77 protein-coding genes and 1 tRNA gene are annotated in these 53,981 nt (G+C 31.6%); 34 read left to right on the top strand and 44 right to left on the bottom strand.

What is annotated here, in order from left to right; genetic code table 11:
- Positions 1 to 20: 20 nt before the first annotated feature.
- From K5783_RS11145 to K5783_RS11125, 5 genes are all read right to left on the bottom strand, one after another.
- Positions 21 to 206 (bottom strand): hypothetical protein, encoded by a 186-nt coding sequence (locus tag K5783_RS11145; protein WP_297474371.1) that lies wholly within the window; start codon positions 204 to 206, stop codon positions 21 to 23.
- Positions 207 to 266: 60 nt separating this feature from the next.
- Positions 267 to 1,064 (bottom strand): transcriptional regulator, encoded by a 798-nt coding sequence (locus K5783_RS11140; protein ID WP_278974264.1) that lies wholly within the window; start codon positions 1,062 to 1,064, stop codon positions 267 to 269.
- A gap of 62 nt (positions 1,065 to 1,126) precedes the next feature.
- A complete protein-coding gene (locus tag K5783_RS11135; RefSeq protein WP_297474370.1) occupies positions 1,127 to 1,291 on the bottom strand; it encodes a hypothetical protein in 165 nt (54 codons plus the stop codon).
- Positions 1,284 to 1,538 carry an Lrp/AsnC ligand binding domain-containing protein gene (locus K5783_RS11130; protein WP_297474368.1) on the bottom strand — a complete coding sequence of 85 codons (255 nt, stop codon included), beginning with the start codon at positions 1,536 to 1,538 and terminating at the stop codon, positions 1,284 to 1,286. Before K5783_RS11130 ends, K5783_RS11135 begins: the two co-directional genes overlap by 8 nt.
- Positions 1,539 to 1,837: 299 nt before the next feature.
- Positions 1,838 to 2,455, bottom strand: a complete 618-nt coding sequence (locus K5783_RS11125) for a plastocyanin/azurin family copper-binding protein (protein ID WP_297474367.1) — start codon at positions 2,453 to 2,455, stop codon at positions 1,838 to 1,840.
- A gap of 124 nt (positions 2,456 to 2,579) precedes the next feature.
- Between K5783_RS11125 and K5783_RS11120 the strand changes: the two genes are divergently transcribed.
- The 5 genes from K5783_RS11120 (at position 2,580) to K5783_RS11100 (ending at position 6,123) form a co-directional block, all read left to right on the top strand.
- The gene (locus K5783_RS11120) at positions 2,580 to 2,996 is read left to right on the top strand and encodes a hypothetical protein (RefSeq protein WP_297474366.1); all 417 of its coding nucleotides are present in this window, start codon (positions 2,580 to 2,582) and stop codon (positions 2,994 to 2,996) included.
- Positions 2,997 to 3,006: 10 nt separating this feature from the next.
- On the top strand, positions 3,007 to 3,390 hold the full coding sequence (locus tag K5783_RS11115; RefSeq protein ID WP_297474365.1) for a DUF6659 family protein: 384 nt from the start codon (positions 3,007 to 3,009) through the stop codon (positions 3,388 to 3,390).
- Between the two features lie 123 nt (positions 3,391 to 3,513).
- On the top strand, positions 3,514 to 4,437 hold the full coding sequence (locus tag K5783_RS11110) for a transcription factor TFIIB (RefSeq protein WP_297474364.1): 924 nt from the start codon (positions 3,514 to 3,516) through the stop codon (positions 4,435 to 4,437).
- 239 nt (positions 4,438 to 4,676) lie between these two features.
- Positions 4,677 to 5,333 carry a GNAT family N-acetyltransferase gene (locus K5783_RS11105; protein ID WP_297474363.1) on the top strand — a complete coding sequence of 219 codons (657 nt, stop codon included), beginning with the start codon at positions 4,677 to 4,679 and terminating at the stop codon, positions 5,331 to 5,333.
- Positions 5,323 to 6,123, top strand: a complete 801-nt coding sequence (locus K5783_RS11100; protein ID WP_297474362.1) for an amidohydrolase family protein — start codon at positions 5,323 to 5,325, stop codon at positions 6,121 to 6,123. Before K5783_RS11105 ends, K5783_RS11100 begins: the two co-directional genes overlap by 11 nt.
- 72 nt (positions 6,124 to 6,195) lie before the next feature.
- Here the strand turns inward: K5783_RS11100 and K5783_RS11095 are convergent, their stop codons facing one another.
- The 4 genes from K5783_RS11095 to K5783_RS11080 form a co-directional block, all read right to left on the bottom strand.
- Entirely contained in the window at positions 6,196 to 6,513 is a 318-nt protein-coding gene (locus K5783_RS11095; protein ID WP_297474361.1) for a hypothetical protein, read from the bottom strand.
- 104 nt (positions 6,514 to 6,617) lie between these two features.
- Positions 6,618 to 6,842: a hypothetical protein gene (locus K5783_RS11090; RefSeq protein WP_297474360.1), complete on the bottom strand. Its 225-nt coding sequence runs from the start codon at positions 6,840 to 6,842 to the stop codon at positions 6,618 to 6,620.
- A gap of 575 nt (positions 6,843 to 7,417) precedes the next feature.
- On the bottom strand, positions 7,418 to 7,654 hold the full coding sequence (locus tag K5783_RS11085) for a hypothetical protein (protein ID WP_297474359.1): 237 nt from the start codon (positions 7,652 to 7,654) through the stop codon (positions 7,418 to 7,420).
- A gap of 24 nt (positions 7,655 to 7,678) precedes the next feature.
- Positions 7,679 to 7,894 carry a hypothetical protein gene (locus tag K5783_RS11080; RefSeq protein ID WP_297474358.1) on the bottom strand — a complete coding sequence of 72 codons (216 nt, stop codon included), beginning with the start codon at positions 7,892 to 7,894 and terminating at the stop codon, positions 7,679 to 7,681.
- Between the two features lie 107 nt (positions 7,895 to 8,001).
- On the opposite strand from K5783_RS11080, the gene K5783_RS11075 reads away from it, so the two are divergent.
- Positions 8,002 to 8,178: a CDGSH iron-sulfur domain-containing protein gene (locus tag K5783_RS11075; RefSeq protein WP_297474357.1), complete on the top strand. Its 177-nt coding sequence runs from the start codon at positions 8,002 to 8,004 to the stop codon at positions 8,176 to 8,178.
- A 46-nt stretch (positions 8,179 to 8,224) separates the two neighbouring features.
- Here the strand turns inward: K5783_RS11075 and K5783_RS11070 are convergent, their stop codons facing one another.
- The 3 genes from K5783_RS11070 to K5783_RS11060 form a co-directional block, all read right to left on the bottom strand.
- Positions 8,225 to 8,776 carry a hypothetical protein gene (locus K5783_RS11070; protein WP_297474355.1) on the bottom strand — a complete coding sequence of 184 codons (552 nt, stop codon included), beginning with the start codon at positions 8,774 to 8,776 and terminating at the stop codon, positions 8,225 to 8,227.
- A gap of 170 nt (positions 8,777 to 8,946) precedes the next feature.
- Complete coding sequence (locus tag K5783_RS11065) at positions 8,947 to 10,239, bottom strand: hypothetical protein (protein WP_297474354.1); 1,293 nt, start codon at positions 10,237 to 10,239, stop codon at positions 8,947 to 8,949.
- A 32-nt stretch (positions 10,240 to 10,271) separates the two neighbouring features.
- Entirely contained in the window at positions 10,272 to 11,297 is a 1,026-nt protein-coding gene (locus K5783_RS11060) for a hypothetical protein (protein WP_297474353.1), read from the bottom strand.
- 249 nt (positions 11,298 to 11,546) lie between these two features.
- Between K5783_RS11060 and K5783_RS11055 the strand changes: the two genes are divergently transcribed.
- Positions 11,547 to 13,238: a mechanosensitive ion channel domain-containing protein gene (locus K5783_RS11055; protein ID WP_297474352.1), complete on the top strand. Its 1,692-nt coding sequence runs from the start codon at positions 11,547 to 11,549 to the stop codon at positions 13,236 to 13,238.
- Positions 13,239 to 13,375: 137 nt separating this feature from the next.
- Here K5783_RS11055 and thpD read toward each other — a convergent pair whose 3' ends face one another.
- The 6 genes from thpD to K5783_RS11025 form a co-directional block, all read right to left on the bottom strand.
- Positions 13,376 to 14,287, bottom strand: a complete 912-nt coding sequence (thpD, locus tag K5783_RS11050) for an ectoine hydroxylase (RefSeq protein ID WP_297474351.1) — start codon at positions 14,285 to 14,287, stop codon at positions 13,376 to 13,378.
- Positions 14,274 to 14,678, bottom strand: coding sequence for an ectoine synthase (locus tag K5783_RS11045; RefSeq protein WP_297474350.1), 405 nt, complete (start codon positions 14,676 to 14,678; stop codon positions 14,274 to 14,276). Before K5783_RS11045 ends, thpD begins: the two co-directional genes overlap by 14 nt.
- Positions 14,675 to 15,970, bottom strand: coding sequence for a diaminobutyrate--2-oxoglutarate transaminase (gene ectB, locus K5783_RS11040; protein WP_297474348.1), 1,296 nt, complete (start codon positions 15,968 to 15,970; stop codon positions 14,675 to 14,677). Before ectB ends, K5783_RS11045 begins: the two co-directional genes overlap by 4 nt.
- Positions 15,967 to 16,470, bottom strand: coding sequence for a diaminobutyrate acetyltransferase (gene ectA, locus K5783_RS11035; protein WP_297474347.1), 504 nt, complete (start codon positions 16,468 to 16,470; stop codon positions 15,967 to 15,969). Before ectA ends, ectB begins: the two co-directional genes overlap by 4 nt.
- Before the next feature lie 6 nt (positions 16,471 to 16,476).
- Entirely contained in the window at positions 16,477 to 16,851 is a 375-nt protein-coding gene (locus K5783_RS11030) for a hypothetical protein (protein WP_278974227.1), read from the bottom strand.
- Positions 16,852 to 17,365: 514 nt separating this feature from the next.
- Positions 17,366 to 17,569: a hypothetical protein gene (locus K5783_RS11025; protein WP_297474346.1), complete on the bottom strand. Its 204-nt coding sequence runs from the start codon at positions 17,567 to 17,569 to the stop codon at positions 17,366 to 17,368.
- Positions 17,570 to 17,677: 108 nt separating this feature from the next.
- On the opposite strand from K5783_RS11025, the gene K5783_RS11020 reads away from it, so the two are divergent.
- Positions 17,678 to 18,136, top strand: a complete 459-nt coding sequence (locus tag K5783_RS11020) for an Hsp20/alpha crystallin family protein (protein WP_109877019.1) — start codon at positions 17,678 to 17,680, stop codon at positions 18,134 to 18,136.
- On the opposite strand, the gene K5783_RS11015 is transcribed toward K5783_RS11020, so the two are convergent.
- The 7 genes from K5783_RS11015 to K5783_RS10985 form a co-directional block, all read right to left on the bottom strand.
- A complete protein-coding gene (locus K5783_RS11015; protein WP_297474345.1) occupies positions 18,137 to 19,261 on the bottom strand; it encodes a DNA topoisomerase IV subunit A in 1,125 nt (374 codons plus the stop codon).
- On the bottom strand, positions 19,242 to 21,113 hold the full coding sequence (locus tag K5783_RS11010; RefSeq protein WP_297474344.1) for a DNA topoisomerase VI subunit B: 1,872 nt from the start codon (positions 21,111 to 21,113) through the stop codon (positions 19,242 to 19,244). Before K5783_RS11010 ends, K5783_RS11015 begins: the two co-directional genes overlap by 20 nt.
- Positions 21,100 to 21,672 (bottom strand): pre-rRNA-processing protein PNO1, encoded by a 573-nt coding sequence (locus K5783_RS11005; RefSeq protein WP_109876939.1) that lies wholly within the window; start codon positions 21,670 to 21,672, stop codon positions 21,100 to 21,102. The genes K5783_RS11010 and K5783_RS11005 overlap by 14 nt, the downstream gene beginning before the upstream one ends.
- Positions 21,669 to 22,481 carry a serine protein kinase RIO gene (locus tag K5783_RS11000; RefSeq protein WP_297474342.1) on the bottom strand — a complete coding sequence of 271 codons (813 nt, stop codon included), beginning with the start codon at positions 22,479 to 22,481 and terminating at the stop codon, positions 21,669 to 21,671. Before K5783_RS11000 ends, K5783_RS11005 begins: the two co-directional genes overlap by 4 nt.
- A 95-nt stretch (positions 22,482 to 22,576) precedes the next feature.
- The gene (locus K5783_RS10995; protein ID WP_297474341.1) at positions 22,577 to 22,873 is read right to left on the bottom strand and encodes a DUF424 domain-containing protein; all 297 of its coding nucleotides are present in this window, start codon (positions 22,871 to 22,873) and stop codon (positions 22,577 to 22,579) included.
- Positions 22,873 to 23,295: a translation initiation factor IF-2 subunit beta gene (locus tag K5783_RS10990; protein WP_109876941.1), complete on the bottom strand. Its 423-nt coding sequence runs from the start codon at positions 23,293 to 23,295 to the stop codon at positions 22,873 to 22,875. The genes K5783_RS10995 and K5783_RS10990 overlap by 1 nt, the downstream gene beginning before the upstream one ends.
- Before the next feature lie 70 nt (positions 23,296 to 23,365).
- Positions 23,366 to 23,518, bottom strand: a complete 153-nt coding sequence (locus K5783_RS10985) for a DUF5679 domain-containing protein (RefSeq protein WP_048115260.1) — start codon at positions 23,516 to 23,518, stop codon at positions 23,366 to 23,368.
- A gap of 250 nt (positions 23,519 to 23,768) precedes the next feature.
- On the opposite strand from K5783_RS10985, the gene K5783_RS10980 reads away from it, so the two are divergent.
- The 4 genes from K5783_RS10980 (at position 23,769) to K5783_RS10965 (ending at position 26,774) form a co-directional block, all read left to right on the top strand.
- The gene (locus K5783_RS10980) at positions 23,769 to 24,269 is read left to right on the top strand and encodes a hypothetical protein (RefSeq protein ID WP_297474340.1); all 501 of its coding nucleotides are present in this window, start codon (positions 23,769 to 23,771) and stop codon (positions 24,267 to 24,269) included.
- Positions 24,270 to 24,339: 70 nt separating this feature from the next.
- Positions 24,340 to 25,485, top strand: coding sequence for a DUF373 family protein (locus K5783_RS10975; RefSeq protein ID WP_297474339.1), 1,146 nt, complete (start codon positions 24,340 to 24,342; stop codon positions 25,483 to 25,485).
- 129 nt (positions 25,486 to 25,614) lie between these two features.
- Positions 25,615 to 26,358, top strand: coding sequence for a polyprenyl diphosphate synthase (uppS, locus tag K5783_RS10970; RefSeq protein WP_109877021.1), 744 nt, complete (start codon positions 25,615 to 25,617; stop codon positions 26,356 to 26,358).
- Positions 26,355 to 26,774, top strand: a complete 420-nt coding sequence (locus tag K5783_RS10965) for an NUDIX domain-containing protein (RefSeq protein ID WP_297474337.1) — start codon at positions 26,355 to 26,357, stop codon at positions 26,772 to 26,774. Before uppS ends, K5783_RS10965 begins: the two co-directional genes overlap by 4 nt.
- Here the strand turns inward: K5783_RS10965 and K5783_RS10960 are convergent.
- The 3 genes from K5783_RS10960 to K5783_RS10950 are packed head-to-tail and all read right to left on the bottom strand — an operon-like array spanning position 26,754 to position 29,212.
- On the bottom strand, positions 26,754 to 27,494 hold the full coding sequence (locus K5783_RS10960; RefSeq protein WP_297474336.1) for an orotidine 5'-phosphate decarboxylase: 741 nt from the start codon (positions 27,492 to 27,494) through the stop codon (positions 26,754 to 26,756). The genes K5783_RS10965 and K5783_RS10960 overlap by 21 nt on opposite strands.
- On the bottom strand, positions 27,475 to 28,161 hold the full coding sequence (locus K5783_RS10955) for a hypothetical protein (protein WP_109876945.1): 687 nt from the start codon (positions 28,159 to 28,161) through the stop codon (positions 27,475 to 27,477). The genes K5783_RS10960 and K5783_RS10955 overlap by 20 nt, the downstream gene beginning before the upstream one ends.
- A 49-nt stretch (positions 28,162 to 28,210) precedes the next feature.
- Positions 28,211 to 29,212 carry an adenylosuccinate synthetase gene (locus tag K5783_RS10950; protein ID WP_297474335.1) on the bottom strand — a complete coding sequence of 334 codons (1,002 nt, stop codon included), beginning with the start codon at positions 29,210 to 29,212 and terminating at the stop codon, positions 28,211 to 28,213.
- A 79-nt stretch (positions 29,213 to 29,291) separates the two neighbouring features.
- Here K5783_RS10950 and K5783_RS10945 point away from each other — a divergent pair, with 79 nt between their 5' ends.
- Positions 29,292 to 29,753: a hypothetical protein gene (locus tag K5783_RS10945; protein WP_297474334.1), complete on the top strand. Its 462-nt coding sequence runs from the start codon at positions 29,292 to 29,294 to the stop codon at positions 29,751 to 29,753.
- On the opposite strand, the gene K5783_RS10940 is transcribed toward K5783_RS10945, so the two are convergent.
- Positions 29,750 to 30,031, bottom strand: a complete 282-nt coding sequence (locus tag K5783_RS10940; RefSeq protein WP_297474333.1) for a Fe(2+)-trafficking protein — start codon at positions 30,029 to 30,031, stop codon at positions 29,750 to 29,752. The two genes, K5783_RS10945 and K5783_RS10940, sit on opposite strands and share 4 nt — an antisense overlap.
- A gap of 78 nt (positions 30,032 to 30,109) precedes the next feature.
- Between K5783_RS10940 and K5783_RS10935 the strand changes: the two genes are divergently transcribed.
- The 5 genes from K5783_RS10935 (at position 30,110) to K5783_RS10915 (ending at position 32,698) form a co-directional block, all read left to right on the top strand.
- Positions 30,110 to 30,319, top strand: a complete 210-nt coding sequence (locus K5783_RS10935; RefSeq protein ID WP_109876949.1) for a hypothetical protein — start codon at positions 30,110 to 30,112, stop codon at positions 30,317 to 30,319.
- 60 nt (positions 30,320 to 30,379) lie between these two features.
- Positions 30,380 to 31,021, top strand: coding sequence for a hypothetical protein (locus K5783_RS10930; RefSeq protein WP_297474332.1), 642 nt, complete (start codon positions 30,380 to 30,382; stop codon positions 31,019 to 31,021).
- 119 nt (positions 31,022 to 31,140) lie between these two features.
- Positions 31,141 to 31,428: a winged helix-turn-helix domain-containing protein gene (locus K5783_RS10925; RefSeq protein ID WP_179371377.1), complete on the top strand. Its 288-nt coding sequence runs from the start codon at positions 31,141 to 31,143 to the stop codon at positions 31,426 to 31,428.
- A gap of 155 nt (positions 31,429 to 31,583) precedes the next feature.
- Positions 31,584 to 32,180, top strand: a complete 597-nt coding sequence (locus tag K5783_RS10920; protein WP_297474331.1) for an L-threonylcarbamoyladenylate synthase — start codon at positions 31,584 to 31,586, stop codon at positions 32,178 to 32,180.
- Complete coding sequence (locus tag K5783_RS10915) at positions 32,177 to 32,698, top strand: THUMP domain-containing protein (RefSeq protein WP_109876953.1); 522 nt, start codon at positions 32,177 to 32,179, stop codon at positions 32,696 to 32,698. The genes K5783_RS10920 and K5783_RS10915 overlap by 4 nt, the downstream gene beginning before the upstream one ends.
- Here the strand turns inward: K5783_RS10915 and cgi121 are convergent.
- The 3 genes from cgi121 to K5783_RS10900 are packed head-to-tail and all read right to left on the bottom strand — an operon-like array spanning position 32,690 to position 34,588.
- Entirely contained in the window at positions 32,690 to 33,463 is a 774-nt protein-coding gene (gene cgi121, locus K5783_RS10910) for a KEOPS complex subunit Cgi121 (protein WP_297474330.1), read from the bottom strand. The two genes, K5783_RS10915 and cgi121, sit on opposite strands and share 9 nt — an antisense overlap.
- Before the next feature lie 40 nt (positions 33,464 to 33,503).
- Positions 33,504 to 33,800, bottom strand: a complete 297-nt coding sequence (locus K5783_RS10905; RefSeq protein ID WP_297474328.1) for a hypothetical protein — start codon at positions 33,798 to 33,800, stop codon at positions 33,504 to 33,506.
- A gap of 32 nt (positions 33,801 to 33,832) precedes the next feature.
- Positions 33,833 to 34,588 (bottom strand): TatD family hydrolase, encoded by a 756-nt coding sequence (locus K5783_RS10900; RefSeq protein WP_297474327.1) that lies wholly within the window; start codon positions 34,586 to 34,588, stop codon positions 33,833 to 33,835.
- Positions 34,589 to 34,684: 96 nt separating this feature from the next.
- Here K5783_RS10900 and K5783_RS10895 point away from each other — a divergent pair, with 96 nt between their 5' ends.
- Positions 34,685 to 34,906, top strand: coding sequence for a histone (locus K5783_RS10895; protein ID WP_297474326.1), 222 nt, complete (start codon positions 34,685 to 34,687; stop codon positions 34,904 to 34,906).
- 110 nt (positions 34,907 to 35,016) lie between these two features.
- Here the strand turns inward: K5783_RS10895 and K5783_RS10890 are convergent, their stop codons facing one another.
- Entirely contained in the window at positions 35,017 to 35,427 is a 411-nt protein-coding gene (locus tag K5783_RS10890) for a plastocyanin/azurin family copper-binding protein (protein ID WP_297474325.1), read from the bottom strand.
- A 75-nt stretch (positions 35,428 to 35,502) separates the two neighbouring features.
- On the opposite strand from K5783_RS10890, the gene K5783_RS10885 reads away from it, so the two are divergent.
- Positions 35,503 to 37,254: an AIPR family protein gene (locus K5783_RS10885; RefSeq protein WP_297474324.1), complete on the top strand. Its 1,752-nt coding sequence runs from the start codon at positions 35,503 to 35,505 to the stop codon at positions 37,252 to 37,254.
- 167 nt (positions 37,255 to 37,421) lie between these two features.
- Positions 37,422 to 37,586: a hypothetical protein gene (locus K5783_RS10880; protein ID WP_297474323.1), complete on the top strand. Its 165-nt coding sequence runs from the start codon at positions 37,422 to 37,424 to the stop codon at positions 37,584 to 37,586.
- Here K5783_RS10880 and K5783_RS10875 read toward each other — a convergent pair.
- The gene (locus K5783_RS10875; RefSeq protein ID WP_297474321.1) at positions 37,583 to 38,164 is read right to left on the bottom strand and encodes a hypothetical protein; all 582 of its coding nucleotides are present in this window, start codon (positions 38,162 to 38,164) and stop codon (positions 37,583 to 37,585) included. The two genes, K5783_RS10880 and K5783_RS10875, sit on opposite strands and share 4 nt — an antisense overlap.
- 105 nt (positions 38,165 to 38,269) lie before the next feature.
- On the opposite strand from K5783_RS10875, the gene K5783_RS10870 reads away from it, so the two are divergent.
- Positions 38,270 to 38,530 carry a winged helix-turn-helix domain-containing protein gene (locus K5783_RS10870; RefSeq protein WP_048115213.1) on the top strand — a complete coding sequence of 87 codons (261 nt, stop codon included), beginning with the start codon at positions 38,270 to 38,272 and terminating at the stop codon, positions 38,528 to 38,530.
- A 3-nt stretch (positions 38,531 to 38,533) separates the two neighbouring features.
- Here the strand turns inward: K5783_RS10870 and K5783_RS10865 are convergent, their stop codons facing one another.
- Positions 38,534 to 38,746 carry a hypothetical protein gene (locus K5783_RS10865; protein WP_297474320.1) on the bottom strand — a complete coding sequence of 71 codons (213 nt, stop codon included), beginning with the start codon at positions 38,744 to 38,746 and terminating at the stop codon, positions 38,534 to 38,536.
- 61 nt (positions 38,747 to 38,807) lie between these two features.
- Here K5783_RS10865 and K5783_RS10860 point away from each other — a divergent pair, with 61 nt between their 5' ends.
- Positions 38,808 to 38,996 (top strand): hypothetical protein, encoded by a 189-nt coding sequence (locus K5783_RS10860; RefSeq protein WP_297474319.1) that lies wholly within the window; start codon positions 38,808 to 38,810, stop codon positions 38,994 to 38,996.
- Between the two features lie 206 nt (positions 38,997 to 39,202).
- On the opposite strand, the gene K5783_RS10855 is transcribed toward K5783_RS10860, so the two are convergent.
- Positions 39,203 to 39,276: transfer RNA gene (locus tag K5783_RS10855), tRNA-Thr, on the bottom strand.
- Between the two features lie 53 nt (positions 39,277 to 39,329).
- On the opposite strand from K5783_RS10855, the gene K5783_RS10850 reads away from it, so the two are divergent.
- Positions 39,330 to 40,628: a phosphomannomutase gene (locus K5783_RS10850; RefSeq protein WP_297474318.1), complete on the top strand. Its 1,299-nt coding sequence runs from the start codon at positions 39,330 to 39,332 to the stop codon at positions 40,626 to 40,628.
- A complete protein-coding gene (gene thiL / locus K5783_RS10845) occupies positions 40,612 to 41,559 on the top strand; it encodes a thiamine-phosphate kinase (protein ID WP_297474317.1) in 948 nt (315 codons plus the stop codon). The genes K5783_RS10850 and thiL overlap by 17 nt, the downstream gene beginning before the upstream one ends.
- Before the next feature lie 3 nt (positions 41,560 to 41,562).
- On the opposite strand, the gene K5783_RS10840 is transcribed toward thiL, so the two are convergent.
- Positions 41,563 to 41,883 (bottom strand): hypothetical protein, encoded by a 321-nt coding sequence (locus K5783_RS10840; protein ID WP_297474315.1) that lies wholly within the window; start codon positions 41,881 to 41,883, stop codon positions 41,563 to 41,565.
- 116 nt (positions 41,884 to 41,999) lie between these two features.
- On the opposite strand from K5783_RS10840, the gene K5783_RS10835 reads away from it, so the two are divergent.
- The gene (locus K5783_RS10835; RefSeq protein WP_297474314.1) at positions 42,000 to 42,503 is read left to right on the top strand and encodes a 30S ribosomal protein S11; all 504 of its coding nucleotides are present in this window, start codon (positions 42,000 to 42,002) and stop codon (positions 42,501 to 42,503) included.
- On the opposite strand, the gene K5783_RS10830 is transcribed toward K5783_RS10835, so the two are convergent.
- The 3 genes from K5783_RS10830 to K5783_RS10820 are packed head-to-tail and all read right to left on the bottom strand — an operon-like array spanning position 42,500 to position 44,669.
- The gene (locus K5783_RS10830; RefSeq protein WP_297474313.1) at positions 42,500 to 42,811 is read right to left on the bottom strand and encodes a hypothetical protein; all 312 of its coding nucleotides are present in this window, start codon (positions 42,809 to 42,811) and stop codon (positions 42,500 to 42,502) included. The genes K5783_RS10835 and K5783_RS10830 overlap by 4 nt on opposite strands.
- On the bottom strand, positions 42,808 to 43,224 hold the full coding sequence (locus K5783_RS10825; protein ID WP_297474312.1) for a DNA-binding protein: 417 nt from the start codon (positions 43,222 to 43,224) through the stop codon (positions 42,808 to 42,810). Before K5783_RS10825 ends, K5783_RS10830 begins: the two co-directional genes overlap by 4 nt.
- Complete coding sequence (locus tag K5783_RS10820; protein WP_297474311.1) at positions 43,221 to 44,669, bottom strand: RtcB family protein; 1,449 nt, start codon at positions 44,667 to 44,669, stop codon at positions 43,221 to 43,223. The genes K5783_RS10825 and K5783_RS10820 overlap by 4 nt, the downstream gene beginning before the upstream one ends.
- A gap of 120 nt (positions 44,670 to 44,789) precedes the next feature.
- Between K5783_RS10820 and K5783_RS10815 the strand changes: the two genes are divergently transcribed.
- Both K5783_RS10815 and K5783_RS10810 read left to right on the top strand, forming a co-directional pair.
- A complete protein-coding gene (locus tag K5783_RS10815) occupies positions 44,790 to 44,990 on the top strand; it encodes a hypothetical protein (protein ID WP_297474310.1) in 201 nt (66 codons plus the stop codon).
- 78 nt (positions 44,991 to 45,068) lie between these two features.
- A complete protein-coding gene (locus K5783_RS10810) occupies positions 45,069 to 45,209 on the top strand; it encodes a hypothetical protein (protein ID WP_297474309.1) in 141 nt (46 codons plus the stop codon).
- Between the two features lie 26 nt (positions 45,210 to 45,235).
- On the opposite strand, the gene K5783_RS10805 is transcribed toward K5783_RS10810, so the two are convergent.
- Complete coding sequence (locus K5783_RS10805; RefSeq protein WP_297474308.1) at positions 45,236 to 45,661, bottom strand: universal stress protein; 426 nt, start codon at positions 45,659 to 45,661, stop codon at positions 45,236 to 45,238.
- A gap of 116 nt (positions 45,662 to 45,777) precedes the next feature.
- On the opposite strand from K5783_RS10805, the gene K5783_RS10800 reads away from it, so the two are divergent.
- The 3 genes from K5783_RS10800 (at position 45,778) to purB (ending at position 47,986) form a co-directional block, all read left to right on the top strand.
- Entirely contained in the window at positions 45,778 to 46,239 is a 462-nt protein-coding gene (locus K5783_RS10800) for a CBS domain-containing protein (protein ID WP_297474306.1), read from the top strand.
- 6 nt (positions 46,240 to 46,245) lie between these two features.
- A complete protein-coding gene (locus tag K5783_RS10795) occupies positions 46,246 to 46,467 on the top strand; it encodes a hypothetical protein (protein ID WP_297474305.1) in 222 nt (73 codons plus the stop codon).
- A 157-nt stretch (positions 46,468 to 46,624) separates the two neighbouring features.
- Positions 46,625 to 47,986 (top strand): adenylosuccinate lyase, encoded by a 1,362-nt coding sequence (purB, locus tag K5783_RS10790; RefSeq protein WP_297474304.1) that lies wholly within the window; start codon positions 46,625 to 46,627, stop codon positions 47,984 to 47,986.
- Here purB and K5783_RS10785 read toward each other — a convergent pair.
- The gene (locus tag K5783_RS10785) at positions 47,979 to 48,734 is read right to left on the bottom strand and encodes an asparagine synthase C-terminal domain-containing protein (protein ID WP_366939195.1); all 756 of its coding nucleotides are present in this window, start codon (positions 48,732 to 48,734) and stop codon (positions 47,979 to 47,981) included. The genes purB and K5783_RS10785 overlap by 8 nt on opposite strands.
- A gap of 74 nt (positions 48,735 to 48,808) precedes the next feature.
- Between K5783_RS10785 and K5783_RS10780 the strand changes: the two genes are divergently transcribed.
- From K5783_RS10780 to K5783_RS10770, 3 genes are all read left to right on the top strand, one after another.
- The gene (locus tag K5783_RS10780) at positions 48,809 to 49,084 is read left to right on the top strand and encodes a 4a-hydroxytetrahydrobiopterin dehydratase (protein ID WP_297474302.1); all 276 of its coding nucleotides are present in this window, start codon (positions 48,809 to 48,811) and stop codon (positions 49,082 to 49,084) included.
- Between the two features lie 67 nt (positions 49,085 to 49,151).
- Positions 49,152 to 49,967 carry a 6-carboxytetrahydropterin synthase gene (locus tag K5783_RS10775; RefSeq protein ID WP_109876974.1) on the top strand — a complete coding sequence of 272 codons (816 nt, stop codon included), beginning with the start codon at positions 49,152 to 49,154 and terminating at the stop codon, positions 49,965 to 49,967.
- A 7-nt stretch (positions 49,968 to 49,974) separates the two neighbouring features.
- Complete coding sequence (locus K5783_RS10770) at positions 49,975 to 52,293, top strand: valine--tRNA ligase (RefSeq protein ID WP_297474301.1); 2,319 nt, start codon at positions 49,975 to 49,977, stop codon at positions 52,291 to 52,293.
- A gap of 7 nt (positions 52,294 to 52,300) precedes the next feature.
- On the opposite strand, the gene K5783_RS10765 is transcribed toward K5783_RS10770, so the two are convergent.
- On the bottom strand, positions 52,301 to 52,987 hold the full coding sequence (locus K5783_RS10765; RefSeq protein WP_297474299.1) for a hypothetical protein: 687 nt from the start codon (positions 52,985 to 52,987) through the stop codon (positions 52,301 to 52,303).
- Between the two features lie 2 nt (positions 52,988 to 52,989).
- Positions 52,990 to 53,981 (bottom strand): hypothetical protein (locus K5783_RS10760; protein ID WP_297474298.1); only part of this gene is annotated, 992 nt, incomplete at its 5' end.

The raw sequence follows: 53,981 nt of genomic DNA, 5'->3' as shown, positions 1-53,981 counted from the left end.
GATTATTTGTTTTCATAATTTCATCTATTGATATTTGTATTTCGAAATCGTTTTTTGTATTCTTGCATCAACAGTTTTGAAAAAGGGGTATATTCCAAATTATCAAACAATGTTTTGAGTTGAGAATCAGAAAGAGAACACAGATAATTTTTGATAGTTTCTTCACATGCAACGTATGATTTTTTAGGATCAAAAAATTTTTCCATATTTGGATTTTAATGTTTTAAGAATATAGGCTCTTGTAAGCTTTGAAATTTATTTTCAGCTTATTCTTTTAATTTAAATTCCTTGAAAGGGTCTGAAACGTTCCAGCAGTGTTTAAAATAGTCCAAACACCATTCTCTAAATGCATCATCCTGGCTAAAAAACATTGAACGAAGATCTGGTTTTCCTGTCAAATCAGGAAACATCAATCCTGCATATTTTTCATTTAAAATAACTGAAACTTGAACTGATTTTATCATTCTTCTTTCAATTTTGTTAGATTCTAACAAAGGATAAAATCCGGACTTTTCAAGTAGTTGCTTTCTTCCTTTGGGTATTGAGGCATCCTCAGAAATGATATGACAGTATTTGGTCCCACGTTTTACTCGCTTAATCATTAATTCAATAAGATCTAGAGGAGTTTCATTCAAAATATTGAAAATATAGTCATCTGCAGTTCGATAGATTTTCTTCCAGGTCTCCAACACTTTTGATACACCAATTATCTCCTCAGAATTGCTCAAATCACCAATACGTCGTAAAAATTTAGAGGGAAGATTTCCAAAATTATGAGATGTGAAATATTTTTTATTTTGAGAAAGATAAGAAAATGAATGGATTTGGGTACAAATTGCTTTGCCAAAAGTGGTTAGTGCATAAAAGTTGTTTCCCTGTTTAACGATTAAACCAGAATTGGACATACGTTCAAAGTTTCTATGAATTTCTTGTGGAGTAACATTGTATTTTTTTGACAGCGTAGTAAGTCTTGATGGTTTCTGAATTAAATCAAATAATATTTTGAGCCTAACTTCACTTGCAAGTTCCAAAAATTCTGCGGAGGTGTTTTCAAAATTTATCATAATTAAAAATAATTAAACTCATTAAAAGCAGTTGTGATATATATTAAAAAACATAATACATTTCAACACAAAAGTTCATCCAAATGTCCTTGTTTTGCCATATCTAAAACAAAGGATTCTACTTTTGTAATTCCACATCGTGGAAATTGTTTTTGCAGATTTTTTTTGTTTTTTACAACTATAGTATCATCAAAAACGTAGATACTTATCTCAGAATTGTCAGGCATTTTCTGATAAAAGCAATTTTGGCGCATCATGCAAAGTAAGAACACTACGTACATGAGCTAGAGGACGGATACTAGTCAAAACAAGATTATTAACGTCGTCAGGAGACGTCATTTCAGTTTTTACAACACAATCATATGCACCTATTACAGGGATAGCTTCCTTCACCCCCGGAAATTTTCGAATGGTGTCTGCAATCTCAATGTTTTTGTGAACCGTACACAGTAGAAGTAAATAGGAAGTTCCCATGAAGCAATTTAACAAAAATAGTTTTTATGAGTTCGTAAGCTCATTCATTTAATTTCAAGTAGGTTATTGATTATTTGTTATAGATTATGCTAACGTAGTAATGTCATGGTAAAAAATCGAGATTTAGAAGAATATGAAAGAAAAAGATTGGAAAAATGGCGTATAGGCAGAAAGAATTTTCCTTAAATTATTAAAAGATTTTTGAATTTTTAAAATACTCAATATTATTAGTTATGACTAAATACAAATATCCAAATTAGATTTTTCTCATTAGAGAATTTTCAGATTAAAAAAAGAGATTATGTAACTACTATGCTGCCTTGCATCCAAGGATGAACAAGACAAAAGTAATCATATTCAAACACAAGATCAAACGTAAGAGAGTAAGTATCACCAGGCATCATCAATCCACTGTCAAATAACCCATCAGGACCATTTTGTGGATTTCCAGAAGTAATTGTATGAGGAATATCATCATGGTTTGTCCATATTACTTCACCACCAGTTGACAAAGTAGCAACTGCTGGAAGAAAACACGTGTTTGACTCTTCACATCCAGGAACACTAGTTTCTGGAGGAATACTGACTAGTTCAAGTAACTTCCCATCATTTTGTTTTATTACTTTTGGAACATTTGGCAATTTATTCTCAATCGTATTTGTAGTCCTATCTACTGCTTCATACATAGAATTAGATTCTTCAATTATAGTATCGGCAGTATCTAATGCATCAGATGTAAGATCTTGTATCGTATCTGGAACATTTTTCAATTCTGAAGTTGTTTGATCAATTACCCATTCGCCCTGAGCAGAAATTGACCCATCATGTGTAGCACTTGTGCTACCAACAAGTACAAGTGCAATAGCAGTCACAACAATAGACATTACAATTCCAAATTTTTCATCTTGATTTTCCATAATAATATTTAGGGCAGATTACATTTGACATTATGTATACAAAAATGATAACATTATCTTTTCAAGCTTATTTTCACATAGAAAGCTTACAAGAATCTATCTAAGTTCAAACACAATACAGAATATGCAAGTAAAACAATCCACATCTTGGCATGATTTAAAATGTAGATATTTTCACAACATGATGACACTAAAATCATCAATTACAGTAGCACAAAATTCTATTTTAGAAATGAATAAAATATATTCCGAAGTAATAAAAAAAGCGGAAAAAACAAATCCCAACACTATGAAGATGTTTGTAAATTCCTGGATCAAAAAAATCAACATGGATTATATGAAAGATTTTCCCAGTATGAAGGAAGAACATAAAAAAATCTTAGATGAGCCATCAAAAAAGAATCTTCAAGATTTTGGATTTAACATGCAACAAAGATTGTATAATAACACCATTGTTAGACTTGACACATACCAGAATTCTATGAATGCATTTTATGATACATGGGAGGAAATGTGGCCAGAAAAATCACAAAATAACTAGAGATTATTTCATGGCAATAATAACAAGTAAAAAAATTAAAAACTTTGATGATATTTGTAAAAAGATTTTACAAAATAAGGATATTCGATATATTTGCATATTGAACAAAATGGGCAATTTGATTCTTGAGAAAAAACAAAACAGAGTAAAATTTTTACTACCAGATAAAAAATCCAGAGGTCTATACTTGAAATTGAAATTAGAATCGTCTTTAATTAAAGATTTTGATGATGAATTGGGTCAATTAGAATTTATTGTAACATATAGAAAAAAAATTCAAATGATAAGTATTCCAATTTATGGTAATTTGGTAATGATATCAGTTAAAAAAAATGCCAATTCCCGTTTGATCGCCAATACAGTATTGAATTTGTTTAGAAAAATCATCAATTAATGAAATAATCAGCAAGGATTGAATAATTTTCAATAGCATTATCAATCACTATTAAGCTGATCAGGTTATTTTCAGCTTATAACATTATGAAAAGTAATAAAAATTATACACAAATTAAGGATTATGAAACAAATACTAGAATATTGTTTTAATGAAAAACACACATCACCAATCACAGATGTCAATACAGGGGAAATTTTTTGTAGTAATTGCGGAATTGTGTTATTAGAGAAATCAGTAGATAGATCTGATGAATCAAACATGTTAACTAAGGATGACTATATGAATAAAACACGAAATGGTCCCCCATCAAAAATTGCCATATCAGATATGTCAAAATCATCCATAATATCAAAAGGGAATTTTGATGCAAATGGAAATAAAATACTTGTTAAAAACAAAATACATTTTTCAAGATTAAGATTTTGGGATTCACGTATTAAGATGGATAAAAAAGAGAAAAATCTTGTTAGAGCATTTACTATTTTAGATGCTTATGCCAGCAAACTCAATATTCCAGAAAACGCAAAAGAACATTCAGCATATATCTATAGAAAAGCAATGGAGAAAAATATTATCAGAGGCAGTTCAATCCCCTCAATTATGGCAGCATCAGTATACACCGCATGTAAACAGCTTAGTATTCCAAGAAGCGCTGATGAGATATCTAAAGTTGCAAACATGAAAAGAAAACTATTATCTAAAACATATAGACGACTTGTAAAAAGCCTAGAATTGAAAATAAATGCAACAGAAATAGATTATACATCCAAAGTCGCAAATACATTGTCAGTTAGCGAAAAGACAGCTAGACTTGCACACAAAATAATTGATGATTTTAAAAAGGATGGAAGTCATGTAGGTAAAAATCCAATAGGCATAGCTAGTGCATCAATATATCTCTCAGCAATTAATAACAATGACTATATTCCAATGGCAAAAATTTCACAAAAAACAGACATCAGTATAGTGACAATTCGAAAGGTATCCAAACTTCTTAAACCGTTTGCAGCAAAATACATCAAAAGTATAGACATCAAATCATAAAATGAATTCCACTAAAACACGATATAATGTAGAAATAAGGAATATGAAGTTCTTCAAAAAAAATACGGAGAACTTAGTACAAAGACATCAAATCATGATCTTACAGTTCTTTATTGCCTGAAAAAACCAATGAACTAACTAATAAACAAAAAATGAACCAAGGGATGTCATTAAAATTAAAGTAAAATCTTAACAATATTATTAAAAATGTTTTCCATGTTTTCAAATAATGATTTAAAATGAATTCTGAAAAAAAATATACAGTCACAGTTAGACAAATGGAAGAAAAAGACTTTCCTCAAATCGTAGAGTTACAAAAGATATCTTTTCCAACCATAGCCTCAAAAGGAATTTTCTGGAAGCCAAAACATTTGAAGGCACATCTTCAAGTTTTCCCAGAAGGACAATTTGTAGCAGAGTATAAAGGAAAAATTGTAGGTTCTTGCAGTAGTTTAATAATCACACTTCATCCAGAACACAAAGAGCATACATGGATGTCTGTGTGTGGAAATAGTTTCTTCGAAAATCACGATCCCAAAGGAGACACATTGTATGGTGCAGATATATCATCACATCCCGATTATAGAAGATTAGGAGTTGCTACAAAACTGTATAATGCAAGAAAGAATCTTGCTATAAAACTTAATTTACGTAGAATTATTGCCGGTGGCAGAATACTCAATTATTGCGAACACGCAAAAAATATGTCTCCATTAGAATATGTACAAAAAGTTAAGCGACATGAAATCAAAGAGCCTGTATTACTTTTTCAATTTCGAAACAAATTCAAATTCATCAAAATTTTACCAAATTATATGAAAGATCCACGCTCATTAAACTATGCAACTTTTATTGAATGGAAAAATCCAAAGTTTGTAGAAAAAAATGATCATTGATTGCCATGTTCACGTCAACCAGTACGAATTATTGCAAAACGTTCCATCCTTAGATGACAGAATTGAAGAACTGCAAAACGAAATGAATGGGAATAATGTAGATTATGCTATAATTTTATCATCATATAAAGTAAATTCTAAAAGACCATCTACAAAACAAATTATTGAGGCCATAAAGAAATATGATAATCTTGGAGTCGCGGCAGGATTCACAATTGATAATCACACAGAAGAAGATCTAAAAGAGTATAGAGAACTGATTAAAAATGGAAAAATTAAAGCTTTGAAAATTTATTCTGGTTATGAACACTATTATCCATATGATGAAAAATATCAAAAAGTATATGATACATGTGTAGAATTTGGAATCCCTGCAATGTTTCACACAGGTGACACATACTCTGAGAAAGGTAAACTTCGTTTTGCAAGACCTTTGAATCTTGATGAAGTTGCAGTGGACAATCCTGAATTAAAAATAGTCATGTGTCATTTAGGAAACCCTTGGATTCAAGATGCACAAGAGGTCATTTATAAAAATAAAAATGTCTATGCAGACGTTTCAGGTCTAGTAGTAGGTTCTTTTGATCATTTTTTTGAAAAGATGGTGAAGGAAAAAGTTGCAGAATTGATAAATTATGCAGGAGAACCACGTTATTTATTATATGGAACAGATTGGCCAATTAGTTCGATGGATTCATATCTTAATTTTGTAGCTAAATTAAATATCAAAAAAGAGTTCAGAGATAATTTTATGTTTAAAAATGCAAAAAAACTATTCAACATTTCCTAAAAAATTATACCCAAATAGAGATTCTTAGTATTAGCGAGTTTCAATGTAATTAAAAATAAAAAAAGAGAAAAATTATTTGGTTTGGGTTGCTCTTTTTAGAGCCTTTTGATATGTCGATTTTTGTTTTCTAGCAGCTTTTTCTGCATTTCTTAGAGCCTTCTTCATGCTTTTGACTTTGGTGTTTGCTTTCTGAAGATCTCTTTTTCTCTTATTTGCTACTAGTTGTGCTCTTCTCTTTGCTTTGCTAACTGTTCTTGCAGTTTTTCTTACCGTTTTTTTTGCTTTTCTAACAGTTTTCTTTGCTTTGGCTGCTGTTCTTTTTGTTGTTCTTGCAGCTTTTCTTACGGATCTTTTTGCTTTTCTAGTAGCTGATCGTCTTTTTGTTGCCATTAATCATGAACAATTTTACACAATTAAATAATAAACACATCAGAAAAAATTTATGCAAACTCAATAAAATTTAGCAAGATTACAAAATAAAAAATAATTTTGTTTTAGACAAATGGTAGAACAGATGTACCAGAAATTCCATCTATGTCTTGAATTCTTTGAACTATATTTGTCATCACATAGTTCTTATCATCAGATTTTACTTGTGCTAAAACTTCGTTTGGATTTTTTCTTTGTTGTATATTCTTTATATCGTGAAATTCTTTCAGTCTCTTAATTGCATAATTTCGTTTTCCGTCATTACAAGTCACTAAAACTTCATAGGTCATATACTATCTATGTTTCAGATAACTATAAGATCACGTTCATAAAAAGTAGTAATTTCAAGAGTCGAGCTTAATATAAAATAAATAAAAATATGTCCATATTAGATAAAATGAATATTTATGACAAAAAACAGGTAAAATGCTCTAGTTGTGGAAAGTTTATTGGTGAAATTGACATTCAAGCCTCAATTATATTTCTATTATGTGAAAAATGTGAGAAAAGGAATTTTCAATATATCAATGCTAGTAAAAATGTCAAAAAAATCAATCAAGATATTTGATACAGTATATCATATTTTACAAAACAACTGGTTGTACATAAAAATGGGCCTCTAAAAAATAGTAAAAAACAGCATTTGATCTTATTATTACGAATACACAGTCGGTAAAATATCTAATTTTTGGTTGGAACTTAAATTATGTAATACAACACCGGACGTGACTGTTTTACTAGTAAAGAAAACATTGGCAAGATTGAAACAAAAATCAAGTATCACATAAAAAAACTAAAGATATGAGGAAATCTAAAAGATTAAAAATTCAAACATAAAGTCTGCAATATTTGAAAGAAGTAAAAATCAATATTTTTCAAGAGAGATTATGTATGATGTGGGTATCATAGGATACAAAATTTCTTTTAATTGTTCAGAAGATTTTTGTATTGTTTTATGATCCATATCTTGAATTAATATTTTGACAGTATGATTTTCAAAAAAGACATCATGAATTTTTTGAGGTTCAATAATTACATGAATAATAGAGTTAATTTCTTTGTTAGAGAGATTGCTTTGTACAATGTTATTTATTTTTGTCATATTTAACAAAATAAAAAAATAAGACTAGTCCTCTCTGGCTTTATCATGAGTCCAGTAGTATGCTATCTTTGATGGTATAAGCCAAAATTTCTTTGTACCACCGTCAATTTCAACTAGATCAGAGGATTCATCAAACTTCACATTATGCTTGTGAAGTTCGAATTTTTCACCGGTATCAGACATTACCATTAACTCACCTTTTTCATTTACCAGTTTTTGAAGTTGTGTTAATTTTGTCATTGATGTGATTACTTGTTAAAATTACTTTAGTGCTTTTTCATAAAGAAGCTTAAAGTTACAAATTTAGCTTAAAAGGATTTTTACAAGATTATTTCTGAATTGTATTTATGGCAAATGTAATTATCAAAGCATTAAAAGATGGACCATTACTAGTAGAGGTTGACGAAAAGACATCCATAACATTGTGTAGATGTGGAAGATCTCAAACTCAACCTAGTTGTGATGGAACTCATGCCAAAATAGGGTTTAAAGCAGATTCCTCAGAAATCAAAGTTACAGAATGAATTAAAAATCCAATATTTGCATATTCAACAGATTTTTATAAAAAATTCAGAGTATTTTTCCCCATTTTCTGTCTTCAAGAACTATTGCAGTTGAGGCGGTAACACATGCTGCTGATTCAGCAGATTCAGTTTCCATCAGTATAAGATTTTCATCACAAATTACATTGTTAGGGAGTATTCCTGCAATAGTTTGTTCTAATGGATCCATAATCATATTACGAATATCAGCCTTGAATTCATCAATTTCAATAACTACAGTTGCAATATCATTAGTTGAAGTATGTGTTGCCACTATCCCATAGACTCCTGAATCAAAGGAGCCTAAAGGGCCAGTAATCAAAGCTGAAAATTGGTTGTTTTCATTAATTGTACTCTGAATGTGTATGATAGCGTTTCCATTTGGATCATACATCACAATTTCAACTGGTTCATAGAATTGAATTCCAGGATCAATTGTTCCAGTTACAAATATTCTTGAAGTTGGTTCAAACTTAGTTTTGTCAACATCTAAAGTTATTTCTGATGTAGCAAAAGCACCATCATAACTTATTATTAAGACAAGCACGGATGCCAATGCAAATAAACATATTTTCTTCATTAGATAGATCATGTATTACCTAAAACAACATATGACATAAGACATAGTAGACAAATATTATTATTTTCAAGTAATTAGCTTATGTTATAGACATAGTTAGACCCAAAATAGGATTAAACTAAAACCAAGAATTGTAATAAGAGAATGTAAGAATTATTTTATTTTCCATACTAGTTATAGGTTTGATACATAATCTTGCTAAATTCTGCCTTTGCAAGAATTAGTTGATTTCTCAACTCCATAATTTTGATTACATGTGTATCAACTAGTTCTACAAAGTTTTCAGGTCTATCAGGATTATGAATTAATGATTTTAGAGATTGTTTTTCTTGTATCATTGATGCTTGTAAACCACTAATTCGTACTTCCAAGTCAGATGCTTTGTTTGATGAATCAGCATTTCCAGCAGGAGTTACAGATATTGTAGATTTGTCATTTGCCTCTATTTTTACAGAAGTCATTTGACAAGAGTTTGCAGATATCTTATCACCCATCTTTATGGTTTGAGATTGTTTATCAGAAGTTATTTTGATTACTGGAAGTTTTATTGTAGTTGATCCTGCACATACCTCAAATATAGCATCATAAAGACCAGGTGTCTGCGTTGCATTTAAAACAGACAACACACTTGCAGAATTTCCTTCAATAACTTTTCCTGAGAATGTCATTTCACCAATTTTATCTTTTGCTGTGGAAGGTGAATGAATAGCAAATAAGGTTCTGTGAAGTTGTTCACGTTTATCATTAATTTGTTTTCGGAGTTCAGCGATTTTGACTCCTTGTTTTTGTGAATCAGGATCAGTGACTTTTAGGGATGATCTAATAGTTGTCAATTGTTCTTTTAATGAATCAAGTTCATTTTGAAGCATTACAACTTTTTCAGAGATATCTCCTTTGTTTAGCAAAATAATTTTGATAGAAGTTGGATCAGTAGCCTTTATTTTTGTTACACTAATCACACATGAATCAGCATCAATCAAATTTGCTAATTCATAGTGTTTGGTTTCACTGTCAGAAGCAACATTAACATCGGGAGCATAAATTGGAGCATAAGCACATATCTCAAAAATAATGTCATAGTTAGATACTGATTTTCCAGAAGCGGCAGTACCAGTTTGTGTCTTTAGTGCAACAGTTTCAAGAATGTTGATTTGGGCAAGATCAATGCTTTTTCTATTAATTATTGTGTTAAGTACCTCTTCATCAATAGGTTCCTTGTCAACAGTAGTTGCCCATCCATTAGCAACAAGTTTTAAGACATTTTTTGCTTTAACACATACTATAGAATTACTTACAGTACGTATGACTTTATACAAACCACTATCACATACAACATCTTCTGTTGGAATTCCTATATCCACTTGATGGTTGGGTGGCAGTATGTCAGCATTAGAATATTGTAATGAAGGGGCAATAACACCAGTTACCAAGATAGCCATTATTGAAATTGCAAGAAAATTCATGTTTATCATAATTTTTCTTCATATAAAAAAAATTACTTGGTAAGCACCAGAGAGTAGCTTACAGTAAATGGTTCAGTATTTGTAGTATGGAGTGCTATTGCATTTCCCGAAAATTGTACTGAGCCTGAAGCTTTTATAGGAACAATCGACAATGCAAAGAATGTTTCACCATCAGGAGTCCATGAGGGCAATCCTCTAAGTTCTCCTTTGGATAACGGTCCTATCAAAGTCACAATCTGAACTGGTTCAGATGCATCATATGTCAAATATCCTGAATATGCTTTGTCTCTTGGGGCTAACAATAATGCAAGCTGGTGATTTTCATGTCCGATTCCAGGATCTTGTACTGAGGTCATAGTGCTTCTGAATACTTTTTGACCATCTACAATTTGTTCTGTGTAAGTTATTGAATAGCTTACGGTGAATGGTTCAGTATTTTTTGTATGGAGTGCTACTGCATTTCCTGTAAATTGCCAAACACCAGTAGAGCTTTCTCTATCTACAAATGTTAGACCAAATTTTGTTTTACCATCAGTTGTCCAAATTGCTTGTCCTTTATCCATACCTGCTTTTAGCGGACCGTGTAATGCAACTAGCTGAACATTTTCAGTTGCAGTAAAAGAGACATATCCACGATATACTTTGTCACTGGGTGGTAAAAGTATAGCAAGTTGATGATTTTCATGTCCTTGTCCAGGATCTTGTACTGAAGTAATCACACCAGTAACAGTCTTGGGAACTTTCAATGTGGCTACTTCTTGGGCTTTTTCCATTGTCTCAGATTTTGTATCCTTTTTTGGAGCTTCTTGTGCTTTTGTAGCAGATTCTGTTTTCTTTTCAGATTTTATTTCTTCTTTTGTTTTATCAGAAGATTTTACCTCATTTTTTGGAGGTTCAGAACAAAGTCTATCTCCACAAACTTTTTTGGAGTTAATTGCACTGGCAGAGTTTCCTTTACTTTTTAGAGCATCTGCAGATTGAATTAACCCAATAGGGCCTGCAATGGTTCCTGTCAACAAAACAGCGACTACAAAAATTGCTAGGAATGATATTTTCATGTTGTTATATTATACAAAATAAACTAGTTATTAAAAGATCGAAAAATTATTTCCGTTACAATTTTAAATATAGACATAGTTCATAGGCAATGCCTGATGAACATAAAAGGTCGTTTTGGGCTCAGATTTTTAAGCTACAAAATTGATTATAAACAAATTAGCTTATTGGAGAATAAATAATAAAATTTCAAACAAGATTTATGACGTTTAATGTTTTAATTTTATTTTCATTATCGTATAGGAATTAAAATGGCCGAAGTTATTGGAGAGTTTAATTCTGTTTCAGAGTTATTATTATCTGATGAATCCCTTCAATTCGCTTGTTTGACATTATTGGTAGGAATAATTACGATCATTCTTGTATACAGAAAATTTTCAAACTGGATATTAACAAGAAAATTTAGCTATACAAGATCACATCTGTCAAATTTTGTTAGAAGTGTACTTTTACCAATTTTTGCATTAATTTTAATTACAGCAGTAAATGGTTATGTTCAAATCACAGGGATATTTCTTGATGATCAACAAGGAATAGATACACCTCAACAAATTTTTGCAAAGATTTTGAACAGTTTGAATCTGGTGATAATAGGCTATACGACATCATATTTGATTCCAATAGTCATCAGAAAGCAAAATGCCTCTAATGAAGAAAAGCAGGATTTCATAATATGGAAAGAGAAAAGAGGATTTGGTGATGATGATAATGATTTTTTCCACACGATATACAAATGGCAACCACCAAAAGAACCTCCCGAAGACATGGATAAGGCAGAATTCAAACGACTGCTTGAAACAAAAGAAGGTAGAAAAACGCTTGAAAAATTTAGAACGAATAAGGGATTTGAAATTGGCACGCTTGTCCCGTTAGTAAAAGATCCATTTGAGACATGGAAAAAATCAGAGAGAGAGAAATATGAAAAGTATTATCAAGATTGCACAAGCGGTAATAACCAAGTAGGTCAGAAACTAAGACCGGGTGCTGAACCAAATGAAATTTTTTCTATCGATCAATGGAGAAGTGAGAAAAGATTACGTTACTATGACCCAATCAAACCGGGTGCAAGGCCTGCAGGATATTCTGAAAAACAAAAAGAGTTAATGCCAAAATCCTTGACGTCATTTATTCCTCCTTTGATTTTTTCGGGTTTTTTAATTGGTCTTTTAGTATGGTGGAACGTAGACTTGTTTGTTTTGGGGACAGCTCTTGCAGGATTGGGAGTAGGTATTGGATTTGCATTAAAAGAGACTTTAGAAAATTTGTTTGCATATTTAATGATTAGAAAGGACAAGGTATTCGTAGAAGGAGATCGTGTTTTAATTGAAGATTACAATGGATATGTGCACAAAATAACCACAAGGATCACTTACATAAGACATGCATTAAACGAATCAATTGCAATTTTTCCTACAAGACAGATGGTAGGAACGAAAGTAGTTAATTTTTCAAAGGATTATGGGTATGTTCCCGCCCTTATAAAAATAGGCACGTCGTATCTAAATGATCCTCAACAAGTTTGCTCAATTCTAGTTAAAGTCGGAAAGAGAGCAATGAAAGAAATTGTAGATGAAAATGGCAGGCATTTGGCAGTTCAAGAAAGATGCCCATACCTTGATAAGAATAAACCTAGCTGTGGGTGTGATCATGAAATAGTAGATGTAACGCAACCTTGGGTTCTTTTTGATGATTTTGGAGATTCAGCATTAATGTTTGAAATGTGGATATATGTTAGAGATTATGGTTCGCAGTTTAAAATGAAAAGTAATCTCAGATTGATGATATATCAAGAATTTAAGAAACACGACATAAGAATTCCATGGCCTATACGCACAATTTATTCAGGAAATCAGATCAGAGAAGAAAAAGAAATAGAAAAGCTCGACGAACTAAGAAAGAAAACATATGATGAATACGGACCTGGAGAAATGAACAAATTTTAGACGTAGTAACTTAAACTTTGAAATTTAATTATGATAATTGTATCATAGAATTGTTTTTTATAAAATATTTTTGTAGATAACTAAAGCGATTATTGCAAATATGATTCTGAATAATAGAAAATCATGAAACTAACAAATCAAAGAAAACTTTCTACAGATTCAAGAGGCGAGAATTCTCTGTCTGCAATATAATCAGGTCTAGGATTCAATCCACAAAATGGTTCAACTAGTTTGTTGTGGATGCTGTTGTAAACAAAGAAGGCATTACTTCTAGGATAAGGAGTGATGTTTCCATTAGAACCATGCATTATATTACAATCAAAAATGATGACAGACCCTGCATTGCCCTTTGCCGATACAATTTTACTTTTTTCAACCATTTGTTCCAAGATTTCTTTATCAGGTGTGCCTATCTCTTGTCTTTTTAGAGATTGTTTGTAGTGTTCATCAGGGGTTTTCCCACTGCATGAAACAAATTCTTTGTGAGAACCAGGAATAACCATCAAGGGTCCATTAAACTCATAGTTTTTTGTAAGACTAATTGAACATGATACTGCATGCATGTTAGGCATCCCATCCTCAGAATGCCAAGTCTCAAAATCCGAATGCCAATAGAATTCTTTACCATCAAATCCGGGTTTTAGATTTACTCGTGATTGGTGAATGTATACTTTGCTTCCAAGGAGTTGTTGTACTTTTTTTAAAACTCTCTTGTCTTTACAAAGATTACCATAAATTTTACTGATTTTATGAATTTCAAAAATAGAACGCACGTCTCTATGAGTTTCTTCTAAGATGAATTGAGGTAATTTCTTTTTTGTTTCATCACGAGAAAGAGATTTTAATTCTTCGAAAAGTTTGTTGACCTCATCAGAAGAAAACAAATCATCAAATATCAAATATCCATTGTTCTCAAAAAATTCTACTTGTTCTTTAGAAAGATCATCATATGAATCAGAATACACAACAGGATCAGTTCGTGGAATAATTTTTGATTCAGAGTTCATTCTTGTTGGATAAAAATCAAATTGAGATTTACTTTGAGACATTTTTTTCTCCTGTTGTTAATAATGGATATACTCCTTCTGGATCATGTGTTTCAGGTCCGACAAGTGCAGGATTAAATACACATATCATTCTCATTTTTGAAAATGCTCTAAGAATATGTTTATCATGTTTATCCAACGCATAGATTATTCCAGGACGAATACTGTGTTTTAATCCATCAGCTTCTTCTACCTCACCAACTCCTTCTATACAATATACGGCTTCAAGATGATTTTTGTACCAAATTTTAGTTTCAGTGTTAGGATAAAGGATTGTTTCATGAAACGAGAAACCCATGTCATCATCTTTTAAAAGAAGTCTTGTGCTAGACCAATTTTTTGAATTAACTTGTCGGTTTGTACCACGAAGTAATTCAGTATTTCGTACTATCATTTCTCAACAATTTCAGCCTCAAGTTTTTTTTGAAAGTCAGATTGGTTCATTACTTGCTTGATACTTTTCTCCAGTATATCCAAACCCTCTCTTAATTCATCGTCAGAAATTGTCAAAGCAGGAAGAAGTTTTACTACATGATCATCGGATCCACATGTTTCAAGAATTAACCCATTTTCAAAGCATCTGTGTTGAATGGCACTGGCCAAATCTTCAAGAATACAATCAATTCCATAGACCATTCCTTTTCCACGTACTTCAATATCTGACGATATGTTTTCTTTAGCCATTTTTTCTAATCTCTCTTTCAGAATATTTGATTTGAGGGTAATTTCTGCTTCCAATTCCTGAGTAGTCCAAAAATAATCAATCGCGGTCTTGGCAGTAAGAAAAGCCAAATTATTTCCTCTAAACGTTCCATTATGCTCTCCTGGTTTCCACTTGTCAAGATCAGGTTTTAGTAAAAGCAAAGAGAAAGGTAATCCAAATCCACTAAGAGATTTGGACATTACAACCAAATCAGGTTCGATTCCTACATTCTCAAAACTGAAAAAAGTACCTGTACGACCACATCCTACCTGAATGTCATCTACAATCATCAATATTCCAAATTCATGACATAAGTCCTGCAATGATTGAAGCCATTTTGAGCTTGCTATGTTTATTCCACCTTCGCCTTGAATGGTTTCTAAAATTACAGCAGCTGGAAGATCAATTCCACTACTGTTATCCTCTAAGACACGTCGTAGATAATCAATTGTGTTTATTTTCTTTCCCATATAACCATCATATGGCATAAAGATAACATCATTTAATGAAGTTCCAGCACCACCTCTATGAAAACTATTTCCTGTAGCGGCTACTGAACCTAATGTAACACCATGAAAACCATTTGTAAATGAAATAATTTTTGTTCTACCAGTTACCTTTCTTGCAATCTTTAATGCGGCTTCTACTGCATTGGTACCAGTAGGTCCGGTAAATTGTATCTTGTAGTTTAGATTTCTAGGAGCCAAAATATGTTTTGAAAATGAATTCAAAAATTCTTCTTTTGATTTTGTTGCAAGATCTAAACTATGTGTAATTCCATCATCATTTAGATAATTAATGATTTCTTTTTTCATAATAGAATTATTATGTCCATAATTTAATGAACCTGCACCACAAAGAAAATCAAAATATTTTTTTCCATCTTTATCAATTAGGAATGGACCTTTTGCTTTTTCAAACATCACAGGATATTTTCGGCAATATGATCTTACCTGTGATTCTAGTGCATTAATTTGTTTCATGCTGTTACCTCCAAAAGATTTTTTTGAATAGGTCCAATTCTAATAAGATCTTCTGGTTCATGATCATCCCCCAGAATTTTGGTTGAGAACATAGGTGTCTTTTTAAAATCACCATCAAGTTGAGTAGCTATATTTTGCAAAAATTTCAAAGATGCTTTGTTAGAGGGAGTAACAGTAGCCTCAACAAATCTAACATCAGGATCTGTTTGAGATAGTGCCTTTAACACAAGTTCCTTGGCTATCCCTTTATTTCTAAATGCATTAGATACAGCTGCCTGCCATACAAAAAGAGTGTCTGGACTTTTAGGAGAGATGAATCCCGAAAGAAAGCCGATAATATCAGAACCAGATTCTGCCACTACACATGTTTTTGAGAATTGATGGCAAAGTAAGACATAAAGATATTTGGAATTCTCATCAAGGGGTTTGTTATTTTTTACCAAATTCCAGATAGAATCAGCATCACTAATTGATGGTTCTCTGAAAATTATTGAAGACATATCCGCTCAAACTAGAATTTTTTGTATATTTCCTTGAGATAACAAGTTGGTTTCTTGTAGTTTTTTATCGGCAATATCACTTGCATCTTTTGTAACTCCAACATAAAAGGGCAGATGCTTTCCTTCTGATGTTCCAACACCCATCATCATCTTTGCCAAAATTTCCATTTTTTCTTTAGTAGAATCAAATGTGATAGTCTCAGAGTCTGCAACAATTCCCAAATGATAGATTTCCTGTTCAGAATCCCATCCTATTATATCAGGTTTGACACCTTGGACATCTGCAGGTTCATTATATCCATTGCACATTGCATATAGTATTTCTAACCCTTTATTTTGAAAATTATCTGCCAAATTTTTTACCATATCTTCATTAGTCATTGAGGTTATTTGAAAAAAGTGATAGTTAATATTTTGTCAACAAACGTATTGAAAATAAGCTCTAATGTGAATCATACAATATTATTTAATTTACCAAGTATTACCATCTCAAGTATAAACATCCATACAATAATAATATTGGAGTGTAGAAATTGTTTGAATAAATTATTTTTATTTTTACAATGGAGTATAGTTATAAACACATACACACATCTTTAAAATATCAGCATGTTAGAATAAAATTAATTTAGATACATCATACAAAACAAAAATATCACACATATGATTGCATAATAGCAATAGATTATCAGGAGCAGATTCAAGATAAAAAAGAAGTTACACACTATGATATTCAAAAATAATTTCAATTGAAATAGTGCTTTTAAGACTTTTGCACTTATTTCTGATGGTCACCTCAGTAACTCTTGTATCTGCAATCGATTTTCGGTAGCTGGATCTCTAGTTTTAATACTTGTAAAGCATAATGTAGAGGCGGCAACGACCACAAGATGTTTTACTGAAGGGTATTTTCCTTTTTAGCATCATTAAGAATTTTTATGGCATTTCGCTTAACCTTTTCAGATAAATCAGTCTTTTTTAGGATTAGAGATGATAGTAAGAGTACTTTTCGGAGTTTTGTCTCAAAGTCTTTTTGGATGACATCTGACTTGATATCCTCTAAAACAGTTTGAGTGACATCTTGGTGATAGCATTTCATCTAGATATATTGGCATCATTGACAAATAGAATAATCGAAATATAATAAAGGACATAATGGTCAAAAACCAAAGATACTTTATATTTGGCAAACCCAAATTTTTACTGTTTGGCAAGTTATAAGGGAGCATATTCAAATGAACAGTCATTAAATTTTGTGATACCAATTATCGTAATTCTGTTTTTAGGAATAATCTACATCATGACACAAAGAGCTGATTCAGGGTTTGTGAGTTTTATTTTGATTGGTGCAGCAGCTTTAACGATGTTTTATTGGGTTAGAGTCTTGAAGAAAATGACAAAAGATCAAAAGCCACTATACACTCAAGCAAGAGAACAAGAAACAAAGAATTGGGTTTACGATTTGATCAAAGGTGAAGGAGAATTTGTTTTTGTAGCTGAAGTTCCAGGTCCTGAAGACAAAATTGCAGTCAGATTAGTTGATGGAATTTTATACATTCGTGGAACTGCAGGATTTTCAAAGGAGGTTCCAATAGAAGGTGCAAATGAGATGCAGATATTTGATTTCAAATATAGAAACGGCGTCTTAACACTTAGAATAAAATAATTAAAGACTTTTTGCTAGTTCTAATTTTTGTGGAAGATATTTTTCAGTAATATTTGTAAGACCGTATTTTGAGAAAGCCTCTAATTCTGCTTTTCTTTTCAGTCTTAAAAATACATCAAGCTCTTTTTTCCAAATGCCATCTTGATATCTAGGATCTTTTTGTAAATCATAACATCGTTTTATGTCAGATTCAGTCATAGGAATCGTAGGGAGTTTATATTTTTCAATATCAGTAGCCCATACTCCCACCCATTTTGCATCAGGAACTGTAAGCTCTCTTAGATGTGCTGCATTTGCAGAACCAGATTTTATAACCATAGCAATATGTTCTCCATACACATCTCCATCTGTAAGAACAATTACAGGTAAGCTCATCTCTTCATGAAGTCTTTTTAGTAAAGTTCTAGTTGAACGAGGGGCTTGACCGCCTGTATTGATAATAATAGATTTGAATTTTTTATCAATTTGTTCTTCAACAAATCTTGTAAAAAGACCACCTTTTTCAATAGCAATTACAATTTCAGCACTTGTATCAACTAATTCTGCAGTTGTCAAACTTGGACCAATAGAATAACCATCAGGATGATTTGATAAGTTCATGGTTTTTCCTTCATATCCAGGAATTGTATATTCAATATTCAAATCACCAAAAATAGAGCTTCTCTCTTCAGGGAATATGTGAAAATCTTCTCTAGGTTTTGAGGTGACTGCTTCCAAATCTACTATAATATTATCCGATTCTGATTGATCTTCAAATTCAATTGCAAATGCTTGTGATGAATAATAAACATCTCTCAAAGTAGATGATTTTTTTTCTTGAGTTAATCTATTTGCAAAGAATGCAAGCCACATCAATTGTGTAAAAGATCTTAATTGAGAAGAATTTCTGGAACTTCTAATTGCAGAATTATTTCCCAAAATGTATTGTCTCAGATTTTTATCATAAACAATGTTGCTCACAGATCTACTTGGAATGGAGAATTTTGGAAATTGTCCATTTTCTAGATCATCATATATTTTGGCACCATGACTTTTAAGCATCTCAAGAATATTCTTTTGTTTTTCATCAGCTTTTTTACTCCTATCTTTTATCTTATTTTTTTCTTTATTGGTTTTCAACTTCATTTTCCTCATCTACTGTTTTTTTAGATTCAATATTTTCATTTTCTAATATTTTTTTAAAATTAGGTTCTTTTTTCTTCCCTGCTAGTTCTGTGGCAAAAGTTGCAATTAAAGGAATGTATTTTGCATAAAGATTTGCTCGCTTTTTTGCCATATCAGCTTGTCCTCTTTTAGACATGTATGCAGCTAATTTTCTGGACAGGTATTGTAATCCCAATCTGAGCTCTCTTTCTATTTCAGGTCTATCAGCAACGTTTTCTTTTCCTGCAGTCTTGTATGGAATTCTAGTAGAGCAAATATGAGACACGATTATGAATGGAGGATCGCCTTTAACCTTGTATCTACCCCAATCAGTGTCATTAACAACTTTGAGTACTACATCACTACCTTCATCATAGAGCAATGGAATTCTATTTGCATATCTGTAAACATGTGGCCCACCAGTTTTAATATCACCACCATAGGCAATTCCCATCTCAATTATGAAAGGAAATCCAGAATATGCAGATGCAGGACGTTGAACTACAGCAGCAAAGTCAGGATTAAAAAATTTCTGTATTCCTTTCTCTAGAGGTCCTTCTCCTAAAGGGGCAAGACAGCTTGGATCAGGTGCAAGAAAATCGTCAAATTTTTGAAGAGAGTCACTCAGGTTAACTAATTCTTGATTTGTCATAGTACCCATTCGTTTTTCAGGTTTGAATCCAGCAAATTCTGCAAATTTGAGTGCAGTAGTAGGACCTATTCTTTGAAATCTTTTAGTCAAAAACGTAGTCAAAGGTTCGCCTTGAACAGTATTAGTTAATTGTTTGAAATAGGAACTTTCAGGATCCATGTCTACAGATTTTGATTGTGAATCACCAAAATCCCAATAAAATAATTTTTTGTTAGGCATATCAATATCTTCAATTTTTATTTTGTTTAGTTTTTCAAAATCCATTTTTAGAAATGACATCAAAGCAATAACTACTCTAACTTGACGTGACAAAGTTTTCCATTTTTTCTTTGCCTTGTCCATAATTGCAGTAAAGCTAAGATTTTTCATCGATAAACCGAGATCTTTTCGTACTTTTTCAATCATTGCATCATCAATATTTGGAATTTCAAATTGAGATTCAACAATCATTCTTCTTATTCTTTCTACATCAATTCCATGAGGATGAGGTCTAATTATTGTTGGAGGTGGAGGTATGTCTTTTACAAATCGTGGATGAGAGAATTTTTCTCCTTTAGGATCATCAAAAGTTATTGATGCATAAGGAGTAATCAAAGAAGTTTCATAAACATAGTCTCTGATTTTGTTTCCTGCTTTAGAATAATCACCTTCTAAACAAATACTCACTGAAAGACCTTTCTTTGAAACTTCTTTTGTAGTGTGCTTTACAATCACAGGTTTGTTTTTTTGAATATCCAATAATAATTCAAATTCATCTTGAGTGTTTCCATCTACAGAACTTTTCACAGTAACAGGTTTGTTAGTTGTAATTTGTCCATACAGAATTGCCATAGTTGCACCAAGTCCAAACATACCTCTTGCCTGTTTAAGTCCAAATTTGGAACCATACAATACAGTACCAAATGCAAGTGGAATGTGTTCAGGATCTATTCCAGGCCCGTTATCTTTTACAGTCAAAATGTATGGTTTTGGATCAGATTTTTCAGGATCTACAGCCTTGATAATTAAATGAACATCTGGGAGGATTCCTTTTTGATCACATGCATCTAATGCATTTTCAACAAATTCTCTTACTGCAGTGTAAAGAGAGCGCGTAGGATTGCTAAATCCAGCTAAATCACGGTTACTGTAAAAGAATTCACTAGGTGAAATTTGGTTAAATTTTTCTTTAATCAAAGACATCTTGATCTTCCCATAATTTCATTTTTTCTTGTTTGTCTCTTCGATTTGCAGCTTCTAATTTTGTATAAACTGCTCCATGCATACTTCCACTTGAAATAGAAGATATTGCATCTACAGCTAATCGTAATTTACTTGAATCACCAATAATTGAAACAGTTTTTCCATAAACTGAGATATGAGTACCACTAAGATTTTCCATATTTCGTCTAGCTCTACCACCTTCTCCAATGATCCTCCCTTTTATCCTTTCAACATTGGCATTAGATTTTCCAGCAAATTCTCTAAGATCAATTACATGCAATGCATTTTCACCTTGCAATAAAGTCATAGCATTTTCTGGTGAAAAACCTCTACCAATAGCTGTAACAATTTCCATTGCTTTGAATGGTTGAATTTTTTCTACATCACCTTGAGATTTAATAAAAACTTCACCAGTTTCACCATCAATGTCTAAAGAAACATGACATATAGATTCAATTTTTGATTTCACATTACCCGATTTTCCAATTAAAACAGCAATTCTATCATTTGGAATACGAATTAATTTTTCAAAACTCATTGTACAATTTCCTCAAATAATTTAATTGGATCTTCAACAGAAATTCCTCTTTTATGGAAGAATTTTGTAATGTTATTAATATCTCTTTTAAGAAATTCTTGTGCATTTGGATGTCTAAGATCAACTCCAGAACCCAGATCAAAAACTACCAATCCATTTTCTGTTTTAAAAATATTATATTCTGAAAAATCACCATGAACCAATTTTGCTTTATTGTAAAGATCCTTAATGATACAAATTGCTTTATGATAATCATCTTCATCAACTTCTGAATATAATAATAATTTGGATGGGGCACCATCTTTACCTATAAATTCCATCATTAGGATATTTTTTACAAGGTAAAGCGGTCTCGGAACTGGAATTCCAGCCTCATAGCATTGAGATAAGTTACGAAATTCCTTTTTTGCCCACAGATAAACTAAATTTTTTGTACCTTTTTTGATATGAGAAAATCTTGGATCACCAAGTATGTATGGTTCACGTTTTTTAAAATTTGATGTACTAACCAAATAAATTTTTAACGCTACATTAACATCATTTTCATCAACACCCCAAAAAAGAACTGATTCTTTTCCAGCACTTATAGCTCCATTGACATATGCAATAACATGATCCGTAATCATTTTGTAAAGAGTCATGACAGTTGGTTTATCCAAAACTTCATTGATCACTTTACCTTTTTTGAATCCGTCCTTCAGACCTCCTCGTTTAGATTTAAAAATTAATTTTTTATCAACCTTAGATTCTATCTTTCTACTCAAATCATCAAAAAGTAAATCATCAGACATTATATCATCAGAATTCATATCATTAGGCAATGAGTGTTGTTGAAAATACTAGATAAAAGAGATTTCCTTTGTAAAAAAATAAACAAGAATCAAAAATCAAATCTATCAGAACATTACATATTAAAAACGATCAGAAATGGAACACCAGAAATTGTTTTAACTCCATTTTCAGAACCTACTCCAAGATCAATAGACAATGAAATTGTTTCTTTTCCGACCATGTTTATGATTGAAGATTGTTTTAGCAAATTAATTGCTTCATCTTTCTCAACAAATCGTTGACCATAATAGCTTTCACTGATATGGATGTTTAATTCATCCTGAATAATTTTTTTCCCTAACAATTCAGCATCACAGATATTGAGCATCATATTTTTTTGATACTCAGTTACACGTACTGAGAACTGCATTACGCATATTTACCCTTCAAAGTAGACTTTGCACCACATGCTTCACAAATTAAAAATGAGATGCGATTTTCTTTAAGGATTTTAGTATCTGGACTTTTACATGTGGGACATTCAAGGTAATCTTTAACATAAATTTGAAATAATCTTGTAAAATCATCAGGAGCTCGTCGTCCTACAAACATTGCTTTATCACCAAGTCTTTCAGCAGGAACTGCAAATTCTTTTGAGAGATATTGGAGAACTTTATCAGGATCTCTCCGAAGAACCTTTGGAAATTCGGAAAAATTACGAAGAAAAGTTTTTTGTCCTTCCCACATTACATCTACAATAGGAAGTTCAAACCTAGTCGAAGAATCTTCATTATTATCACCTAGTTTGTCCTGAATACGTTTGAGTAGTTTTTCATATTCTGCTTTAGTCAATAAATGATAATGCACACTAGACCCTATATGGGTTTTGAAAAAGAGAATTCGAGTGGACTTTTGTTAGAAGTTATTCTTTTGGCATTGCACCAATACGGAATACATTAGTTCCACAAGTAGGACACGTGCCTTTTACAGCTGGACGTCCATTCTTTAGTTTAGTTTCTTTGGGATCTTTGATATCCCTTTTTGCTCTGCATTTTACGCAATATGCTTGAACCATTCTAAAATTTGTCAATCTTACGGGTATTTAGGAAGAGGCTGTGAAATTTATTTAACTATAGACTGGATAGACGTAATTTTTTTAGGCTGTAAAAAGTAAAAATTATTAAAAAATCCATTTAATATAACCAATTTATAAAAAAAATCTGCGAAATTCAGTACAATAGTATTTTTTTTTCAAATGTTTGTATGTAAATTATAATTTTTTGAATTATTACCAATTATAAACACCCTGACCATAAAATTACAAAATGGCATCAAAAAAAGGGATTGTAATAACGGTCATAATTTTAGCTGCAATTACTGGTGCCAGTTTTTTGTTGTGGTTAGTTCCGCCAGAGGATGAAACAACTTTTGTAGTATCTGATTATGAGGGGTATCTTGATGGTGTAAAGAATATCCATGAAGTACTACAAGAATCAATAGAAATTGAATATCAAGACCTCCGTAATGGTGAAATTTCTCCACGAGACTATATTGTAGTAGCAGAAGTTACTTCATCACAAGTAACATCTCAAATTAGTGAATTTGTAACATCAAAACCTCCAGAAATATGGCAAGATAGCTACATTAGCTACATGAACGCAATGAAAAAATTCAATTCGTATATTGGTGAAACCAAGGTGTTAGCCAATTTAATTGAAAAAGGAAGCACAGATGCGGAAATAGATGAAGTCATAGAAAAAATAGAATCATTGAAAAAAGAATCTCTAGATTATGCAAGAAATTCCGAAGAGCAAAGACCGAATTAGGCTCAAAACCCAATTTTACTAATCAGAGTGGTTGGAAATCATTAAAAAGTAATTCGCTAATAGAAATAGAATGTCTCAGCAATCTGACAAGGTGGAAAAAGATGTTAATGCGTCAGCAGCCAATAGATTACTTGTTATTTGCATTGATAGAGATAATGATGTAGGAGAAAAAGCTAGGATCACCACACCGGTTATAGGTAGAGATGCATGTATTGAGGCAGCTCAGAGATTAGCATTGGAAGATCCTGAAGATGCTGATTCAAATTCAATTTTTGCAGCAATAAAGACATACGAAGATTTGATCAGTAAGGGATACCAAGTTGAAGTAATAACTGTTGCAGGAGTTAAAGATAGAGGAGTTCAAGCAGATGAAAAAATATTAGCTGAGACAAGAAAGGTTTTAGAGAATTTTTCTGCAAATGGAGCAGTCATAGTTTCTGACGGAGAAGATGATGAAAGTGTAATTCCAGTAATACAAAATGTTCTACCAGTAGTATCAGTCCAACGAGTTGTGATGAAAGTAAGTAGAAGTGTAGAATATTCCTATGCAGTTTTTGGAAAATATCTAAAAATGCTTGCTTACGATTCAAAATATTCCAAATTCTTTTTGGGAGTTCCTGGAATTCTTTTGTTAATTGGTGGAATTGCAACTGCATTTGGATATACTGCAGAAATATTTGCAGTACTTGTGAGTATTTTAGGAGGAGCATTTTTGATCAGAGCATTTGATATAGATAGAGCATTATCAAATTGGTCAAAACCAACTCCGATGGGTTTTATCAGAATGTTTACAATGGTTGCAGGAATATTATTGATACTTTCATCGGTTCCTGCCGGAATCAATTCTGTGGATTCAGAATTAATTGAAGCAGATACACAATTAATTTCAAAAATTACAGACAAGATGATAATTGGACAATTTGTTGTTGGAGCATTACCAATTTTATGGATTGGTATGGGAGCAATTTTTGCAGGTACACTACTTAGTAATTGGATAGGAGGGATTCCAAGACAAATTAGCGATAGCTTAAGAATTATAGTTCTAATTTCATTATATCCAACAGTAGCACAATTCACTAACGTTATGATTTATGAAGAAAGTTCATTTACTTTGATTCCACCTTTGTTGGGAGGATTAGCTGCAACATTGATTTCAGCCACTATTTTGTTCAAGAAATATAGGAAGCATAAAAATCAAGAAATGATTTCAGACTAAATAACAGTCTTTAGGAATAAAGATAAATTTCTGAATAACACTGATATCTCCAATCACATACTAATCAAGAGGTGAACGGATATTAGTAAAATAAAAGAAGTGATTTTTCAATTATCTGGACTTTACAAAATCTATGGAAGAAGGCTAGAAAGAGAAATTCAGAATGGCGACATTCCAAATCATGTTGCATTAATTTTAGATGGAAATAGAAGATGGGCTAAAAGACATCTAACAATGCCAAAAAAAGGTCATTGGAAAGGAGCCGATGCAGTAGAAAATCTTTTAGATTGGTGTGAGGAATTTGATATTAAAATCGTAACACTGTATGCATTATCAGCAGAGAATCTGAATCGAAAGGATGATGAATTAGAATATCTTTATGAATTAATTCGGATGAGATTAGAAAAATTATACAATGATCCAAGAATTCATCGATGTAAAATGAGAGTTAAGGGAATTGGGAGAATCGAACTTTTACCAGATTCAATAAAAGAAATTCTTGGAAGATTGGATGAAGCTACAAAAAATTACCATAACCATTTTCTAAACATAGCATTAGCATATGGAGGACAATATGAATTAGTAGATGCTGTAAAAAAAATAGGAGAAAAAATTAAAGATGGTTCATTAAATGTTGAAGACATCAATAAAAAAGAGATCGAAGCAAATCTTTACACGTCACATTTACCTCAATCATCCCCAGATATGATATTGAGAACATCAGGAGAAAAAAGATTGAGTGGATTTCTAATGTGGCAAAGTGCATATAGTGAATTAGTATTTATGGATATTTTTTGGCCAGAGTTTAGAAAAATTGATTTGATGAGAGCAATTAGAACTTTCCAGGAAAGAAAAAGAAGGTTAGGAAAATGATTGAAGAGACATCAGCAGGAATCGTGATATTCAGAAAAGAAGATTCAAAAAACTTATTTTTATTATTGCATTATCCATCAGGGCATTGGGATTTTGTAAAAGGAAAAATGGAAGTGAATGAGACAACACATCAGACTGCAATTAGAGAAACAAAAGAAGAAACAGGAATAACAGACATCAGATTTGTAGAAAATTTTGAAGAGTGGATTGAATATAATTTTCAATATCAAGGAGAATTAATTCATAAAAAAGTAGTATTTTTCTTGGCCGAAACAAAAACTGAAAAAGTTGAAATTTCACATGAACATCAAAATTATACATGGACGGATTACAATACAGCGATGGAAAAAACAACATTTGATAATGCAAAAACAGTTTTAACTAGAGCTCAGATGTTACTTTCCAAAACTTTGTAATTGTAATTCTTTTGCAACACTTAAAGGGTTTTTAGAATTTAGTATGGTTCTACCTACAATCAAATAATCGGTTCCAGACGAAATTACTTCATTTGCATTTCCACCTTGAGTTCCAACACCAGGAGAAAAGATCTTTAAATTTTTGCCTGCCTTTTTAGAACAATATTGAATAATTTTTGGAAAAGTTGCTCCAACAACAATGCCATCAACTTTTGCAATCAAAGCCCAATTTAGAAATAATTGGTATAATTGTTGTTTTTTACCCATTTTGATTTCCATGTCATATGACAATCTAGCTTCTGGGGCACTCATGTGACATAAAGTAATAACACCTTTTCCATTTTTGTGAGATAATTTAACCAAATTTTTTAAACTATCAAGACCCATGATTGGATTTGCAATTACTGCATCAAAACCTAAATTCCAAAGATGTTCTGTTGTAACTCGATTTGTATTTCCTATATCATTTAGTTTTATGTCGGCAATTGTTTGTAAACCATATCTGTGAGCAGTATTATTGATTTTAAGAATTTCTTTAGCACTGAGTGGCAATAGTAAATGAAAATTTAGTTTAATGCCACACAGAAAAGGATGTAATTGTTTAATATTTTGGATAGTTTTTGTTTCCAGATTTTTTACAGAGTGATCATAATCATTTGCAAGGATTACTTTTCCATTAATTTTAGAGATCTGTGAAAGTCTAGTTTGGAAGGTGACCATAATCAACTAAAGGATGTGTGTCTTTTAATTTTATTATTTTAATATAAGAGTAACCATGCTCAGAAGGATTTTCCACAAAGGATGGTAATGTTCCATCTGTAGTTGAGAATTTTAAGAACGGTTTATCCGGATCTTCGTCTAAAACCACATGACAAAAATATGACGTCCCTTCATCATTAAAGTTCATAAAAACTCCAATTAACCATTTATCATTACGTGGAAATAAGAATAAGGGAAAAGGAATTTCTTCAAAACCCCAAGTAAGTTTTGCTAGACTGTACAAATCTTCCAATTCAATTGGCTGATATCTATCAAGAGTGCCATTTCCTGGTTGTAATGTTTTAGGAAGGGATTTGATTCTAACAATAGGAGAATAAAGTTTACTTGCATCAGAAGTGGTATCTACAATTGCAGATTCCTCTTTTCCACCTTTTAATCCATAACAAAGATAATGACCATTATGTTCTAGAGGAGTATAATATACAATTGGTTTTTCTTTTAGAATATCCATCTGCACTGATAATATTTTTTTCCCATTATGATCATGTAAAAAAGATACGCGTGGTGCACGCTCAAGTGCACAAACGAGCCTAGTAAATTCTAAAGTTGAATGTACTTGAATGTAACGTGGGAATTTATCAATGGTAGTAGTTTGTAATTTATCCACAGATGTTTATTGTAGATTATCAAATTAAACTTATCCAAAAATTTGGAGCCTAGTTTCTTCTATCAATTACATCATTAACTGCAGGACCAGTACCAATAATTGTTACAGGCGTGTTTAATTCATTTTCAATATTTTTTATGAATGATTTTGCATCATCAGATAAGTCATCAAAGGATGTTTTACCTGCACAATCTGAAAAAAGTACATCTAATTTTGTAATAGAGATTTGTGTCGCTCCATTAAGCATGATTGCACGCCTAGCTAAATCAAAATCAAAATCAGCTGCACGTCTTTGACGACCTGTGACAGTACCAAATTCAGACCATCCTTTTTTTTCTGCTTCATCTAAAGACAATTCTTTTGCTAGAGGACCAGTTCCAACACGCGTGACATAGGATTTGAAAACAACAATCACCTCATCTACTTTTGTAGGTCCAAGGCCCACATCAGCACAAATACCAGATGCAGTAACATCTTTTGAGGTAACAAATGGATATGTTCCATGCCATAAGGAAAGAAAAGTTCCTTGAGTACCTTCCACCAAAACATGTTCATTTTTACTTAATGCAGTGTTAATTTCTTGAGGAACATCCGTGATAAGAGAAGACAGTGAATCAAAATCCTTTGCAAGTTTCAAAACTCTCATGGCTCTATCAGCATTGGCAGGTCCTGTGCCAGAACCAGTACTGCCAATTTTATCTTTTAATTCACCTTTAGAATCTCTAATAAGATGAGTTTCCTCAATAATTCCACAGTGTTTATCAATAAATGAACGTCCTGAAACTTCAAAATCGTTAATTTCTTTTTTAAGAACTTCGGGATTAATTACAACTCCTGGACCGATCATTACTTTGGCATTTTTATTCAAAAAACCACTTGGGAGCATTCTAACTTTATACACTTTATCACCGTCTCTAATGGTATGACCAGCATTAGGGCCAGCACCACCACGAACTATAATTGTAGGATTATCTTTGATTGCTAAATACGAAATTATTTTTCCTTTCCCTTCATCACCAAAAAATCCGCCAACAACTACAGTTGATGTCATGTAGTGCAATTCTATTTCGTTTATTTAAGCTAAAGTATTACCACATGATTTTATATTCAGTAATAATTCGATTAGATCGATGGTAGGAGAAAATTTTGCTGGAAATATTATAATTAATTTAGCTAATCTTCCAGATTTTCTAAGAAATCCAATTCTTAAAAAAAGAATGATGGAATTTTTTTCATTGTCCGAATTGGACCAAAAGGAAGTGATCAATAATGCGTTAGAGGCAGGTCCAACAATCCCGTTCCCTAATTTTTCAAAGCTTTTCAGAACATGGCTCAAAATTTTAACTACGTTTTCAGAAGAACAGAGAAAAGGATTGTTTACGGCATATATTGTTGAAGTTTCCCAATCACCTCAAAAATTAATCTCCTTTAATTTAGATGGAATTTTAGAAGTGTTTTTAACATTAGAAGAGAAGGAGAAAGAAATTCTTGCTAACACCATAAAAAAAATCATCAACGGTTTGGATGAAAATGCAAAAAGAAGGGTAATGATAGTTATACCAGATAATGCTAAAAAACACTTGAAATTTTAGGCACTAGTAGGCTCATCAGGTTTCCTATTATCCTCATTTGTATAATCAATAACTTCTCCTTCAGGAGATAATACACCTACAAAGATCTTTTCATGTTTTTTCAACAATTTTCTATGATCAAGCATAGACATGTCAAGTTTCATCTCATTCATTACCATTATTTGATATTCTTTCCATTCAGCCCAACATTTGTTACAAGTAGGATATTTCTCAGCAACAACACCTAATTGTTCAGTATCAGGAATAGGGTTTTTACATTTGGTACAAATACGACTCATAGAAATTATCAATAATAAACTACTTTTATCTTTTTTTGAATCTAAAGTAATAATAATTAACAAAGACCAAAAGCCAATATGAAGATAAAATGCCCTAAATGTAAAGAAGATGCAGAATTGGCAATGGATTTTTCAGTTGTAAAATGTGGTTCATGTGATTTCGATATGAGTTATGGAGAATATGTTAAATTTGTTGCACATAATGAATCTAAATATTCAGATATTCTTGGAGATTATACCGGAAGTACAGAAGGTCATACTTCAGGATCTTTGGATGAATGGGATTAACAACATGGTAAAATCATTCATCAGATTAAAATAATTAGTTCAAAGAGGTTCTAAACATCATTGGAATTTTTGTTAGAAAACATCCTTAATCTTGTAGGGTTTTTAGTAGGATTAGTCATAGGAGTAATGTCAATTATAGGATTTAGAAACACTGGAAGTCCTACATTGTTTAGATTATCAATTGCATTTTTGTCAATTAGTTTAGGATTTTTTGTTATATGGATGGGTTACATTATAGAAGATTTTGTTATAAAATCTGGAACCATAGAACGATGGGTACAAACTTTAGGAATTGCCATTCAAACAATAGGATATTTTTTCATTGCACTTTCACATAGCATAAAATCTTTTTTTCCTAAATCAAGTTATTTTAGATCAGTAGGAATCTTACCTTTATTCTTAGTTTCTTCAGTTCAATTAGAGCATATTTTCAGATCAGTGTCTTTCATTTTGTTAGCATATGGTGCAATAGAAACAATGTTGTCATATTTTGAAAATAAGAACAAAGGGGCAATTTCAGTAGCTGTTGGTTTAGGACTTTTAGCATTGGGCGAATTTTTAGGATGGTATTCTTTTGTATTCCCTGAATCAATATTATACACAGCATCAATGACAATCAAAATTGGAGGATTAGTAGCATTATTCATTCCAATAAGTAAAGTCCCATTAACTAGAATAAAGTTTGATGATGATTTTGAATAGTTTGAATACAGGCTCAGAAAAGCAGAGATGAAAAAATTGTCAAATTCTTTTATCTTTTTGGTTTATTGGAAAATATCAATGAACTCTCATAGAAATTAGAATAATATTCTATTAAGTAAATGGCAGAATATAGAACACATATGAAAATCATTGGAGATATTCTATCAACGACTAGAGATGATCTACAAGACGAGGATGGAGCAACAGTAACATACCTAATTAGAAAAGCAAATATTTCTCATTCAAGAATTTCTAGAATTCTAAAAACCTTAGTATCTCAAGGACTTTTGGAACAAGTTGATTCTCAAGGTTCAAACAAATATAGAATTAGTCAAACAGGTAGAGAATTTCTTCAAGCATATAACACATTTACAAATTTTGCAGACAATTTTGGATTAAATATTTAGTTTTCTACTTCATCAAAGTCATCATCAAAATCATCTTCAAATTCTGTATCTTCATAATCAGAAGGATTTGACATACTTTACAAATGAAAATACCATTCTATTAAAAATGTATTCAAAAGTAAATGATAATTAAACAAAAAAAACTATAATGAACAATGAGAGTAAAATGTGATCAAGAGGGAATAGGAAAAGCGTTAGAGATTATCAATAGGGGAGGGATTGTAGTTTACCCCACTGATACAGTATATGGTATAGGATGTGATCCATATAATGATGAAGCTGTAAAAAAAATTTATGATATTAAATCTAGAGATATCTCCAAATCATTACCAGTTTTAACATATTCAATTAAGACTGCAAAGAAAATTGTATTTTTAGATAAATTCACAGAAAAAATTGTAGAAAAGTTTTGGCCAGGACCCCTTACGATAGTTTCAAAATTAATTGATGAAGATTTAAAAAAAACATTAAGTTTGAATGATAAAATAGCTATAAGAGTTCCCAAACATGATTGTATATTAAAAATTTTGAAGGAATGTAAATTTTTAGTAGGAACTAGTGCAAATATTTCAGGTCATCCATCATTTACCAATCCAGATGAATGTTTTAGAAGTATAGAAAACTATGATATTTTTGTTGACGGAGGAACAATTACAAGTAAAGCAGAATCAACCATAATTGAAATAGAAAATGAAAAAATCAAAATTATTCGAGAAGGCTCGTTAAGTAAAGAGGATATTTTAAAAGTATGAATTTGATAATTACTTGTGCCAGACATCTGGAAACAGAAACTGAGGATGAATTAAGAGACATTTTAGAAGAATACGGAGATTCTGATGCAAAAATCTCAATCACAAATATGTCAGGTATTTTGACTGCTGAAACGAATCTAAATCCTGTAGAGGTTGTAGGAAAAATGAAAGAGATGCTACTTGATGAGCCATGGAGTATAAGATATTGCCTAAGAGTAATCCCGATTCAAAGAATTGTTGAAACAAAAATTGAAGAAATTGAAAAAATTATCTCTGAAGATTCAAAACAGATTTTGGATGGAGAGACATATAGAATTTCAATAGAAAAAAGAAATTCAGACATATCCAGTCAAGAAATTATTTCAAAAATTGCAAATAAAATAAAAAATAAGGTATCACTTGAATTTCCCGACAAAATTATTTTAATTGAGATTTTGGGAAATAAAACAGGAATTTCTATTCTGAAAAAATCAGACATACTAAGTGTAGAAAAAACAAAACGCAGTATATCAGAGTAAGACTGCTGCTTTTTCAACCAAAATATCTTCTAAAGGATTTTTTGAGTATGCAGAATCAATTTGTTTTTGTGTAATTTTAAAATGTTTTTTGAGAAAAGAGTCATTTTTTTTTGAAAATAAATTCACCGATAGTGTAGACAAATCATCAAACAATAAATTTAAAAATTTTTTATTCCCAATAGCAATTAGAATAAAATTAGTTCTGGGTTTTATTCCTGCAGTCATTATTGCATCAGATATTTGTTTAGTCAATGCAAATCGCATCAGGATATCTGTTTCAAGCTTATTTGAAAGTAAAATATTATTTTTTTTAGATTCAAGAGATAAGGATAAGATTTTTTTTAAATGATAGACATTCATTATGAAATTACTTGATACAGCCTGAAATAGAATTTTTGGATATTTTTTTCTTAAATCATCAATGAATTTTACATCAATGGTTGATTTACCTTTGATTTCAATTATTTGGATTTGTTTTGACAATATTTCAAAGGTAATTTTTTTTGATGTTCCTCCATGAATTACTGGAATGATACTCACAAGATCATTATTTTTTATTATTGTAGATTTTCCATTCATAGCTGAAGAATCTACACCATTGATTGCGATTAGAATATTCTCCATATCCAATTTTGGTGAGTCAACAGGCTTTAATTCTAATAATAATTCCAATAATTCTTGAATAGAGATATCAGATTTGTCAATTTCCAAAATTTCTTTCAAAAAAGACTTTTTAGCGCCTCCAACTAATTTTACAGAAATCATACGAATCTAATCAAAAATTCTAAAATTAATACTTAATTTATTATTCTATTTTTTCTTCAGGTGTTACTTCTGTAACAGTTTCAGGTGCTTGAGATTGAATCTCCTCATCTACTTGTTCTTCTACACGTGAAGATTCAATTCTAGATTGTTTGAATTTTTCTTCTCGGATCTCTTTTTTGATAAATTTTGTAATATAACCTGCAATTTCATTTTTCAAACCTTTAGAACGAATAATAGAAATTTGATCTAGTGCTTTTTTATTATTGGCAAAATCTTCACCAAATTTAGATTTATGATCTACCAATACCTCGTATGAAAGACGTTTGATTCTATCCAATAGTCGTTTTAAGAATGGAGGGTATTTTATACCTATATTCCAAGGAATGAATTTGAATTTTTTTCCAATAAAAATGACATTTCATCAAACGTTTTTCCTAGAATTTTTGAGGCACAAAATATCACACTAGGTATGAAAGTTACTTGCCCAGATTTCATTTCAAAACACCTAGAGAATTTTACTGGACCGTCTGTTTCAACAAGAATTTTTGATTCATCTGTAACAGATACTAAAGTTTGTTTATCATTTGCATAAACCATAACTGGCCCATAAGATACAAAAAATCCCATATCCATTGCTTTTTTGAGTTGTTTTTTACTACCGTCAAACCAATGAAGTAATGCATGTTTAGTGCTAAAGGATGTCATTATTTCAAAAACATCATCAAGACTTTTTCTTGAATGAATAGAGACAGGTTTGTTAAATTTTTCTGCAATTGACAATAAAGTTTCAAAAACATGTTTTTGTTTTTTTTCTTCTTCAGGACTATGTACATAAGTGGGATCTAAGCCTATTTCTCCAATTCCAGAAATATGAGTAAAGTTATTTTCTATTAAATTAATCATTTTTTCAAGATCATCATTCGCACATTCAGGATGAATTCCAATAAAAGGTAAAACAAGATTACTTTTTTGTGCTAACTTTAAAGTTTGTAAAGAATTTTCAACATTCATTGAAACACAACATGCTTTGATTTTTAGATATTTCATTTCCTCTAAAATAAATCCAATATCTGAGGCATATGTTGAATCAGACAAGTGTATGTGAGAATCAATATACCATGCCATTTCTTTATCAATTCTTAAAATAGTCTGTATAAATCGATTCCTTAGTGATATTTTTTCACTCATAATCTTTTTTCGGAAAAAATTGAAATGGAATTCATGAGAGCATCAGAACTTGGATTATCTGCAATGTATAGAATTTTGAAAAAAGCTGGAGCTGAAAGAGTAAGTGATGAATCAGCAGATGAATTGAGAAGGGTGATTGAAGAGATTGCAGACAGTATTGCAAAAAGTGCCGTAGATATGGCTTCTCATGCAGGTAGAAAAACGGTAAAAGGTGAAGATGTGAAGTTGGCTTCAAAGCCATTTAACAAATTCTAATCTAAAGAGTTTAATTGTTCATTTTGTGTTTTTTAAAACGGTACTCTGGCAGAACGGTTATGCGTGAGCCTGCAAAGCTTATACAAGGGGGTTCGACTCCCTCGGGTACCTTATTCTACTATTACTTGTCCCTTCATCCAAGGATGAAGAGTACAAAAATAATCATATGTTCCCTCATTATCAAAAGTAAGCGAAAATGATTCAAAGGGATCTAAATATCCACTATCAAAAAGTTCAGTAGGTTCATCGTAAAAACCAGAAGTTACACTATGAAATGCTGAATCCTCATTTATCCATGTTACCTGTTTACCTTTTTCAACGAAAATTTTAGAGGGAATATAGCAAATGTCTTTTACCTCACATCCTGGACGTGAAACTTTTGTAGGCATAATAACATCACCTTTCAAAATCACATCAGATGTTTCTTTATTTTCATCATCAGAATTACTTGAAAGAGATGATGCAAGAATTACAATTAATGCAACTCCAATTACGCTCAAAATAGTTATTTTTTTTATCACAAAGCATCACGTCCAAAACAAAGTTATTACATAATTACCAAATTCTCTAAATATATAACATATTAGAAATTTCAATTGACTCACAACGGAAATGGATTGTTAGAATACATTCCAGGTTCACATACCCTTTTAATACAAAAAAACTCTAGTTTACCTCTTGAAGGATTTGCTGAAAATATTCGAGGAAGCATTCATGAATATGCAGAAAATTCAAAAAGTGATGTAGAAAAAGGAAATAATTTTCTTCAATGGGTTCTAACAAGAGTTTTTGAAGCCACAGAAGATGATGCAGCAGATGCAATTGTGGATGGAGCAAATGATCTTGGGATAGATGCCTATCTACCTGTAGATTTTTCAGACAATACAATCAGATTATTTCAATCAAAATATGGCACATCTCATTCATTAGAAGCAATTGCAAAATTCAAAGAAGATGCAAAACGATTATTTGCAAAAGATGTGACAAAAATGAGACCTGAATTAGCCCAGCTTGTAACAAAAATTAAAGAAAAAAATCTAAAGATAAAATGTTGCTATGTTACGGATCAGAAAGTAGAATATGAAGATGAATTAGTTGAGATCATAGATGAAGAAAAAATAATTCAAAAATTATGGGACAGAATAAAAAAACCAGCAGCAGGAAAAAAATCATCAATCAAATTAGAGAGAATGCTCAGACATGAAAATACAATATTAGGTATTCTAAAATTAAGAGAATTAACTGAATTTGTGAGTAAAAGTAGGGATTATGTTTTTGAATCAAATATTAGACAATGGATGCAATTCAAGACTACAGTTAACAAAGGATTACGCGAAACGCTGCAAAGTAATCCAAGTAAATTCTTTTTTTACAATAATGGAATCACTATTGTAGTTAGTGACTTTACAGAATTGGGAGAGAATTTGATTGAGCTTCATGCTCCTCAAATTGTTAATGGTGCTCAAACATCAAACTCAATTCTAGATCATGCAAAGAGAACAAAAAATATGGAAGGTTCCATGACAGTTACAATAATCAAAGCAAATGATGAACAAGAACAAAACAATATTACAAAATATAGAAATTCTCAAAATTCTGTTAGAGGAAAAGATCTCGTTTCGTTGATGGATTTTCATAAATCAATCAAATCACAGTTAAGAAACTGCGGATATTTTTATGAAATTCAAGCAGGTTCTTTCGATACCAAATCAAAATCTAAACAATGCGAATATGAAGGAGATTTAATTTATAATAATTATCTTCCAGACAATCATAAAAAAGTCATTGTTGCCAAAGATGCAATTCAATCTTTAGTTGCAGGAATTGAACAAAGACCTACAGAAGCTTATAGTTCACCAGCTCAATTTCTTCCGAGAGGAAGCAAATATGATGATATTTTTAATGACAATTTAAAAGATGATTACAGACTTTTGCTGTATCCATATCTTGTCAAAGAATTTGCAAAAAAATCATTAAAGTACGGAAAACAAGGAGGACACAAAACAAAAAGATATGCAACATTATTTTTTGTTGCAGTTTATTTTAGAATAATCCATAAGAAAATTCTTGAATCAAAAGGAGATTATAAAGGAGATATTAGAAAGTTGGAGCCTATTTTTCGCAGTTTCAAACTAAATTCTAGAATTTTAAAAATCACAGATATAGTGGTTACTAAATTTCTTGAGGACACTGTCGTAGATGATGAAATTGAATTAGCCAATACTAAGCACAATTTCTTTTCTCAACACGTCTGGAATGATACGATGCTACGCGTTATTGATAAAAAAATTAGACAAGAAGATGATGAAATATCCGCATTAAAAAAACTAGCAAATAGTTTATTTTAATTTTGAAGGCAGAAGCCCAACCAAGTAAAAATCTTGCAGGAGGTTTACATTGGTCAGACTATCTACCTAAATTTAGTAAAACCCAGTGATATTTAACATGATTTTTTATGAGTATTGTTTTCTACGAGAATGTTTTTTATATTGATTAAAAATACCAGAAGCACTTGGTGTCAAAAGAAAAATGTGCTATTTGTAGTGAAAAAATTCAACTTAGATTCAACCCAATGGATGAATGGGGAATAGAAGGTTCGATTTGCGGAAATTGCTATTCCAAGAAAATTAATGAACATTATCCGGGAGAGCATGTTAGAGTTAACAAACATTTGGACTAGATTTTTGAATATTTATTTACATTAAGACAATTCCATGCAAGAGGATCATCTTTTACATCGTTTTCTTCTAAAAATTTTATATCAGTGGTAGTTTTTTTTCTTTTCAATAAATTTATTTGAAAGCTAGAAAATTTTTTACAATCACAATTGTTGTAAAGACATACATCATTATCATTCTCATCATGATCTTGAGCTTCATGACTACAATCACACAAAGCATCTTTTTTTACGTCATCAAGAGATTTTTTTGCATACACTCCTAATCTAACATATGCTTCACCACCATGTCCTTTCTTAAATCGTTCATAATTTTCAGATTTTGGCAATATTTTGAAAAAAGATAGGTTGGTATCAGGCTTTTGGGAATCTGATCCCATAATGAACCAATAGTTATCACCAATTTCTACAAATCGTATTTTGATAGACGGATCTACCCACCAGTGGATTGTATCGTGCCAAATAGACGCAGATTCTTTTCTGTCAGTAAATAAAGGAACAACATTCATTCTAAGGTCATAATATCTATATGCGACACCTACAAAGTCATCAAACCAAGGTATGGATGATTGAGAAGACAATGCAGACAAATCAACCTAGAGCTTATTTATCTGATCTGAATTAATGGTAATACCCTTATATCTGAGTTTTAAATTATGTACTATATGGTTTCCTACAGAACTAGTATGCAGATAGTTGCAGATTTACTAACCGCTACAGAACAGTCAGGACAAGAGGGTATCAAGACAACTTCGCTTCTTACAAAGGCAAATTTATCACATTCAAGATTATCCAAATTCTTGCAGAATTTAACAGGTGCAGGATTAATTAACAAAATTGAATTTGATGGAAAGAATACTTTTGTAATTACACCAAAGGGAAGACAGTATTTGGAATCATATGCAAACTTTTCAAGTATTGCAGAATCTTTTGGATTAGAACTTTAAAATCTATTTTCTAGATCTTCGTTTAGCATTAGCTTTTTGTCGTTCTTGTTTTTCTTTGTAAGAACTGTAAACTAAAATAATAATTATTCCTGCTATTGCTGCATAAAACAGTGGAATAAGGGGAGGATCTCGAACGTGTCCTGAAGATGGTTCAATAAACGCTACAGGGATTGTCACAACCATAAAAATTAAGATTATTAGAAGATATTTATCCACAAATGGTTTGATTTACAAAACCATATATCTTTTTGATATCACATGATTACAATAGAAGATCATGGTAAAAATACTTGAAATGGTAGGTTTAGTTCTTGTAGCAATAATGTCTCTTGGATTTGTAGGTGTATTCGAACCATATGGGATAAAAAATGGCACATCAGAATTATTTTGGGGTTGTGCTGGAGGTACACTTTTGATAATCATATATAGAAAAATGAAAAGAAAACGAGATGAAAAAGAAGAATAGATCTTTTAGAAATTGTTAAGAAATGATCAGTAATTATTCAACCGACAGATCTATAAAGGACGATTCAATGTATTTTATCAGGGGAGCATGACGGAACAAACAACACAGTGGTGGGAAGGTTTAGGAAAAGAATTAGAAATAGATATCGAAACCTTTGATGAATAAAGATCTAAAAAATGGAATTAATTTTAAAAATAACAAAACAAAGCCCTGGATGGGGTACGAACCCACGACCTAACGCTTACGAGGCGTTCGCTCTACCAGGCTGAGCTACCAAGGCACTTTTGGATAAATCCATCAGAGTTAATAAAAAGCCTTTCCGAGTTGGATTAATTGAAGAAAACAATTTCTGGAGTAAGAGGAATATTTGGAGAAGATCTCAATCTAAAAGATGTATTAGAATTTTGTAATAATTTTTCAAGTTTAATCAAATCACAAAAATGCGTGATTGGGAAAGACACCAGACCTTCAGGCCCTATGATAAAAAATACTGCCAGCGCAGAACTGATGAAAAACGGAATTGATGTGTATAATTTAGAAACTGTACCAACTCCCGTAGTTTTTAGAGAAGCAAGAAAATATGGTGCAGGGTTAGTAGTTTCTTCGTCTCACAATCCAATAGAATGGAATGGAATGAAATTCATTATTGAAGGAAGAGGAATTAATGAACATGAACTACCTAAAATAATCGAACATCAGGAAAATTCAAAATCAAAAATTGGAATTGAACAAGACATTACATCAACATATGTCGAAGACGCAAAAAAAATCATAGGAGACATTGAGAATTCTCCAGACATAGTGATAGATATTGGCGGAGGTGCAGCAAAGGGATTTGCGCCAGATTTGCTAAGGGCATCAGGATGTAATGTGGAGGTATTAAATGAAGAACTTTCACAATGTTCTAGAGGGCCAGATCCTACATCAGATGAATTATCCGAATTAATTTCGGCATCTATGAAAAAAGAAATCGGGTTTGCATTTGATTTAGACGGAGATCGCTTAGTAGTAGTAAGAAATGGAGAAAAACAAACTCCAGACGTAACATTAGGATTAGGGGTAGCAAAATCTCTTGAATTGGGATACAAAGATTTTGTTTTGAGTATCGATACAAGCATTTCAATAGAAAAATTCATCAAAGAAAAAGGTGGTTCTGTTAAAAGATCAAAAGTAGGAGAAGCGAATGTCATAGAAATGATGCTTAAAACTAATGCTCAAGCAGGAGGGGAAGGAAGTAGTGGGGGTTTTATTTTACCGGAGTTTAATTATTGCAGGGAAGGAATCTTAACAAGTGGTTTAATTGCATCCATGTTAGGAAGTCCAAAATTTAATGAAATATTAAATTACATGAAAAATTATTTTCAAATTAGAGAAAAAACTAATGTGGATTCAAATTTTCATGATAAAGTAATAGAAGAGATAAAAAATAAATTTTTAAAAGAATATTCTGAAGTAAACACACAGGATGGAATTAAAGGAATTATTGACGAAGACAGTTGGGTTTTGATCAGAAAATCAAATACTGAAGACATCATAAGAGTTTCCGCAGAATCAAATAATGAAGACAAATGTAAAAAAATTACAAAGAAAACATTAGAGATAGTGAAACAAAGTTATGACAAAATTAGATGAATCTTCAATAATCAAAATTTTTCAAAAGGGATTAGGAAACGATGAATTTATTTCTGAAGATGTAGAAATATTCAATTTAGGAAAAATCAAAATCATATCTAAGACAGACACATTAGTAGAAAGTACAGATATACCACCTAAAATGAAATTAGCAGACGCTGCAAGGAAAAGCATAATTGCATGTGTAAGTGATTTTGCAGCTAAAGGAATAAAACCTGAGTACGGAATAATTTCAGTAAATTTACCAAAAAAAATTTCTCGTTCAAAAATTTTAGATATTGTAAAGGGTTTCAAAAAAGCATCTAGTGAGTATGGAATAAAAATTTTGGGTGGAGATACGAATGCAGGTAAGGAAATTGTGTTTAATGTAACTCTTTTTGGAAATTCAAATAATATAGTAACTCGAAAAGGTTCTAAAAAAGGAGATCTGATTTTTGTAACTGGACCGTTTGGATATACATCTGTTGGATTAGATTTGCTTCTTGGTAAAAGAAAAGAGAGTGGAAAATTTGCAGCAAAATCAATAAAATCAATGATTAATCCAAAACCAAAGCTCAAATTTGGATTAAAAAATAAAAAATATTTTTCATCATCAATGGATTCCAGTGATGGATTATCTACAACTCTAAATGAAATGTCAAAACAAAGTAAAAAGAAATTCCTAATCAACAATATACCTGCAGATAATGATTTAGAAAATTATGCAAAATCCCATAAATTAGATTTGAATTCGTTAGTTTTTCATGGAGGGGAAGAATATGAATTCGTATTTACAGTATCTCCAAAATATAAACAAATTATTATAAAAAATGCCAGATCACTTAAAACACCGATTATACAAATTGGGCAAGTAACTTCAGGAAAAGGGGTATTTGTAAAAGCAGAAAAAGATTATGTGATTCTAAAAGATTTAGGCTGGAAACATTTTTGATGGTTATTCACCATAGGAAAAATCACGTTCAACATTATTTACAATGTCAAATATTGAATCGGTAGGAAGAACAGAAACACATTCTTTAATCCATATATCATCAAGATACATCAATCGTTTCATATCAGACTCAAGAAGATCTTCAGGATTCGAATCAGGATAAAGTGAGTGAATTTTATATCCTTCATTAGCAATCTGTTGACATTTTTCTTCAAGAGGAGATAAAACATCTTCATTGATCGGTGTAAGAATTTGAAATACTACAGAACCTACCAGCGCAACGGTGATTCCAATACCAATTGCCAATACGAGAATTGATGCCATTAAAGAAACATGATAGAAATAGTATATGAACAATCATCATTTTCTAGTAAAGCAACCAAATGTAGGCAAAGTTAGAAAATCAATGTTTTTTAAACCCTTTAAGGTGTGAGTAGACATTGTCAGAAATCGAAGCACAAGTTGAAGAAGTTTCAGTTGAAGAGGCAGAAATGCCAAGTGAGGAAGTAGAAACTGACGTAGTAGAAACTAAAGCTCAACCAGAGGCTAAGAAAGAAGGACCTGATAAATGGGGAATTGCCCATATTTACAGTAGTTACAATAACACAATTATTCACATGACTGATCTTACTGGTGCAGAGACTGTTGCTATTAGTTCAGGTGGAATCCATGTTAATGCCGATAGGTATGAATCATCACCATTTGCTGCAATGAAAGCTGCAAATGCAGTGGTAGAATCTGCAAGGACCAAAGGATTTACAGGATTTCACATAAGAGTTCGTGCTGTGGGTGGAGTTGGTTCCAGAGTACCGGGCCCAGGAGCACAAGCTGCAATTAGAGCTTTGGCAAGAGGCGGATTTAAGATTGGAAGAATTGATGATGTAACACCTATTCCTCATGATACCACCAGAAAGAAAGGTGGAAAAAGAGGAAGAAGAGTTTAGTCAGACAATTTTATTTTAACATTACATCCTCTAGAAAGAAAATAATCAGTCATAAATTTCGTAAATTTTTGTGTAGGACTGCTCCATTGATATTTTTCTATCATGTCAGAAAACTTTTCTTCAATACCAGTTTGTAATTCAGGTTTAAAAGCCAGTTTAAAAAAAGTCCATCCAAATTTTGTAGAAGGCTCGCTGAGAGCATATCCATTATAACATGCCAGAAGACTTTCCATGTGAGAGAGTGATTTTTTAATTGACAATAGATCATCAACATAGTTTTTTGTTCCAATTTCTAAAACAATATTCATTCTTCATCACTATTTTGAGATGATTTGCTACTAAGTTTGTCACTTAATGATACAAATTTTCCATCTTGTTCAACGTTAATTTTAGTTTCCATTCTAACATTGAGTCCAACTGATCTAAACAACATCAATAATTTTCCGCCATCAAGTGTTTCATTAATTTCACCTGTTTTAATTAATTCAGATAATTTTTCTACAATAATTTTTGTTTCATTTGGAAATTGAGTTTCAGCGTTTTCCAAAACTTCTAATCCTCGAAATCTAAGAATTTTTACAAGTGAATCTCTAGGTTTCGCAATATTTTTCTTTTTAGTGTCTGGAGATTCATTAGTTGCTTGTCGAGAAGAAATATTTTTTTGCATTTCAGCAAGTCGTTTTGCCTTTAATCTTTCAAGTTCAAAATCTTCTTCGCTCAACCTTTAATCACACCAATAGGCACTAATTTTGCTACTTTTGTGGCTATTCCTAAATTATGGGATACGTTAACTACGGCATCAACATCTTTGTATGCTTGAGGAGTTTCTTCCACAACCCCATCTCTTGTTAATGCTTTGATAAATATTCCCTGATCATTAAGAGACTTTTTAACATCATTTTCAGTATAGTTCCGTCTAGCTTTAGATCTAGACATTGTCCTACCAGCACCATGAGCAGTGGAGCCAAAACTCAAATTCATAGAATTTGGTTGACCAAGTAAAATCCAGCTTGAAGTTCCCATAGAGCCAGGAACTAAAACAGGTTGGCCCAAATCACGATATTTGGAAGGAATTTCTTCACGGTTTGCAGGAAATGCTCTAGTTGCACCTTTTCTATGTACAACAAGTTTTCTTTCCTTTCCATCAACATGGTGGTTTTCCACTTTTGCAATATTATGGGCAACATCATAAACTAACTTCATATCAAGATCAGATTCTGTTTGGTGAAATACACGTTCAAAAGAATTCCTAGTCCAGTGAGTGAGCATTTGCCTATTACTCCATGCAAAATTTAATGCTGCAAACATTGCTTTTCTATATGATTCACCTTCTTCAGAGTTGTTTGGAACACACGCAAGTTCTCTATCAGGCAAATCAATACCATATTTTTGCATGGCTTGTTCTGAAACTCTAAGATAATCACTGCAAACTTGATGACCAAAACCTCTAGAACCGCAATGAATCAAAACAGTTATCGTTCCTTCTTTAATTCCCATTCTGTTTGCTGCTTTTTCATCATGTATTTCTGAAACCTTTTGTACCTCAAGAAAATGATTTCCAGAACCCAAGCTACCAAGTTGAGGGGCACCTCTTTTCCTTGCTTTATCAGAAACTTTGTTTGGATCAGCATTTTGAATTTGTCCATTTTCTTCACAAACATCCGAATCATTTGATGAACCATAACCATGATCAATTGCCCAGTTCACACCTTTAACCAAAACCTCATCAAGTTCTGAATGAGTAAGTTTTACAGCACCTTTAGAACCAACTCCTGAAGGAATAGAGCTGAAAAGATCATTTACAAGTTCTTTTAGTTTAGAACGAACTGTTTGTTCATCTAAATTTGAACGAAGTAACCTAACTCCACAATTGATATCATATCCTACACCACCAGGGCTAATCATTCCCTCTTCAGCATCCATTGCTGCTACACCGCCTACTGGAAAACCATAACCCTCATGTCCATCAGGCAAAACAACACTATGTCCCACAATTCCAGGAATTGAGGCGACATTTCGTGCCTGCATAATAGTTCTATCAGATAACATTTTTTGTAATAACGGTTCATCTGCGTAAATCCTAACAGGAACTTTCATTCCAAAATTTGAATCGACATCAATTTGATATTGATTTTCCCCAATTTTTCTTGGTGTAGTAGAAGACATGAGTATTGGTAAAAATTCTTTTCAATCCAATTTAAATCATCAGAAGAATCGAAAAAAGATTTTGGAAATAAATATGAAATCGATGATCTAATTTATCTATGATAAAATACTTTATTCTTTGTGGCAAGAAAAAAATTAACTGAAAAAGAAATAGAACAGCAAAAAAAAGAACAAAAAATTAGAGCAGAAACCTCTCGTGCTGCCAGACGAAGTGGAAAAAGCATCAAACCTGAAGGGAAGGTTACAAAATCAAAAGCAAAGACACAAGAAGCCAGATCATCAAAGAAAAATGCAGCTGTACGAAAAAGATCAAGAAGTTAGAATTCATTCAAGGTTAGAAAAAGGATTAATTTAGAATCAAAAGATTAATGAATCGAATATTGTTGTGATAAAATATTCATGAAAACTGAAAAAGAAATTGAAGAATATAGAAAAGAAATTGAAAAAAGATTAGTAGAATGTGGTTCTATGGACGCTATGAAATATTATCAAGGTGTTCTTAGAGCACTAGATTGGACAATAACAGGAACAGATGTTTAAAATCTAAAGATTTTTTCTGGGATAACTTATTTTATTATGAGTACAGGTTTTTTGGATTTATGAAGTACGTAATTCGATGTACTTCCTAGAAAAATCTCTTTTGCAGCACCCATACCTCTAGATCCAATTACAATAAGATCAAAGTTGTGTTTTTCGGCTGTTTCAACAATTCTTTTTCCATCATCACCATATGTCACTCTATCAAAAAAGAGAATTCCTTTTTGTGCTGACTTTAACTTGGCTTTTTTCATAATTTTTTGTGCATTATCCAACAAAATTTTCTCTAAAGGAGTTATTGGATCATTAGTTCGAGGCTTAGCAATTCCCGCAACATACAAACCAGTTATTGTTGCCTGGCATTCTCTTGCCATATGAATAGCAAAATCAAGACCCCGAAAAGAATTAGAAGAACCATCTAAAGGAACAAGAATTTTCTTAATTTGAATCCCCATAATCAAAATCTAGGGAATTTTTTATTTAAATTTAGTTGATATTGCCTATGATGATTTTCATCTTTGATATTCTAAGCGACTATAAAATATGTAATTAGAGAAAATATACTTGTAAAATGACAGACGCAAAAACAACGACAATAGCAGATGTAATGACAAAGTCAGTAATTTCTGTGGATGCATCATTAACAGTGAATGAAACTGCAAAAATGATGGAAGATTCTAAAGTTGGAGCAGTCATCGTCATGGAAGAAAACACGCCAATTGGAATTGTTACAGATAGAGATTTTGCGGTAAAAGTTGCAGCTCATGCATATCAAATCAGCACTCCAATAAAACAAATTATGTCATCACCACTATTTTCAATAAATTCAGACGAATCAGTTAGAACTGCAGCAGACTTGATGCATGATAGAGGCATAAGAAAATTACCTGTTATTGATGATGGTAATATAGTTGGAATAATTACAGCGTCAGATATTGTTAATTTATTAGCAGTTTGTGTTGAAGATGATATCAAAGACATGTATTTTCATTCTGTAGCAAAAATTTATTCAAATTATAGTCCATATAATTAAAAAATCATGGCAATACCATTAATTGTATTAGTCGGGATTCCAATTTTTCTTGGTATTGTGTATGTAACGCCATTTGATCAACCAGAAGAGGTTGAAAAAGATGTAATTTCAGAAGAGCCAGATGTGAGTATTTTATATTTTATTTTAATGGGTATTTGGACACTTTATTTAATCAAAATCCTCTTTCAGATAAAAAAAGGAAATTTCAAGGCAACCCAGAGATACTAATATGAATACTGCACCATATTGGAACAAAAAAGTGTGTTCTGACTGTAAGAGAATGAAATGTAAGAAAGGTTGTTTATGCGATTGCCATGAATTACGAGATAGAGTGAATTAATCGTTCACAAGTAGATTTATTTTCTGTGTAAAAAGAGTAAGATTATTGGCAATTTTACCTATTGATAGTGGTCGTTATGGAACAAAAGAAATGTTGATTATTTTTAGTGAACAGAAGAAAGTGGATTACCAACTAGAGATTGAAGGAGCAGCTGCAATTTCACAAAGTGAGATAGGAATGATCTCAAAAAGTGTAGGTAAAGAAATATTCAAAATTGCAATGTCTGGAAAAATTTCGGCTAAAAGAATTAAACAGTTGGAAGTAAAAAGTGATCATGACACTGCAGCTCTTGTAGAATCATTAAGTGAAAAATGTAGTAAAAATGCCAGACCATGGATACATTATGGATTAACAAGTAATGATTTAGTAGATACGAGTAACTCAATGCAAATGCGAGATGCATTACAAATCATTGAACCAAAAGTTGCAAAGATGGCATCAATTCTTGCAAAAAAAGCAATAAAGTATGAAAAAATTCCAGCTGTTGGAAGAACTCATGGACAACATGCAAGTATCATATCATTTGGATTAAAATTTGCAAATTGGGCAGCAGAAATGGCAAAACATGTAGAAAGAATAGAAGAAATCAAAAAGAGAATTTTAATTTGTAAGACATTAGGGGTTGTTGGAACAGGATCTCTAATGGGTGCAAAATCACTTGAGGTACAAAAAAGAGTAGCTAAAAGATTGAAATTATTTCCAGCAGAAGTTACAACACAAGTCATTCCAAGAGAAAGATATGCAGAATACGTATTTGAATTAGCACTAATTGGAGCAACTTTAGAAAAAATTGCAATAGAAATTAGAAACTTACAAAGAACAGAGATTGCTGAAGTAGCAGAACAATTCAAGAAAGGTCAAATGGGAAGTAGTGCGGTTCCTGTTAAAAGAAATCCAATCAAAAGTGAAAGAGTGTCATCATTATCTAAATTAGTAAGAAGTCAAGTTGCAGTTTCTTTTGAGAATATTCCATTATGGCATGAACGTGATTTGTCAAATTCAGCTAATGAAAGATTTGTAATTCCAACAGTATCCATTTTGGTTGATGAAATGCTTGAAACCATGACTAGAATTGTTTCAAACTTGATGGTTAACGAAAAAAGAATTGTAGATAATTTGTACATCACCAAAGGACAAATTTTTGCTGAATTTGTCTTAGAAGCACTAATCAAAAAAGGAATACCCAGATTTGTAGCATACAAGGATGTTCAGAGAGTTGCATTTGAGGCAAATGATAAGGGAATGCAGTATATCGATGCAATCAAAAAGGACAAAGCATTTTCTTCAAAATTAACCGATAAAGAAATTGATTCAATATTTTCACCAGAAAAACATCTTGGCGCATCTTCTGCAATTATAAAGAATGTAGAAAAATCTGTTCAAAATACAATTAGAAAATTCATCTAGTTTTTAGCAAGGCTTTATGAATTTTTGATCCATATTGTAATGCCTTCTTTCGTTTTGTGCAAGAAAGTTCTGGAACTTTAATGTCACTTGCTAATTTTCTTATAATGTGTTTTCGGTACAAATCTTCAGAATCATGAATTTTTTCAGATATTGGGATAGTTTTTGCATACTCTATAAATTTTGAAGAAAGTAAAGGTTGAAGTATTTTTACTCCAAATTCAGATGCGATGAGATTTACGGCCTTCATCATTTCTAATTCATTGTTTAATTTTGCAATCATTACCTCATGAATTTTAGATTCTCCTTCTGAAAATGCTTCTCTATAGGCGTTATAGCCACAAAATAATTCATCTATACCATTAGCTGTAATTACAGTATCAAGTTCTAATCTATTTGCCAGTTTAGAAACATAATAAAATGCAATACAGTTTTCATTCCAAGATAAATTTTCGGTTTGTATTTTTTGTTTAATTTTTAAAGAAACATCAGGAAAAGGTTTAGAATCAATCTCTAGAATATGATGAGGGTATTTTAGATATTCATTGACTTGCTTTGCAAATAAAATATCATGTGATTCAGAAAATCCAATTGTCAATAAAACAATATCATAATTCATACTGTAGCAGATTTTTGAAATTAATGTACTATCTACACCTCCTGAAAATGCAATTCCGATTTTCTTTTTAGGAACAGTCTCGGAAATAGAATTTTTAATATTTTCAAGTAATTTTTTATTCAATTCATTCATAGCCATTACAATGCAAACTCCATAGGAAGGTATTGAATCAATCTTTTAATTTAACGTTATATTAAGACAATTTAATGCGATTATCACAAACAGAAATTGATGAACAATTAAAGAATTTGCCAGGTTGGAGCATTGTTAACGAAAAATTACATAAGGAATTTAAATTTGAAAATTTTAACCAAGCATTTGGTTTTATGACTAGAGCAGCTATGGAGATTGAAAAAATGAATCATCATCCAGAATGGTTTAATGTATACAATCGAATCACTATAGAATTAACTACTCATGATGCTGGAGGAATAACAAAAAATGACATCAATCTTGCCAAAATCCTAAATTCTTTAGCATAGATTTAATGAGGAATTTTAGGACCATCATTACAGAATTTATATTATATCCAAAGCCAGATGACTTCAAATGACAGCAAGTCCGACAATTTTAGATTCAGATTTTAGATATATCGATAAAAAGGGTAATTTGCTCAAAACGAGAACGGAATTAACAGTAGCTCAAATGTTAACATTTCTTGAAGAGGAATACCAATACAATCACAAGATCATATTAAAAAATGGAATTGAGGTCTCAGTAGATTTTAAAACAGAAAAAGGATTGATCGAAGTAATTGATACTGATGAAGATATTGAAAAATACAAGCAAATCAAAGAAGACTTTCCTCAAGAAAAAGTAATGGCAATAGGTCATGCAAAATACGTTGCACAGATTAAAGAATTACAAGATGTGGTATTTTATGATAAAACACCACAAACGGGTTCAATATTTTTAGAAGATGCGTCTTTCTCATTTGATTATGCACATATTCTTCCATTGGTTGAGAAATGTTCTATTTTACATGGACATACATCTTCGGTAATGGTTGAACTTGTAGGGCAGATGAAAGATAACTTACTTTTAGATTTTGGAGAGGCTAAAAAAATCATTAAAGAAGTTGTAAATGTATTTGATCATAAATTTTTTATCAACAGAAAATATCTAAAGAAAGAAGACGATTCACATTACCACATTCAATTTGAAGGTCCTAAAGGAATGTTTGAATTACAAGTTCCAAAGAACACAACTTATCTTTTAGAAGGAGAAGCTACAGTAGAGAATCTGTCAAGTGAGATTATAAAATTATTAGCACCAAAAATGCCATCTAATGTAGAAGCAGTAGGTGTTTACATCTATGAAGGTTACAATAAAGGGTCTCACATCATTTCAAATATTTCAAGATAATTAAGAAATGGAACCTAAAATATCAGAAAAAGCATGGAATCCAGAATTAGAGAAGGAAATTCTAAAACAGTGGGAGAATGAAAAAATTTATGACTTTTTACCAACCGAAGACAACTATACCATAGATACTCCACCACCATATCCTTCAGGAAGGCCATGGCATATCGGAGCCGCTGCTCATTATTCACAAATTGATATGATTGCACGCACAGCAAGAATGGCAGGAAAAAATGTCTACTTTCCTATAGGGATTGATAGAAATGGATTACCAGTTGAATTGTACACCGAGAAGAAACATAATATCAGAATGAGAGAAACTGACAGAGGAGAATTTCTGAATTTGTGCAGAGATGCGTTAGATGATTTAGAAGCTGAAATGATTCTGATTATGAAAAGTTTGGGGATTAGTGGAGATTTTGCAAATTATTACCGAACAGATTCAGAAGAATACAGAACACTAACACAATCAACATTCATCAACTTGTGGAAAAAAGGACAAGTATATCTTGCAAACAGACCGAATAATTATGATTGGGTATCTGGAACAACGATTGCAGACGCAGAAATCACATACGAGGATTTATCTACAAAATTAGTTTACATGAAATTTAAAATTAAAGATACAGACCAAGAAATAATCATTGCAAGTACAAGACCAGAATTACTCTGTGCATGTAGAACAATCATTGTAAATCCTGAAGATGAAAGATACACTAAACACATAGGAAAAAAAGTAATTGTTCCAATTACGAATGCCGAAGTTGAACTACGAACACATCATTCTGCTCAGCAAGAATTTGGTTCTGGTGCTGTAATGGTATGTAGTTATGGTGATCAAAATGATGTTGCATTGTTTAGAGAACTAGAGTTAGAGGAGATCGTGGCAATTGGATTAGATGGAAAAATGACTGAGGTTGCAGGAGAATATACTGGACTGAAACCAAAGCAAGCTAGAACAAAAATCATAGAAGACTTAGAATCTAGAGGATTTTTAGAAAAAATAGAAGAGATTAGTCACAGAACACCCGTTTCAGAGAGAAGCAAAACACCAATTGAAATTATCCCAATGGAAGAGTATTATCTTAAACAAAAAGAATCAGTTGAAAAAATAAAAGCGTTGGGACAGGAAATTGAATTTTATCCACCAATGCATAAGCAAATTCTGATGAATTGGCTAGAATCCATCAATATTGACTGGCCAATATCTAGAAGACGGTATTATGGTACTGAAATTCCAATATGGTACTGCAAAAAATGCTCAGAACCACATGTTCCTGAGCCTGGGAAATATTATAAACCATGGAGTGAAGAATGCCCAATTAATAATTGCCTCAAATGCGATTCAACTGAATTTGTTGGAGAGGAGCGCACATTTGATACATGGATGGATTCTAGTGTATCACCACTATTCATTAGCAAATACAATAGGGATGAGGGATTTTTCAACAAGGTGTATCCTACATCAATAAGACCTCAAGCTAAAGATATTGTCAGAACATGGTTATACTATACGCTACTTAGGTGTGAGCAGCTTACAGGGAAGAAACCATGGAACGAAGCTTGGGTAATGGGATATGGTCTTGATGAAAAGGGAATGAAGATGAGTAAGAGTAAAGGAAATGCAATTGATCCTTTGCCTGTAATTGAAAAACTGGGTGCTGACACTTTCAGATTTTGGAGTGCAAGTGAAATCAATCATGGGTATGATTTTAGATGTAATGAACAAAAAATAGAATCCACTAAAAAATTTCTTAGTAAATTGTGGAATGTCTCAAGATTTTTGTCCAGTTTCCCAGTTATTGAATCCGGAAAAACTACTGCGTCAGACAAATGGATTTTATCAGAATTAGACAATCTAGTTAAAGAATGTAAGAAAGGATATGAAGAATATAATTTTTTCATTCCAGCAATTGCTATTAGAGAATTTACATGGAATTTGTTTGCAGCACATTATATTGAAATGGTCAAAGCAAGAGCATATGGAATAGGGTTCTCTGATGAAGAAAGAGATGGAGCAATTTTTACTTTACATAAAACATTGTCAACCATTTTGAAATTATTAGCACCAATAACTCCATTTATCACAGAATATTTGTGGAAAACTTTGTATTCAAAAGAAAGTATTCATAAGCAAAAGCAAATTGAAGCAGAAAACCTTGAAGAGCAAAGTAGTATTACTAAAGAAATTACTGATTTTAATTCAAAAGTATGGAATGAGAAAAAGTCTCAGAGTCTATCATTAAAAGATTCAATCAAGGTAGAAATTCCAGAAATTTTGGAACCGTTTAAGAAAGATTTGAAATCCATGCATAATTTATTGGATTGAACCCTAGTTAGACATCTAAAATACCATTGGTAATCAAATATTGAATTCCTTGAATAAAGGCAGTATCATCGATTTGTCCACCAGCCCACCATCCTGCATTATTCTTAATCCATGATGGGATTTCATTTCCAGATGATGCTACAGATTCAGTTTGAGGAATAGTCATTATTCCCTCAGTAATCAAATATTGAATTCCTTGAATAAAGGCAGTATCATCGATTTGTCCACCAGCCCACCATCCTGCATTATTCTTAATCCATGATGGGATTTCAGGTTCTGTTGAAAACGGATTAAGTGCATTTGTTCCAATAATATCAATTACAGAGTCACCAGAAAAAAATGGAATTACAAGTGTTCTAGAGTCTGAATCAGAGTTTATTTCTACATAATCAGTTTCAAATCCATCAACTAAAATGAAAAAAACATCATCAGATGCATCAAATTTTGCATCTAAAAGATTTCTGGGAATTGTAATTTCAAAAGTACCATCCGATGATGTATTCATTGTTATGAGTAATTCTATAAAATCAGGATCTAAGAAAATTGATTCAAGAATCCCATTTTCAATATCATAATGGACATCAAATGATTCAACGGATACAGTGCCCTTTTCACCAAAAGAGAGTGAAGGACAGGAAATTAATAGAATTGAGAAAATAAAACCAAGTGAAAAAAATAAATTTTTCCTAAGCATTGTTAATTCCCGCTAATACCAATAGATTCATTTAATTCAACAGTAATTTCATCATCCGTTGAATCATCAATTGTTAAAACAGTTCTAGTTAAAGTTCCAGTTCCATCTAAAAACCACATGCCAGAAATTTTACTTTGAGGTCCTAAAATCGAAACTTGTGATGAATTATCAATATCACCTATAGGGGAATCAGCACTTAATGAAATTTTGAGGGTGGAATGAACTTCTTCAATAATAGCGTCTTCCAAGAATGCAAGAATAACTAATGAATCTTTAACGCCAGAATCTCCAGAAGTAATGGTTCTAGCTTTACCAAAACCACAATTGTAAGGAACGTTATCCACAAAAATGTGACATTCTTGTAATTCTAATTTTAGATTTGATTTACTCTTATCAAACATCTTGAAGATCATATTACCTTCAAGAAATGATGATTGTGTATTGTTATGAATTCCTGTTGCAGTAACAGAATCAAAAACAAGCTCATAAGTTTCAATTTTGGTAGATGAGCCAATCTTATCACCTAAATAATCACCATCATTAATTTTCTCAAGAATTCTTTGCGTTCTAAAATCTAATTTTTCTTGTTTTTCCTCAAGTTTTTTACGGATTTCTTCTGATTTTTTATTTATTTCATTGTCCAGATTTAATGTAGTTGAAAATTTTTCTGTATTATCTGAAAAATCAGAATTAAATCGGTTGAGATGTTTTTCTTTAATTTCCCTCAATTTTTCTTCATATTTGTTTATCTTTTCAGATAATTTTTCTTCAAGTTTTTTTCTATTAGAATCTAATTTAATTTTCTTTTCTTCGAGTTTTTGTTTTCTTTCTTCAGCTTTTTGTTTTTGTTCTTCTTGTTTTTCTTCTAGTTTTTGTTTTCTTTCTTCAGCTTTTTGTTTTTGTTCTTCTTGTTTTTCTTCTAGTTTTTGTTTTCTTTCTTCAGCTTTTTGTTTTTGTTCTTCTTGTTTTTCTTCTAGTTTTTGTTTTCTTTCTT

The organism is Nitrosopumilus sp. (genome assembly GCF_025699125.1).
In the GTDB taxonomy this organism is placed as follows: domain Archaea; phylum Thermoproteota; class Nitrososphaeria; order Nitrososphaerales; family Nitrosopumilaceae; genus Nitrosopumilus.
Note: the sequence above shows the minus strand (reverse complement) of the source record. Positions and strands in the feature narration are given on the sequence as shown.

Excerpts from the sequence above, each read along its gene's own strand:
- K5783_RS11145 (WP_297474371.1), bottom strand. The coding sequence starts at position 206 with ATGGAAAAATTTTTTGATCCTAAAAAATCATACGTTGCATGTGAAGAA.
- K5783_RS11140 (WP_278974264.1), bottom strand. The coding sequence starts at position 1,064 with ATGATAAATTTTGAAAACACCTCCGCAGAATTTTTGGAACTTGCAAGT.
- K5783_RS11135 (WP_297474370.1), bottom strand. The coding sequence starts at position 1,291 with ATGCCTGACAATTCTGAGATAAGTATCTACGTTTTTGATGATACTATA.
- K5783_RS11130 (WP_297474368.1), bottom strand. The coding sequence starts at position 1,538 with ATGGGAACTTCCTATTTACTTCTACTGTGTACGGTTCACAAAAACATT.
- K5783_RS11125 (WP_297474367.1), bottom strand. The coding sequence starts at position 2,455 with ATGGAAAATCAAGATGAAAAATTTGGAATTGTAATGTCTATTGTTGTG.
- K5783_RS11120 (WP_297474366.1), top strand. The coding sequence starts at position 2,580 with ATGCAAGTAAAACAATCCACATCTTGGCATGATTTAAAATGTAGATAT.
- K5783_RS11115 (WP_297474365.1), top strand. The coding sequence starts at position 3,007 with ATGGCAATAATAACAAGTAAAAAAATTAAAAACTTTGATGATATTTGT.
- K5783_RS11110 (WP_297474364.1), top strand. The coding sequence starts at position 3,514 with ATGAAACAAATACTAGAATATTGTTTTAATGAAAAACACACATCACCA.
- K5783_RS11105 (WP_297474363.1), top strand. The coding sequence starts at position 4,677 with ATGAATTCTGAAAAAAAATATACAGTCACAGTTAGACAAATGGAAGAA.
- K5783_RS11100 (WP_297474362.1), top strand. The coding sequence starts at position 5,323 with ATGATCATTGATTGCCATGTTCACGTCAACCAGTACGAATTATTGCAA.
- K5783_RS11095 (WP_297474361.1), bottom strand. The coding sequence starts at position 6,513 with ATGGCAACAAAAAGACGATCAGCTACTAGAAAAGCAAAAAGATCCGTA.
- K5783_RS11090 (WP_297474360.1), bottom strand. The coding sequence starts at position 6,842 with ATGACCTATGAAGTTTTAGTGACTTGTAATGACGGAAAACGAAATTAT.
- K5783_RS11085 (WP_297474359.1), bottom strand. The coding sequence starts at position 7,654 with ATGACAAAAATAAATAACATTGTACAAAGCAATCTCTCTAACAAAGAA.
- K5783_RS11080 (WP_297474358.1), bottom strand. The coding sequence starts at position 7,894 with ATGACAAAATTAACACAACTTCAAAAACTGGTAAATGAAAAAGGTGAG.
- K5783_RS11075 (WP_297474357.1), top strand. The coding sequence starts at position 8,002 with ATGGCAAATGTAATTATCAAAGCATTAAAAGATGGACCATTACTAGTA.
- K5783_RS11070 (WP_297474355.1), bottom strand. The coding sequence starts at position 8,776 with ATGAAGAAAATATGTTTATTTGCATTGGCATCCGTGCTTGTCTTAATA.
- K5783_RS11065 (WP_297474354.1), bottom strand. The coding sequence starts at position 10,239 with ATGAATTTTCTTGCAATTTCAATAATGGCTATCTTGGTAACTGGTGTT.
- K5783_RS11060 (WP_297474353.1), bottom strand. The coding sequence starts at position 11,297 with ATGAAAATATCATTCCTAGCAATTTTTGTAGTCGCTGTTTTGTTGACA.
- K5783_RS11055 (WP_297474352.1), top strand. The coding sequence starts at position 11,547 with ATGGCCGAAGTTATTGGAGAGTTTAATTCTGTTTCAGAGTTATTATTA.
- thpD (WP_297474351.1), bottom strand. The coding sequence starts at position 14,287 with ATGTCTCAAAGTAAATCTCAATTTGATTTTTATCCAACAAGAATGAAC.
- K5783_RS11045 (WP_297474350.1), bottom strand. The coding sequence starts at position 14,678 with ATGATAGTACGAAATACTGAATTACTTCGTGGTACAAACCGACAAGTT.
- ectB (WP_297474348.1), bottom strand. The coding sequence starts at position 15,970 with ATGAAACAAATTAATGCACTAGAATCACAGGTAAGATCATATTGCCGA.
- ectA (WP_297474347.1), bottom strand. The coding sequence starts at position 16,470 with ATGTCTTCAATAATTTTCAGAGAACCATCAATTAGTGATGCTGATTCT.
- K5783_RS11030 (WP_278974227.1), bottom strand. The coding sequence starts at position 16,851 with ATGACTAATGAAGATATGGTAAAAAATTTGGCAGATAATTTTCAAAAT.
- K5783_RS11025 (WP_297474346.1), bottom strand. The coding sequence starts at position 17,569 with ATGAAATGCTATCACCAAGATGTCACTCAAACTGTTTTAGAGGATATC.
- K5783_RS11015 (WP_297474345.1), bottom strand. The coding sequence starts at position 19,261 with ATGAAGTTGAAAACCAATAAAGAAAAAAATAAGATAAAAGATAGGAGT.
- K5783_RS11010 (WP_297474344.1), bottom strand. The coding sequence starts at position 21,113 with ATGTCTTTGATTAAAGAAAAATTTAACCAAATTTCACCTAGTGAATTC.
- K5783_RS11005 (WP_109876939.1), bottom strand. The coding sequence starts at position 21,672 with ATGAGTTTTGAAAAATTAATTCGTATTCCAAATGATAGAATTGCTGTT.
- K5783_RS11000 (WP_297474342.1), bottom strand. The coding sequence starts at position 22,481 with ATGAATTCTGATGATATAATGTCTGATGATTTACTTTTTGATGATTTG.
- K5783_RS10995 (WP_297474341.1), bottom strand. The coding sequence starts at position 22,873 with ATGCAGTTCTCAGTACGTGTAACTGAGTATCAAAAAAATATGATGCTC.
- K5783_RS10985 (WP_048115260.1), bottom strand. The coding sequence starts at position 23,518 with ATGGTTCAAGCATATTGCGTAAAATGCAGAGCAAAAAGGGATATCAAA.
- K5783_RS10980 (WP_297474340.1), top strand. The coding sequence starts at position 23,769 with ATGGCATCAAAAAAAGGGATTGTAATAACGGTCATAATTTTAGCTGCA.
- K5783_RS10975 (WP_297474339.1), top strand. The coding sequence starts at position 24,340 with ATGTCTCAGCAATCTGACAAGGTGGAAAAAGATGTTAATGCGTCAGCA.
- K5783_RS10965 (WP_297474337.1), top strand. The coding sequence starts at position 26,355 with ATGATTGAAGAGACATCAGCAGGAATCGTGATATTCAGAAAAGAAGAT.
- K5783_RS10960 (WP_297474336.1), bottom strand. The coding sequence starts at position 27,494 with ATGGTCACCTTCCAAACTAGACTTTCACAGATCTCTAAAATTAATGGA.
- K5783_RS10950 (WP_297474335.1), bottom strand. The coding sequence starts at position 29,212 with ATGACATCAACTGTAGTTGTTGGCGGATTTTTTGGTGATGAAGGGAAA.
- K5783_RS10945 (WP_297474334.1), top strand. The coding sequence starts at position 29,292 with ATGGTAGGAGAAAATTTTGCTGGAAATATTATAATTAATTTAGCTAAT.
- K5783_RS10940 (WP_297474333.1), bottom strand. The coding sequence starts at position 30,031 with ATGAGTCGTATTTGTACCAAATGTAAAAACCCTATTCCTGATACTGAA.
- K5783_RS10935 (WP_109876949.1), top strand. The coding sequence starts at position 30,110 with ATGAAGATAAAATGCCCTAAATGTAAAGAAGATGCAGAATTGGCAATG.
- K5783_RS10925 (WP_179371377.1), top strand. The coding sequence starts at position 31,141 with ATGGCAGAATATAGAACACATATGAAAATCATTGGAGATATTCTATCA.
- K5783_RS10920 (WP_297474331.1), top strand. The coding sequence starts at position 31,584 with ATGAGAGTAAAATGTGATCAAGAGGGAATAGGAAAAGCGTTAGAGATT.
- K5783_RS10915 (WP_109876953.1), top strand. The coding sequence starts at position 32,177 with ATGAATTTGATAATTACTTGTGCCAGACATCTGGAAACAGAAACTGAG.
- cgi121 (WP_297474330.1), bottom strand. The coding sequence starts at position 33,463 with ATGATTTCTGTAAAATTAGTTGGAGGCGCTAAAAAGTCTTTTTTGAAA.
- K5783_RS10900 (WP_297474327.1), bottom strand. The coding sequence starts at position 34,588 with ATGGCATGGTATATTGATTCTCACATACACTTGTCTGATTCAACATAT.
- K5783_RS10895 (WP_297474326.1), top strand. The coding sequence starts at position 34,685 with ATGAGAGCATCAGAACTTGGATTATCTGCAATGTATAGAATTTTGAAA.
- K5783_RS10870 (WP_048115213.1), top strand. The coding sequence starts at position 38,270 with ATGCAGATAGTTGCAGATTTACTAACCGCTACAGAACAGTCAGGACAA.
- K5783_RS10860 (WP_297474319.1), top strand. The coding sequence starts at position 38,808 with ATGGTAAAAATACTTGAAATGGTAGGTTTAGTTCTTGTAGCAATAATG.
- thiL (WP_297474317.1), top strand. The coding sequence starts at position 40,612 with ATGACAAAATTAGATGAATCTTCAATAATCAAAATTTTTCAAAAGGGA.
- K5783_RS10840 (WP_297474315.1), bottom strand. The coding sequence starts at position 41,883 with ATGGCATCAATTCTCGTATTGGCAATTGGTATTGGAATCACCGTTGCG.
- K5783_RS10830 (WP_297474313.1), bottom strand. The coding sequence starts at position 42,811 with ATGAATATTGTTTTAGAAATTGGAACAAAAAACTATGTTGATGATCTA.
- K5783_RS10820 (WP_297474311.1), bottom strand. The coding sequence starts at position 44,669 with ATGTCTTCTACTACACCAAGAAAAATTGGGGAAAATCAATATCAAATT.
- K5783_RS10810 (WP_297474309.1), top strand. The coding sequence starts at position 45,069 with ATGAAAACTGAAAAAGAAATTGAAGAATATAGAAAAGAAATTGAAAAA.
- K5783_RS10805 (WP_297474308.1), bottom strand. The coding sequence starts at position 45,661 with ATGGGGATTCAAATTAAGAAAATTCTTGTTCCTTTAGATGGTTCTTCT.
- K5783_RS10800 (WP_297474306.1), top strand. The coding sequence starts at position 45,778 with ATGACAGACGCAAAAACAACGACAATAGCAGATGTAATGACAAAGTCA.
- K5783_RS10795 (WP_297474305.1), top strand. The coding sequence starts at position 46,246 with ATGGCAATACCATTAATTGTATTAGTCGGGATTCCAATTTTTCTTGGT.
- K5783_RS10785 (WP_366939195.1), bottom strand. The coding sequence starts at position 48,734 with ATGAATGAATTGAATAAAAAATTACTTGAAAATATTAAAAATTCTATT.
- K5783_RS10780 (WP_297474302.1), top strand. The coding sequence starts at position 48,809 with ATGCGATTATCACAAACAGAAATTGATGAACAATTAAAGAATTTGCCA.
- K5783_RS10775 (WP_109876974.1), top strand. The coding sequence starts at position 49,152 with ATGACAGCAAGTCCGACAATTTTAGATTCAGATTTTAGATATATCGAT.
- K5783_RS10770 (WP_297474301.1), top strand. The coding sequence starts at position 49,975 with ATGGAACCTAAAATATCAGAAAAAGCATGGAATCCAGAATTAGAGAAG.
- K5783_RS10765 (WP_297474299.1), bottom strand. The coding sequence starts at position 52,987 with ATGCTTAGGAAAAATTTATTTTTTTCACTTGGTTTTATTTTCTCAATT.